We start from the raw sequence: 54,394 nt of genomic DNA, 5'->3' as shown, positions 1-54,394 counted from the left end.
CAACGCCACATTCGCACACACCGCCGCCAACGTGTCATCAACCGGAACCGGCAAACCACCCACCGAAAGCCGGACCGTTTCCGGCGCGGGCTCACCCTCGATCACCAAGGGGTGCCGGGATGCCTGCGGGTCGTCCTGAAGCCGGAACCAGCGGTCCAGCCAGGCTCGCGAGCGGTCGATGAGCCGTTGAGTTCGCGTGACCATGCAGTCCCCGGTTTCGTCACTCGTGCCCGCGCGGACGGTGTCGTCATGCAAGCAGACCCCGCGATTGGTGTCCACCACCTGGGTGATTTTGTTGCTCCGCCCGGTGGGAACATGCACGAAATCGGTAAGCGCTTTCTTTCTCAGCGCCTGTTGAGGACCGCGCCCGCCCGGCTCCCTCAGCCGAGGCGGATGTCGTGGAGCGTCCGCTCACCGCTCAGATGCACGGCTTCACGCACCGGGGCGTAGCTCGTGACGACCACGGTGTAGGTACCGGCGTCGAGGTCGTGGAAGGCGTAGCGGCCCCGCTCGTCGACGCCGCCGGTGCGCACCACGTGCCCGAACTCGTCCAGCAGGGTCACCGAAACCTCCGGCCGCGGCTGCGGCAACCGCACCGACCCGGCGATCACCGCGCCGTCCGCCAGTTCCACATCCTGGTGCGTGGCCACGGAATCGCTCACGTTCACCGTCAGCGCGGCGGGCCGGTACGAGCGCGCGTTCACGGCGAGGGTGTACGTCCCCGGCGCCAGCGAAGAGAACTCGTACTCGCCGCCGCTGCGGGAGATCCGGGAGTCGAACACCTCACCGCGAAGGTCGGTGAGCGTCACCACGGCGTCGGCGATCGGCACACCGGTCTGTTCGGCCCGGACCACCCCGCTCAGGCCACTCGCGCCGTGCAGCGTGAGGTCGAGGTGGACGGCCGAGGAGACGACGTTCACCGTCGCCGCTTCGGGCCGGTGCGCGGGCGCCGAAGCGATCAGCACGTACCCACCGGCGCGAGGCGCCCACAGAATGAACGCGCCCGTGCGGTCGGTGGCGTTGCGTGCGGTCTGGAGGCCATTGGAGTCGACGAGGGTGACCGCGGCACCGGGCACCGCATCGCCCTCGTGACCGGTCACCCGCCCGGAGACCTCGATCATGGCCGCGCATCCTCTCGTTCGTCTGGGGAGAAATCCAGGTCCACTGTCGCCGACTCGCCCTGCCCGAGTTCGACCTGGCGCACGGCCGGTTCGAAAAGCTTGGTTACCACGGTGTAGTCGCCCGGCGCCAGTCCGGAGATCTCGTAACCGCCATCCGGTCCCGAAACCACCTGCCCCACGACCTGTCCGGCCTGGTCGTTCACGGTCACGGTGGCGCCGGGCAGCCCGTCGCCGCCGGGCCCGGTGACCGTGCCGTGCAGGGCCACGGTCACCGGCGTTCCGCCGGCGAGCGCGAAGTCGTGCACCACGCTGAATCCGTTGACCGTCACCGAAGCCGCCTCCGGGTGGAAGCCCGGTGAGGTGATGATCAGCGTGTAGGTGCCGGGCCGCAAGTCGGCGACGGCGTACCCCGCGTCCGCGTCCGCGACCGCCCGCGCGACCTGCCTGCCGTCCGGTCCGGTCACCGTGACCACGCCCGCCACGCGACGGCCGTCGGTGGCGCGCAGCCTGCCGGTGATCCGGCCCGGCTCGTCGCCTCCGGCCACGTCCACCAGTTCGCCGGAAGCCGCCGCGAGTTCCGATCCGGGCGACTCGTGCGGTTCTCCGGCCACCACCGGCTTGGGCTTGCCGACCAGCCAGGACGCCACGGCCGCGATCAGGCAGACGACGATCGCGAACCAGAACGCCGCGGACAGCCCGTCGGAGAACGGTGCGGAAATCAGCTGGGGGAAGAAGCTGCGGCCGGTCAGGAACCCCGCCTGGTCAGGCGGCAACTGCCCGATGACCCCGCCGAGGAGCTGCTGGATCGGGTTGTAGCCGAGGAACGCGGCGAAGAGCACGCCAACCGGTGGGAGCGCGGCGATCCGGGACGCGTCCGCGGCGGGCACCCCGTGGGCGGTGAGGCCCTGTGCCATCGCCGAGGGCAGGTGGCCGGCCAGCCCGACGATCATCAGGCTGAAGAAGAAACCGATGGACAGCACCATCGCGGAGTTCTGGAAGGTGGCGGTCATTCCCGCGCCGGCGCCCCGGGCGCCCGGCGGCAGGCTGTTCATGATGTCGGCGCGGTTGGGCGACACGAAAAGTCCCATGCCGAGGCCGTTGAGCAGCAGGATCGCGGCGAACGACCAGTAGGAGAAGTCCACCGGGAGCATGCTCAGCAGCAGGAAGGTCACCGCGGTGACGAGCATGCCGCCCGCCGCCAGCGCCCGCCCGCCGATCCGGTCGGAGAGGATGCCCGAGGTCGGCGCGGAGATGAGGAACCCGACGGTCATCGGCAGCATGTAGATGCCTGCCCACAGCGGGGTCTGCTCGAAGCTGAAACCGTGCTGGGGCAACCAGATTCCCTGCAGCCAGATGATCAGTACGAACTGCAGGCCACCACGGCCGAGCGAAGCGAGCAGGTTCGCGATGTTGCCCAGGGTGAACGCGCGGATCCGGAACAGCCCGAGGTGAAACAGCGGGTTGGCCACCTTCGTCTCGATGATCGCGAACGCCAGCAGGACCACGACACCGCCGATGAGGCAGGACAACACGGTCGGGCTCGTCCAGCCCATCGTGTGGCCGCCGTAGGGCTGGAGTCCGTAGGTGATCCCGACCAGCACCGCGATCAGGCCGATCGCGAAGGTGATGTTGCCCCACCAGTCCATCTTGGCGCGCTGCCGCTGGCCGGTTTCCCGCAGTTTGAGGTAGGCCCAGATGGTGCCGAAGACCCCGAAGGGCACCGACACCAGGAACACCAGCCGCCATTCGACCGGGCCGAGCAGCCCGCCGATGACCAGGCCGAGGAACGACCCGGCGATCGCGGCGACGCCGTTGATGCCCAGCGCGGTGCCGCGCTGGTGGACCGGGAAGGCGTCGGTGAGGATCGCGCTCGAGTTGGCCATCAAAAACGCCCCGCCGACGCCCTGGACCACCCGCCAGCCGATCATCCACAGGGCCCCGCCGGAGCCGTCCATCCAGGTGACCGCCAGCAGCACGGAGGAGACCGAGAACACCGCGAAACCCAGGTTGTACATCCGCACCCGGCCGTACATGTCGCCGAGCCTGCCGAACCCGACCACCAGGACCGCGGTCACCACGAGGAAGCCCATGATCATCCACAGCAGGTAGCTGGTGTTCGCGGGCTCGAGCGGGTTGACGTGGATGCCCCGGAAGATGTCCGGCAGCGCGATCAGCACGATCGACGAGTTGATGGTGGCGACCAGCATCCCGAGCGTGGTGTTGGACAGCGCGATCCACTTGTAGCCCGGACCCGGGTCTCCGGTCCGCGACGCGTGCCTGCCCCGCCGTCCGGACGGCACCGGTTCCGCCAGAGCGGTCCCCGTCTCAGGTTGTACGGACTCCACGTCCATCACTCCCACCACACACATCAGGACACGTCACCGTTGACCGGACGAACAATTTAGTTGACCTATGCTAACTTGTTTGCCAGTCGCCACGCACTGTGACTCACCTGATAGGACCAGGGGGTTACCGGGTGATACGCCGCAGGAGGTCGACCAGCGTCCCGCGCTCCTCCGGGGTGAGCGGAGCGAGAAGATCGTCCTCCATCCGGGCGGCCAGTTCGGTGGCCTGGGTGAACGCGTCGCGTCCGGCGTCGGTCAGCATGACCAGCCGGGTCCGCCGGTCCTCCGGATGCGGGTCACGGCGGACGAAGCCGGCGGCGGACAGGTCGTCGATCAGCGCGACCACCGCGCTCGGGTCGATGCCGAGCAGTTCGCCCAGCTCACGCTGGGAAAGGCCACCGCGTTCGGACACGGCCATGAGCACCGTGTAATGCCTGCTGCGCAGCCGGTAGGGCTCCAGCGCCCGGTTGAGGCTTCGGATGGCCTTGCCTCCGGCGCGGGCCAGCAGGAAACCGGCATCGCTGGTCAGCGTCGGGCGCTCGGAGGTGCCTGGCTTGCCCATCACCCCATTGTGCCAGTAGACCGCCGGATGTAACCGCCTGACGTCCGGAAAGGCGACGCACGGGTGTCTTCCCGGACAAATGGTTGACAACATGAATCATTGATGGCTACACCTATCCGGCAGGACGCGGACGGTGAGCGGAGGAGTATGGACCTGACCGGGAAGGTCGCGATCGTGACCGGGAGCGGGCGTGGGCTCGGCCTGGCCTACGCAAAGGAGCTGGCGTCCTCGGGCGCCAAGGTCGTGGTCAACGACGTGGACGAGGCGACGGCCGAGGCGGCCGTCGGAGAGATCACCGCGGCGGGCGGCACCGCCGTCGCCGAGGTCGCCGCGGTCGGGGGAACCGAAGCCGCGGAGGCGCTCGTCGCCCGCGCGGTCAAGGAGTTCGGCAGGCTGGACGTGCTGGTCACCAACGCCGGCGTGCTGCGGGACAAGGTGCTGTGGAAGATGTCCGACGAGGACTTCGACACCGTGATCGACGTCCACCTCCGGGGCACCTTCACCTGCGCCCGCGCCGCCGCGCGGCGGATGCGCGAGCAGGGCGAGGGTGGCCGCCTGATCCTGGTCGGCTCGCCGGCCGGGCAGCGGGGCAGCTTCGGCCAGACCAACTACTCGGCGGCCAAGGCGGGCATCGTCGGCTTCGCCCGCACCTGGGCGATGGAACTGGGCCGCGCGAACATCACGGTGAACGCGATCGTCCCGGTCGCCGCGACCGCGATGACCGAGACCATGCCGGTGCTCAAGCCCTACTTCGACGCGCTGCGGGCCGGTGAACCCATGCCGCCGTTCGCACGCCGCGCACTGGGGTTCGGCGGTCCCGAGGACGCCGCGGGACTGGTGTCCTTCCTCGCGTCCGACGCCAGTTCCGGCGTCACCGGGCAGGCGATCGGCATCGGCGGTGACCGGCTGTCGCTGTGGTCGCATCCGCAGCAGGTGGCACTTGCCTACGCTGACGGCGGCTGGAGCGCGGACGCGATCGCCGAGGCGTGGGCGAGCACCGTCGGCGCACAGGCGCAGACCGTCGGCGAGTCGCTGCCCGAACCCCCAGCCCCCCAAGGAGGATGACGTGGACCCGGCCAAGCTCGACGCGATCGACGTCCACGTCCATGTGGAGGCCGACGAACACGGTCATCTTTCGTTGCCCCCGGAATTCATCGAGGCCTCCTCGGCCTACTTCAAGGCGGACAAAGAACGCCCGACGGTGGACCAGATCGCCGAGTACTACCGGGAACGCCGGATCGGCGCGGTGGTGTTCTCCGTCGACGTCGAGTCCTCCACCGGACATCCCGCGCTGTCCAACGAGGAGATCGCGCAAGCCGCAGCGAAGCATTCCGACGTGCTGATCCCGTTCGCCAGCATCGACCCGCACAAGGGCGAGGCGGGCGCGCGGGAGCTGGCGCGCCTGGCCGTCGGACACGGTGTGCGCGGGATCAAGTTCCACCCCAGCCTCCAGAACTTCGCGCCCAACGACCGCAGCGCCTATCCGCTGCTGGAGGTGGCACAGGAGCACGGGCTGGTCGCGTTGTTCCACACCGGGCAGACCGGGATCGGCGCGAACATGCCGGGCGGCGGGGGAGTGCGGCTCGCGCTGTCGAACCCGATCCTGCTCGACGACGTGGCCGTGGACTTCCCGGATCTGACGATCATCATGGCCCACCCGTCGTTCCCGTGGCAGGACGAGGCGCTGGCGGTGGCCACGCACAAGCCGAACGTCCACATCGACCTGTCGGGCTGGTCGCCGAAGTACTTCCCGCCCCAGCTGGTCCGATATGCCAATTCGCTGCTGCAGGACAAGGTCCTGTTCGGCTCGGACTACCCGGTGATCACGCCCGACCGCTGGCTGGCCGACTTCGCGAAGCTGGATCTCAAGCCCGAGGTGCGGCCGAAGATCCTCAAGGACAACGCCGTGCGCGTGCTCAAGCTGGGAGAACAATGACGATGAAGGTGACCTTCGACGAACTGAAGACGATGTCCGGCAAGGATCTCGGGTTCGGTGACTGGTTCGGCGTGGATCAGGAGCGGATCAACGCCTTCGCCGACGCCACCGGTGACCATCAGTGGATCCACGTGGACACCGAGAAGGCCAAGAGCGGGCCGTTCGGCGGCACGATCGCGCACGGCTATCTCACCCTGTCGTTGCTCATTCCTTTGTGGACGGACCTGCTGGATGTCGACGGCGTGGCCACGAAGGTCAACTACGGGCTCAACAAGGTGCGTTTCCCCGCGCCGGTGCCCGCGGGATCGCGCCTGAGGCTCGGCGGTCGCCTCGGCGACGTGGCCGAAATCGAGGGCAACGGTGTGCAGTTCACCGCGGATCTCGTGGTGGAGATCGAAAACGGCGCCAAGCCCGCCTGCGTGGCCCAGCCGGTTTTCCGGTTCTACGCTTGACCTCTCCCGTCCCCAGGAGCCCCGGCATGATCTATCGCAGCCCGTTGCCCGACATCGAGATCCCGGACGTCACGCTGACCGAGCTCGTGCTCGGGACCGCGCGAGAGTCCGGGGACAAGATCGCGCTCGTCGACGGGACGACCGGGGACAGCCTGACCTACGCGGAGCTGGTCGAGGCGGCGGAGGCCGGGGCCGCGGGGCTGCACCGGGCGGGGGTACGGCCGGGTGACGTCGTCGCGTTGATGAGCCACAACCAGCCGGCCTACGCCATCGCGCTGCACGCGGTGATCGCGGCGGGCGCGACGGTGACGCCGATCAACCCCGTGCTGACACATCGCGAAGTGACCGGGCAGCTCACCGCGGCGGGCGCGAAGGTGCTCATCGCGGCGAACACGGTGGCGGACAAGGCGGTCGAGGTCGCGGCGGCCGCGGGCGTGACGCGGGTGTTCCTGCTGGGCGGTGACGACGTGTCCGGCGCTCCTTCCTTCGAGACCTTGCTCGCCGAAGGCGGCCCCGCGCCGGATCCGGACCTCGACCCGGCCACCGCCGTCGCCGTCCTGCCGTTCTCCAGCGGCACCACCGGAACCTCGAAGGGCGTGCGGCTCACCCATCGCAACCTGGTGGCGAATCTCCTGCAGACCCGGGCTGGGTGGCCGATCGGGCCCGACGACGTGCAGGCCGCCGTGCTGCCCTTCTTCCATATCTACGGGTTCACCATCATCCTCAACTCCGGACTGCTCGGCGGCGCCACGGTGGTCACGCTGCCGCGGTTCGAGGTCGGCGGCTATCTCGCCGCGCTGGCCCGGTACCGGGTGACCCGGGCCTATTTCGCGCCGCCGATGCTGCTCGCGCTGGCCCGCGCGCCGGAGATCGACGAACTCGACCTGTCGTCCCTGCGGTACGTGCTCTGCGGTGCGGCGCCGATGGACGTCGAGGTCACCGAGCGCCTGGAGAAGCGGCTGGGTTGCCTCATCCGCCAGGGTTACGGCATGACCGAGGCGAGCCCGGGCACCCACCAGGTCTTCGACGCCGAATTCCCGGCCACCCCGACGGGTTCGGTGGGCAGGCTGTCGCCGAACACCGAAGCGCGCCTGGTGCGGCCCGGCACCGATACCGACGTGCCACCCGGGGAACCGGGCGAGTTGCTCATCCGCGGGCCGCAGGTGATGGCGGGCTACCTCGGCAACCCTCGGGCCACCGCCGAGACGATCACCGACGGCTGGCTGCACACCGGCGACATGGTGCGAGTGGACGACGACGGCCTGTTCTGGGTCGTCGACCGGATCAAGGAACTGATCAAGTACAAGGGGTACCAGGTCGCGCCGGCCGAACTGGAATCGGTGCTGCTGACCCACCCCGCGGTCACCGACGCCGCGGTGGTCGGCGTACCGCACGCCGAGGGCGGCGAGGCGCCGAGGGCCTACGTGGTCACCACCGGTCCGGTGGACGAGGGCGAGCTGATGATGTTCGTCGCGGAGCGGGTCGCGCCCTACAAGAAGGTGCGCGAAGTCCGCTTCGTCGACGAGATCCCCAAGTCGCCCACCGGAAAGATCCTGCGCCGGGTTCTGCGGGACGGCGCTTGACCCCTAGAAGCGCGGGCCCGCGGACGTGCTCGCCGCGTTCCATGCGGCGATCTGCGCGCGGGAAGTGAAGCCGAGCTTGGCCAGGATGTGCTCGACGTGGCCTTCCACGGTGCGAGGGGAGACCACCAGCGACTCGGCGATCTTACGGTTGCTCATGCCCTGCGTGACCAGTTCGGCGACCTGCCGTTCGCGCGGGGTCAGGACCCGGTCGGTGTCTTCGGGAGAATGGTCGTGGGAACCTTCGCCCAGCGCGTAGGAAATGGCTTCGGAACGGTACATCCGCGTGCCTTCGGCGAAGGCGCTTTGGAACGCTTCGGTGCGAAGCGCCCGCAGCGTGGTCCACTGGCAGTGCGAGTGCCGTTGCGCCAGTTGCGGACCGAACGCCGAGATGGAGGTGCCGAGGGTCTGGAAGAGCGCGTGGACCGCGCCGAGCAACCGCGCCGCGCGCCGGTATTCGCCGGCGTCGGTGGCCATCCAGGCGAGCAGTTCGATCATCATCGCGGCGCCGGAATGATCGTTGAAGCCGCGCTGGATCATCAGCGCTTCACGGACCCAGTCGCCGGCCGAGCCTGCGTCACCGCGCACCCACGCTTCGAAGGCCACCGACCACAGCGCGTACGACCGGACAGAGCGCTCGCCCAGCCGCTCGGCCAGCGCGATCGCCTCCTTGCCCGCGTCGAAGCCGTCGTCCAAGGGATCGCTCGCCCGGATCATGTTGAGCTGGAACAATGTCAGGAGGATGCCGTCCTGTTCGGTGGTGGCCGAGAGCAGAGCGAGCGACCGTTCGAAATCCCGCGTCGCTTCGTCGCGGTTTCCGCGGAAAAAGGCCAGCGAGCCCCGCAACGAGGTCATGCGGCCGAGCGTGGCCGGTTCGGAGGCGAGGGTTTCGCATTCGTCCAGCCGGGCCTCCACGACATCGTGGTCGCCTTGAAGGAGCGTGGCCCACGCCGCGACCCACAACGCCTTCGCCCGCAACTCGGGCTCCACAGTGGACGTCGGGGGCAGTGCGAGCATCCGGTCGAGCCAGCGCCTTCCCTCGCTGAGGAAACCATCGGCGCACCAGTGGTATCGCAGCGCGGCGACCATTGCCAGGCCCTCACGCCTGCTGCCCGGGTCGGACGCGCACCATTCCAGTGCCGCACGCAGATTGCCGTGGTCGGCCCGTAACCGGGCGAGCCCGGCTTCCTGCCCGGGGCCGTTCCAGTGGTCCGCGATGTCTTCGCTCAGCGCGAGGAAGAAGTCGCGGTGACGGCGGCGCAGCGTGGTCTCCTCGCCGGATCCGGCGAGTTTTTCGGCGCCGTACTGGCGAATGGTCTCCAGGAGCCGGTAGCGCGGCCCGCTCTCACTCGAGGTGACCAGGAGGATCGACTGGGCCACGAGCCGGTCGATCAGATCGAGCACGTCCTCACGGGGCAGGTCTTCGCCCGCGCACACGCCTTCCGCGGCCGCGAGGTCGAACTCCCCGGCGAACACGGACAAGCGGCTCCACAGCAGGCGCTCGGCCGGCGAGCACAGGTCGTAGCTCCAGTCGATGAGGGCGCGCAACGTGCGCTGGCGGGGGACTGCCGCGCGGCTGCCCCCGGTGAGCAGGCCGAACCGGTCATCGAGGCGCTCGATGATCTGCTCGACGGGCAGGGAGCGCACGCGCGTGGCGGCGAGTTCGATGGCCAGCGGCAGGCCGTCGAGTCGCGCGCAGAGCCGGGCCACCGTGTGCCGCTTGCCGTCCGAGAGTTCCAGGTCCGGCTGGATCGCCGCCGCCCGGTCGAAGAACAGCGCGGGTGCGTCGTAGGTGTCGACGACGTCCTCGCTCTCACGCGGGTCGGGCACCGAAAGCGGTGGGACGGTAAAGATGCGCTCGCCGGTGATGGCCAGGGTCTGCCGGCTGGTGGCGAGGATCCTCAGTCCCTCGCAACAGCGCAGCAGATGATCCGCCAGCACGGCACAGGCATGCACCAGGTGCTCGCAGTTGTCGAGCACCAGCAGCGTCCGCCGGTCGGCCAGGAACTCGGTGAGCTGGTCCGGGGCCGACTTGGTGGACTGGTCGGGGATACCGAGCGTGTTCGCCACGGTCCGGGCGACCAGTGCCGAGTCGTTGACGGTCGCCAGGTCGACCAGCCACACTCCGTCAGCGAAGGCCTTGCGGGACTCGTAGGCGGCCTCGATGGCAAGGCGGGTCTTGCCGACACCGCCGACCCCGGTCAATGTCACGAGGCGAGAAGTCGACAGACTCTTGCGGATGTCGGAGATTTCCTTCTTCCTGCCGATGAAGGACGTCACCGACGCCGGAAGGTTTCCCGCCGGGCGTGTCGTTGCTCGTTCACTCATCAGGCCGTCCAGCATAGCCGCGTTGACCTGATTTAGTGAGAACTATTCGGTGAAGGACGTCACTGAATGTGTCGGGGAGGAGGGATGGATATCCCGGCTTTTCGCCGCGTCTTCGCGGTGTGACGGTCGGAGTTTCCGCAGACACGGGTAACCGTGAATCGCTGAGCCGATGGCGCGACGAAGGGGTGGTTTACCAGTGTATTACCCACGCTTGAGCTTCCGGACGTGATCTTTGTGACTCTTTGTGACCGACAGATGCCAGGCCGCCCAGGGCTTGCCAGGGCGGTCCCAGCGGGGTTCGCGAGGCTCCTGACAGAGCCCGGAAACCCACTGGAACCGTCCGCGAAACACAAAAGAAACGCACCGATTCGCCACCTTCCGGTTACCGGCGCGTAACACGATCGCCGGCTGCCGGGGTCAAGGGAGCCCCGTCGCCGTTGTCCGCGAGCGCGGCCGCTTATCGGGTGGTGTTGGCGAACTGGACGGTGAAGCGGGTGAAGTCCCAGTCGTTCTGCGGGACGTTGCTGCACACTCCGTTATCGGTGGACGATCCACAGGCGCGGTCACGGTTCACTGACCAGAAGGTGAACCGTGACAACCCGTGACCGGTGGCGTAGCTCAGCACGGTCTGGAAATCGGACTGCGTGAAGTACTCACCCGCGTCGGACTTCCCGTTCATGCCCGAGAAGCCCTCGTGGGCGTAGGCGGTGGCGCTGTCCCAGTCGAGATGGCTCATCAGGAGGGCGTGGAACTGCTCCAGTGCGTCGGTCTGGCTCGACGCGCCGGAGAATCCGCCGTCGAAGGGCATGATCGAGTAGTCGTCCGGGGTGAATCCGAGGTTCCTGGCCTTGTCCAGCAGTTGCGTGCCGAACCAGCCGGTGCCGGCCTGGGTGCCCGGCATGGTCACCGAGACGAACAGCCCGGGATTGTCGCGCTGGAGGATCTGCGCGGCGCCGAGTTCGTTGTTGATCGCGGCGTCGTTTTCGTATTCCGGCTCCTCCAGATCGAAGTCGATCGCGCGCAGTCCGTAGGTGTCGATCACCTGCTGGTAGGCGGCCGCCGTCGAACCCGGGTCCGCGCAGGTCTGCCCGAGCTTCGTGCCGCCGTAACCGCCGACGGACACCGAAACATCGCCCCCGGCGTCGCGGATCCTTCCGATCGTCGCCGCGGCCGTGGTGTCCGACGCCACGGGCGAGGTCCCGTCCCAGGTGGGCGTGCAACCGCCGCCGGACGGGGCGAGGATGAACGCGAGTTGGAACGCCTTCTGCCCGGTCGCCGACATCACCGCGACCGGATCGGGCGGGTTGTTGCTCTCGGGCATGAGGTAGGGCGCCGCGGCGTACCAGTTCGCGCCGAGCGGCGAGAGTTCGTGCGCCGCCGCTTCGGGCGGGACGGCGAGGGCCGCGACGACGGTGGCCGCCGCGGCGATGATGGTGGTCCGGATCGGATGCACTTCTCCTCCAGGCGGGAGCAGGGAAAACCGCCGTTTCACAGAATGGACTGGACCAATGTCACGATTCAAGACATGGACCAGACCAATTGGGGCGATCGTCGCCGGTCACCGGGCGTGTGCGCCCGGCTCCGACCGGTGCCGCCGGCGAGCGGAGGTGCGGGCCACATCACTTTCGTTCAGCGAAAACGGTCATGGTGCGCCGGGCCGGCACCGGGGAAAGTCGGAGCGGCAGCGATGCCGGCGGGGTCACCAGGGGTTTTGACGCCGTGCCGCCCCGTCCCCGACCAGCATTGGCAGGTGTCTCATGACCGCCCCGGCCCGCGTGGACAGCGATCTCGAACTCGACGTCGTCCTGCTGCGCAAGGAAACCCTCGCCGAGGGCGTGGTCCGGCTGACCCTGGGTCGCCCCGGCGGCGAGCCGCTGCCCGAGTGGCGGCCCGGCGCGCACGTGGACCTCCTGCTCGGCCCCGGGCTGGAGCGCCAGTACTCACTGTGCGGTGACCCGGGCGACCGGTCGGCGCTGCAGGTGGCGGTGCTGCGGGAGCCGGAGAGCCGGGGCGGTTCCCGGTTCGTGCACGAGGAACTCGCCGACGGCACCCGTCTGGCGATCCGCGGGCCACGCAATCATTTCGCGCTCGTCGACGCGCCGCGCTACCTCTTCATCGCGGGCGGCATCGGGATCACGCCGATCCTGCCGATGCTCGCCGAGGTGGACGCGCGCGGCGCGGACTGGCGCCTGGTCTACGGCGGTCGCACGCGGGCGTCGATGGCGTTCGCGGAGGAGTTGTCGAGCCGTTTCCCGGACCGGGTGAGCGTGCGGCCGCAGGACGAAACCGGCCTGCTCGACCTGGACGGCCTGCTCTCCGGCGAAGCCGGGGACACGGCGGTCTACTGCTGCGGCCCGGAGCCGTTGCTGCTCGCGGTCGAGGCGCGGCGGCCGGGCGTGCGCGTGGAACGCTTCGCCCCCAAGGAAATCACCGGGGTGGACCTCGCGTTCGAGGTCGAACTCGCGCAGTCGGGCATGACCCTGGCCGTTCCGCCGGGCAAGTCCATTCTCGAAGTGGTCGAAGACGCGGGCATCCCGGCCCTCTCCTCCTGCCAGGAGGGCACCTGCGGGACCTGTGAGACACCCGTGCTCGAGGGCCTGGTCGACCATCGCGATTCGATCCTCACCGACGAGGAACAGGCCGAGAACGACACCATGATGATCTGTGTCTCGCGGGCTCGCGGGGCCAAGCTCGTCCTGGACCTCTAACTTCCGCAGCCGCAGGCGCCTCCGCAGCAGCCACCGGCCGGAGCCGCGGCCGAGGACGAGGAGGTGAGGGACACCGTGGTGAGCAGCTTGACGGTGTCGGCGTGTCCTTCCGGGCACGAGGCGGGGGCACCGGATTCGCTCATCGGACGCTTCACTTCGAAGGTCCGCGTGCAGTCACGGCACCGGTAGGCGTAGGTCGGCATGACCGCATTTTCGCAGGCGGGCACCCTGGACGGAAGCGGGGCGAACGCGCGCCTCCGGCCGCCCGGCCCCCGGCGGGAGGGAAAGCCGTTTCCGCAACGGGGGTTGCAGCGGCCGGAACACCGTGTCGCGCAAGCGTTTTTCCTGGCCGGAGAGGTGGTTTCGGGTGTTGTTGCACCAGGGTTGCATTTCCGTTGTTGCAACCCCCTGCAACCCTGTTCCCGGTACCCTCCGGCGCGGTCTGATGTGCGTTGTGACAGCGCCCACAGACGAGGCGGCTCTCGGCGTGTGCGCCGGCCGCGAGATCCGGCGCCCGGTCACGCTCTCCGATGCGCCCGGCGCGGAAGATCGGCTACCGTCATCCGGCACGGGCGTTTCCGTCGGCGGGACACCGCCACCGGGTGGCCCCGATCTGTCGCGGGAGTTGTGGAGATGGCACCAACGAACAGTCATCGTGAGACGGCCGCGACCGTCCGCGAACGGAAGCGGTGAACGATGGGGGACATAGTCCGGGTGACCATGCCCAGCTGGGGACTTTCCATGGCCAGCGGGAAGATCGTGGAATGGCTCGTGGCCGAAGGGGACGAGATCGGCGAGGGCGACGACCTGGTCGAGATCGACACGGACAAGATCGCCGGTGTCCTCGAAGCCGCCCAACCCGGGATTCTGCGCAGGGTCGTCGCGCACGTCGGTGAGGACGTTCCCGTCGGGGTCTGCATCGCGCTGATCGCGGACGGCGACGTGCCCGAGACGGACCTCGACGAACAGGCCCGGATCGCGCGGCAGGAGCTGGAAGCCGGGGCCATCATCGACGGCACGGAGCGGGAAACGGGCGAGATCACCATCGACGGCCGTGCCATCGCGTACACCACTTACGGCGCTCGCGGGCCGGACATCGTTCTGGTGCACGGGTTCGCCGGGGAAAAGACTTCGTGGCTGTTCGTCCAGCAAGCGCTTTCCACCGGCCATGTGGTGCACGCGATCGACCTGCCGGGCCACGGCGAGTCGGACAAGGACGTGGGCGACGGCTCGCTGGACGTCCTCGCCCGCACGGTGCTCGGCTATCTGGCCGAGCGCGGTATCCACCGCGCGCATCTGGTCGGGCATTCCCTCGGCGGAGCGGTGGTCGCCGAAGCCGCGCTCCGTGAGCCGGAGCGGGTCGCGTCGCTGACCCTGCTCGCGCCCGCCGGTGTCGGTCCCGCCATCAACGCCGGTCACCTGCGAGGCCTGGTTTCCGCGGCGACCCCCCGGGAACTGGCGCCCTACCTGGCGAGGTTGTTCGCCGATCCCACGATGGCGACCCCTCAGCTCGCCGACGACGTGATGAGGTTCAAGAGCACCGACGGCGTCGAAGCTTCGCTGCGCACGCTGACCGGGACGCTGCTCGACGGCGACCGGCCGAGGTTCGACCTGGTCGATCAGCTCGCGGGCCTGCGGATTCCGGTCACCGTGGTGTGGGGCAGGAAGGACGAGGTGCTGCCGGCCGCCAACGTCGACGTGCTTCCCTCCACGATGCGAGCGTTGCTGGTCGACGACGCCGGCCACATGCTGCACCTCGAACAGCCGTCGGCTGTGGTGGCGTCGATCACGTCCGTGACCGGGCGATAGCTACAATGCGCTGCACATGAGGACCACACGAGTGACATTCGCGTAGCCCTCTCGGGTGGTCTGCCCACGCGTGGGTGTCCGGCGAGGAGAGGGAGTCCGGCGTGCGCGGCGACGACAGGCTTGAACCGGCGATGGCGGCGGGGGAGGACCCTCGCCATTACGCGCGCCTTGTCGCGATGATGCGGGAAGCCACGCTGAGCGGGGCGCGTCCGCCCTGCGTGCCCCGGCCGGTGATCGCCGAGTCGTGGCGCAGGATGGTCCGGCTCGGGCTGGATCCCGACCACAACGAGCACGATCCCGTGCTCACTTCGGACGAGGTGGAGGCACGGCGCCGGGAATCGGGGCTCACCGAAGCACTGCCGGTGCTGCGCGACGGATTGATGGGCCTGGCCGAGGAAGCCGGCCACATCATGGTCGTCGCCGACCACGAGGGCCGGGTGCTGTGGCGGGACGGAAGTGCCGTGGTGGTGCGGAAGGCCGACGAACTCGGTTTTTCCGAAGGCGCCGGGTGGCGTGAGGAATCGGCCGGCACCAACGCGGTCGGCACCACCCTGGCCGTGGGCCGCCCGGTGCAGGTGTTCTCGGCCGAGCACTACGTGCGCACGCACCACAACTGGACCTGTGCCGCCTCACCGCTGCACAGCCCGCGCGACGGCAGACTGCTCGGTGTCGTCAACATCTCCAGCCCCGCCACGACTTTTCATCCCACGACGCTCGCCCTGGTCGACGCCGTCGCGCAGCTGGCGGAAGCGCAACTGCGGTTGCGGCACCTGGCCGACCTGGAACGGCTGCGTTCGGTCGCACTGCCGGTGATCTCACGGGTCGAGGGCAGGGCGTTCGTGACCGATGCCGACGGCTGGGTCGCCGCGACGGCCGGTCTCGCGCCGGTCGAGAAGATCGCGCTGCCGCAGAACATCACGGCCGGGCGGATCTGGCTGCCCGCCTACGGCGGGTGTGATGTGGAGCCCCTGCCCGGCGGCTGGCTGGTCCGGGCCGTGGACTCCGAAAGCCGGGCGTACGTGACCACGGTGCTGCTCGACCTGTCGAAACCGGCCTTCCCGGAATTGACGGTCAGCGGCGGGAAAATCAACTGGAGTCACAGCCTGACGCCGCGGCACGCCGAGATTCTCTACCTGCTGTCCCACTACCGGGCCGGGCGAACCGCGCGCCAGCTCGCCGTGGACCTCTTCGACGACCCGACGCGCGTCGTCACGGTGCGGGCCGAGATGTCACGCCTGCGCAAGCATCTCGGCGGGATCGTGCAGACAAAGCCTTACCGCATAGCCGAAAACCTCGATCTGGTGGTCAACCGCCCGGCGAACGGCGATCGGCCCCTGCCCTACTCCGGTGCGCCCGGTATCCGGCGCATCCCCGCCTGACCCTCGCCGGAAGTTCCGGTCAGCCCGGCGGGGTCCCGGCCACGCTCCAGTTCGCGTTCGAGCGCGTCCAGTTCGGAGCCGCCCGCCATGTGGTGCGCGAGATCGTCGAGGCTCAGGCCTTCGCGCGAGACGTCGAGCTCGACTTCACCGTGGTGCAGCACGACGAAATGGTCGCCGGCCAGAAACGCCTGCCGGGGGTTGTGGGTGACGAAGACGACGCCGAGCCCCGCGTCCCGGGCCGCCGCGATGTAGGAAAGCACCACGCCCGACTGCTTCACGCCGAGCGCGGCGGTCGGCTCGTCGAGGACCAGCACCCTGGCGCCGAAGTAGACCGCGCGCGCGATCGCGACACACTGCCGCTGGCCGCCCGACAGACTGCCGATGGGCTGATCCACGTCGGGCAGCGTGATGCCCATCTTCTTCAGTTCGGCGACGGTGGTCTCGCGCATCGTGGCGACGTCGAGCCGCCGGAACGGCCACACTCCGGTCACCGGTTCGGACCCGAGGAAGAAGTTGCGCCACACCGGCATCAGCGGCACCACGGCCAGATCCTGGTACACGGTCGCGATCCCGCGGTCCAGCGCCTCGCGGGGCGAGGAGAACCGCACCTGTTCACCGTCCACAGAGTACTGCCCGGTGTCGTGCGCGTGCCGGCCCGAGATGATGTTGATGAGCGTCGACTTCCCGGCGCCGTTGTCACCCAGCACACAGGTCACTTCGGCCGCACGGACGGCGAGCCCGACACCCCGCAGGGCCGTGACGGTGCCGTAGCTCTTGCCCACATCGACCAGTTCGAGGAACGGCCCGCCCATGTCCTATCTCCCCCTCGTGTGCGGTCTGACCCACCGGGTGAGCAGCGTGGCCGCCAGCAAGGTCGCGCCGACGAAGAACTTCAGCCAGTCCGGGTTCCAGCCGGCGTAGACGATGCCCTGCGTGGTCATGCCGTAGATCAGGGCGCCGATGGCCGCGCCGACGGCGGAACCGGAGCCTCCGGTGAGCAGGCAGCCGCCGATCACCGCCGCCGCGATGAAGAGCAGTTCGTTGCCCGCGCCGATGCCGGACTGCACCGAATCGAAGGCGAACACCTGGTGCATCCCCGCGAACCAGGCACCGAACCCCACGCCCAGGAACAGCGCGATCTTGGTGCGGCTCACCGGGACGCCGACCGCCCGGGCGGCTTCCGCCCGCCCGCCCACCGCGTAGATCCAGTTCCCGGCCCTGGTGCGCAACAGGATCCAGGTGCCGAGCGCGACGAAGAGGATCCACCAGAACACGGTGATGTCGACGGCGACACCGCCCAGCGGGACTTCCGAGGCGAACACCGCCTTGGCCGAGGCGAAACCGTCCATGTCGGAGATGGAATCGGTGGCCACGGTGCCGGTCAGCAGTTTGGTGACCGCCAGGTCGAGGCCCTGCAGCATCAGGAAGGTCGACAAGGTGATCAGGAAACTCGGCAGTCCGGTCCGCGTGACCAGGTAACCGTTGAGGAACCCTACCGCCAGCGACAGCACCAGCGCGGCTCCGACGCCCACCCACACGTTCGCGGTGAGCTGGAACGCGGTGATCGAGGCGGTCAGCGAGGATGCCGTGACCGCCACCCCGGCGGAGAGGTCGAACTCGCCGCCGATCATCAGCAACGCCACCGGCACCGCGACGATGCCGATGACCGAGCTGGAATAGAGCACAGTGGACAGTGCGGCGGGTTGCCGGAACGGTGGGGCCACCACGAAGAACAGGACGAAGACCGCGACCGCGCCGAGCAGTGAACTCAGTTCCGGACGCGTCAGGGCACGACGGGCGGAAGAGCGGGGTTTCGCCGGGACGGCTGCTTCGCTCATCAGCGCCTACCGGGTGCCGTTGTCCGCGTACCGCGCGACCGTGGCGATGTCGGACCTGTCGATGAACGCCGGTCCGGTCAGCGTCGGCCTGCCGCCACCGACGATGTTCCCATTGATCTTGTAGAGCCACAGCGAGTCGACCGCCAGATAGCCCTGCAGGTACGGCTGCTGGTCCACCGCCCACCGCACGGAACCGTCCTCGATCGCCGGGACCAGGGCCTTGCTGGTGTCGAAGGTGGCCACCTTGGCCGTGCTCCGGGCGCCGCCGACCGCCTTGACGGCCAGCAGGGCCAGTGGCGCGCCCAGGGTGGCCACGAAGTCGATGCCCGGGTCCTGCTGGAGCTTGGCCTGCATGGTCGATTGCGACGCGGCCTGGTCCCCTCCGTTGACGTAGAGGTTTTCGGTCTGGCCCCGGAAAGTCTGTTTCAGTCCGGCGCAGCGGGCCTCGAGCGCGACCTGACCCTGTTCGTGGATGACGCACAGCGCGTGCCGGGCGCCGGCGTCGTTGAGGCGGTTGCCGAACGCCTGGCCCGCCACGGTTTCGTCGGAGCCGAAGTATTCCAGCAGCCCTGCCTGCTGCCAGTTGTCCAGACCCGCGTTGAGACCGGCCACCGGGATGCCCGCGGTCTTCGCCTTGGCCAGCACGCCGGTCATCGCGTCGGGATGGGCCAGGGTCACCGCGATGCCGTCGACCTTCTGGTCGATCGCGTTCTGCACCAGATTGGCCTGGCCGGGACCGGCGGGGTCACTGGCGTAGACCAGATCGACGTTGTCCTTGGCCGCGGCCGCCCGCGCGCCTTTCTGCACGATGTCCCAGAACGTGTCGCCCGGCGTCTCATGGGTGATCATCGCGATCTTCAGGCGCGGACCGGCTTCCCCGCCGTCCTGCCGCGACCGGGCTCCGCCACGGGCGCTGCAGCCGGCGACAGCGAGCACCGAGGCGGTCAACAGTGCGGTGAGGGTGGCGAGCCGCCGGTTCATGGAGCACCTCTTCCTGCACGGGCCGGGCACCTGACGCGCAGGACCAGCGCGCTCTGGTTGGTGGAACTCTGGTGACGGTCAGAGAAGATGTCAAGACAAGCTGTAGGCATCCCCCCGGCGCGGACTGCCCGCTTTGTCACCCGGTGTCACCGAAGACGGTTTCCATCCCTTCTTCCCGGACCGGTGAGTCCGTTGGGTGCCGGTGGGATCCGCGCTCCGTGGCGTCCACAATGGACTCGGAAGTGACCCTCCGTAAGGGTGGTGTTCGGTTCCGGCGGGTGAGTTACCGCCGGGAAACGACTAGTCTCGTCGGTGCGCGCCGGAAGGAGACCGCGATGAAACTGAGCGACGACGAGGAAAGACGGCTGGCCGAGCTGGAACGCGCCCTCGCGGGGTCGGATCCCCGGCTGGAGCGCAGTCTCAGCCGCATGCGCGCCGGGCGGGTCCCGCTGCGCTGGGTTCTGGCGATGGCCGCCGGGATCGGCCTGGGAGTGTCCCTGGTCGTGGTGGGCGATCTCCTCGCGATCGCCGCGTGCCTGGTCGCCGGTGTCGTGCTGACCGCCGCCGTTCCCGCGCTCGCCGTGATCTGGTGGGCGCGCCGGTATTACTGCCGCTACTGCGCCGGGAAATGGCCCGCGCCCTCCGGCTCCTGCCCGCGCTGCGAACGTCCGGTAACCGCGTCGACCGTGTCGTAAAAGTGGTCTTTCCGTATTGGGGAACGCGATGCGTAAAATGTCCGCATGTCGGGTTTTGAGAGGTTTGTAAGGACGGTACCTCCGGCGCCGCCGGTGCCGCGAAGCCGCACTTGCCCGCGGAAACCGTCCGGGCGGCGGTAAAACCCCAGCGCAATTGATGTTGATCGATTAACCGGATACTCGGCACGCAATGTTGCTCTTCCCCCACTACGCTGTGGTACGCATTGCGACACTTAACGGTACCGGCGTTGCGCCGGATGCCTGTGGGGAAGGAGTATCTGGATGGCAGAGACCGGAACGGAAAGCACGACATCGGTGGTGGCAACCGGTGACCAGGCGGTGGACCCGACCGCGCACATCGCCGATCCCGCACCGCTCGGGCTGGCTGCCTTTGCGATGACCACCTTTGTGCTCAGCGCGTTCAACTCGGGCCTGGTGGCCAACCACGCGCTGGAAGCGGTCGTGCTGCCGCTCGCTCTGTTCTACGGTGGACTAGGCCAGTTTCTCGCGGGGATGTGGGAGTTCCGTAAAGGCAACACCTTCGGCGCCCTCGCGTTCTCCTCCTACGGCGCGTTCTGGCTGTCCTTCGCCGCCTACGTGAAGTTCGTCGCGCCGGGCCTCGGCTCGGACGCCGCGACCGCGACCGGTCTGTACCTGCTGGCGTGGACCATCTTCACCGCGTACATGACCGTCGCCGCGGCGAGGGTCAACGCGGCGGTGCTCGCGGTGTTCGTGTTCTTGACGCTGACCTTCCTGTTCCTGACCGTCGGCTCGCTGGCCGGTGCGGCCGGCATGGCGAAGCTCGGTGGCTGGCTCGGCCTGGTCACGGCCGTTCTCGCCTGGTACACCTCGTTCGCCGGGGTGGCCAACTTCACCTGGAAGCGCACGATCCTGCCGGTGTTCCCGCTCGCGCCGGCGGGCCGCTGAAAAGGCTGAAACACCCTGCTGTCCCGGGGAAGACGCCGCGACCCGCGGCGCCTTCCCCGAGGCGGCCTCCCGTGCGCCGACGTCTTTCCGGCGCTGTTTCACACGTACTGATAGTCGTCGAAGTCGTAGCTCAGGCGGTTGCACACGTCGATCACGCCGGGCACCGACCGCGCGATGGACTCGGCCTGGTCGACGCTGCTGTGAAAACGGATCGCTCCGGCCAGCCGCGCGATCCGGCCGCACACCCGCACCCGGATGGCCTCACCCGAATGGACCCGCCGGCGCAACTCCGCCCGGATGTCCTCCTCCAGCACGGAATCCGGCCGCAGGAACACCATGAGCAGGTCCCGCCGGGACACCAGCCCGGCGAGTCCGCCCGCCTCGTCCACCACGCACAACCGGTGCAGGCCGCTGGTGGTCAACTGGCGCGCGGCGACGCGGACCCCGGTGGACAGACCGATCGAAGCCACCGGCGAGGTCATCAGCTCGCCCGCGGTCACGCCGCGCGCCTTGCGCCACCGGGCACGGAGGGCGCGGCCGGCGAACGGGCCCGGAATTTCGGCGCCACCGCGGAATTCGAGTTTGGCGAGCGCGTCCTTCGCCGACACCATCCCGACGGGCGCGCCGGAATCGTCGATCACCGGCAGAACGCCGCCTTCGAGCAGTCCGGCGATGATTTCGCGAAAGGGAGTTTCCCGGCTCGCGGTGCATACCGGATGACTCATCACGGCCGCCACGGTCGGCTCGCGCATCGACCACCTCCTGATGATGGAAATACCAGCAGCGCGGCCGCGGATCCACCGCCGGTTGTCCATTCGAGGCGGTTTGGGCGATATCAGCGTGAATTTTCCCGTCCTGTCCGGGTGGTGAGAGGGGCGAATCGCCCGTTCCGGTGAGGAGCGGGCAGACCCCATTTCCGGTGAGGATGCCGCCCGATACGGGTTCCGTGCCCGCGAAACACGGTGGCCCGCCAGATGAGCCACCGTGAGCCACCGTGAACGGACCCGTTACTTCAGGCTCGCCCGCACGAACTCCGCTCGCGGGTTCTGCTGTTCGGCGGTCGCCACCACCTGACGGCGGAAGGGCAGCGACAGTGCCCAGTCCGCGGCGATACGCGCCTTGCGCTGCAAGGTGGGCATCGCGAGCAGGTGGTAACTGCGGTGCATGAACCAGGCGAGCGGTCCGCGCACCTTGAGCCGGTACACCTGCGCGACGCCTTGATACAGGCCCAGGCTCGCGACCGATCCGGCGTTGACGTGGCGGTAGTTCCGCAGGGGCTCGTTCCGGAGCGAGGCGAGCACGTTCTTGGCCATCCGCGTCGCCTGCCGGGAGGCGTGCTGTGCCGTGGGCGGGCAGGTGGCTCCGGGGCGTTTGCTGGTCAGGTCCGGCACGGCGGCGCTGTCACCGGCGGCGAACACGCCCGGGCAGCCTTCGACCTCCAGCGTCGCCCGGGTGCGGACGCGGCCCTTGTCGTCCAGCGGGAGATCCGTGCCGGCGAGCATCGGGTTGGGCCGCACCCCGGCGGTCCAGACCAGGGTGCCCGCGTCGAACTCCGTGCCGTCGCCGAGCACGATGTGGCAGTCCTCGGCCGAGGTGAGCGTGGTGTTCAGATGGATCTCGAACCCACGCGCGGTGAGCAGGTCCAGCGTGTAGGTGGCCAGGTCGGCGCTGACCTCCGGCATGATGCGGTCCATCGCCTCGACCAGGACCCAGCGCGGCTCACCGGGGTCGATGGGGTAGGACGAGAGCGCCTGCCGGGTCATGTCCTCCAGTTCCGCCATGGCTTCGATGCCGGCGTATCCGCCGCCCACGAAGACGAAGGTGAGCAATCGCCGCCGCAGTTCGCGATCCATCGTGCTGGCGGCGGCATCGAGCCGGGACAGCACGTGGTTGCGGAGGTAGATCGCCTCACCCAGGGTCTTGAAGCCGGTGCCGTGCTCGGCGAGACCGGGGACGGGCACGGTCTTCGTGATGGAGCCTGGGCACACCACGAGAACGTCGTAGCCGAGACGCTCGATATGGCCGTCGGCGACGCGCAGCGTGACCACGCGGTTTTCGTGCTCCACCCCGGTCGCCTCGGCCGAAAGCACCTGGCAGCCCGGCAGGACCTCCCGCAACGGGACGACGACGTGACGAGGCTCCACCGAGCCTGCCGCCGCCTCCGCCAGGAACGGCTGATAAGTCATGTAGGAGCGCGGGTCCACCACCGTCACGTCGGCTTCGCCGGGCCGAAGGTGCCGGTGGAGCAACCGGGCGGTCTTCAGCCCCACCTGGCCGCCGCCGATGATCACGATGCGCGCCGCGCGGCCCGCCGGCACACGGTGGCGCGCTCGGGGGTCGTCTTGACGGCTGCGGTGTCCGTCGGTCACTGGAATACTCCTTGGTCCGCGAGTTTGCGCGCGCCCGCGATCGTGTCGACAGGGCGCTGCTGGGCAGCGCACGTCACCTGGTGCCGGTGGGCGCCCTGCCGCCCCGCGCGTGGAACGAGGTGGCGCGCTCGGGGGTCGTCGTGACGGCCGCGGCTTGAGTCGCTCACTGGAATTCCTCGTCGAGGTTGTTGACCACGCGCTGCTGGTCGATCGCGTCGGCTGGGTCGGCCTCCAGGGGAACCTGCGGCACCGGCGTGGTCCCCGCGTCCCCCGGCCGGCCGGTGACTTCCTGCCGCTGTTCGGCCGCGTCCGGTATCGGGGCTTCGGAGTCCACCGCCCAGGGCGTTTCCTCCTCCACGCTTTCCGGCATCGGTTCTTCGCTGGGCACGCTCACCTGATCACTCCTCGATCGCTTTGCGGACCGCCTCGGCGACATCGGGATGGCCGAGCGGTATCGGGGCGGGTACGCGATCGCGCTCCCCACCCGTGCTGAGGGCGACGGTTTCGACCGTGACGCCCTCTTCCTCCAGTGCTTTCCGACGGCTCGCCGTGGCCTCTTCCCATCGGACGGTTTCGGCGTCACCACGCTCGGGCGCGACGTAACGGTCGGTGCCGGGGTCCACCAGCAGCACGGCACGTACGGCTGTCGGGTGCTTTTCCGCGAGTTCGAGCGCGTCGCCGGCCGACGAGCCACTCGCCACGAGAGTGACCGCCCGGTCATGGGCGGTCAGATAATCCTCCGGGCGGGTGAGGCCGGGGTCCGCGGGCACACGGGACCACAGAATCCGCCATTCTCGGGCGAAATCCCGCCAGGTGGCGGGAAGTTCGCCGTGTTTGGCCGCGCCGGAGGGGTCGAGTACCAGCACGATCGGCCCGTCCGGGGTACCTTCGGGAACGGCGGGAGGGCCTGTGGCCCGTACCGGGTCAGAGGAAGCAGTGGGGTCACCCATGGACTCCGGCTACCCCGCGGGCCCCCGCGCTACACCGTTCACGCGGGAGGGGAGAAAATGTCAATACGCGACAACAGGTTTCCGGCCGGATTATCGGCCGGATTCCCAGCGGAGTTACGGACCGAAACACCAGGCAGCGGTCCCGACAGTGACGAAAGCGCCCTGGTGGCCGAGCAACGACGGCGCGCGGTGCGTGCGATCGCCTCCGCCGCCAGCGACGCGGACGACTGCGCGCTCCTGCTCGACGCGCTCGGGCTTCGCCCGTCCGAGGGCGTGACGCAGGTGCCGTCGCCGCGCCCGGGCGAGTGACGGTCACCGGGATTTCCTGACCGGGCAGGCGGCGCAGGCCGCCGGCCCCCGCGCCCGACGGCGGGGCGTTTCGTGCTGCTCAGCGGGCTTCGCCGGAAGTGTTTCAGCCCCGGGAGTGGCCGCGCGAAAGTCAACTCGTTGACTTTCTAGAACCGGCGTTTGGCCTCGTTCGCCGCGTCGGAGGTGGCGAGCTTTTCCAGCAGCCCGATGAGGATGCTCTGTTCGGGCTTGCTCAGCGCGTTGGCCCAGGCCTGCTCGCGCTCGTTGTGTTTCTCGAAAGAGTTGGTGATCGCCTTGTGGCCGGCCTCGGTGAGGCTCAGCAGCACGGCCCTGCGATCGTGTTCGGCCTGCCTCCGCGAGACCAGTCCGTCCCGTTCCAGGGTATTGACCAGGGCGGACACCGCGGCCCGGCTCATCCCCGACAGCGTCGCGACCCGCTTGGCCTCCAGCGGCTCGGCCATCCACAGCACGAAGAGCACCCGGAAGCCGCCCCAGCTGTAGCCGCGGGGACGGTGCACGGTGGACTCCCAGTCGTAGACCAGGGTGCTGGCCAGCCGGTGCAGGGTGATGCACAGGCGCATCGCTACCGGGTCGACTTTGGGCAGTTCAGCGCTGGTTTTGGTGATCGCGTAGTCGACGAACGTCAGGTAGTCGAGCCCCTCCGGCCCGGCCGGCTCTCCGGTCATGTGCCGAGAGTAGGAGGTCCCGCCGGATGCGGTCATCGAGGGTGGTGATGTGCGCACGGAGAGGGCGGATGGGCCGCTCCGCGAACGACGGTCCTTCACTTCTGGAGAGCCGGTTGACCGGTTCGTTACCGCTGGATCCGGTCCGGCCGATGATCGCCGGGCAGTGCCGGGAAGGCCTAGGCTGACGGGGGCGCGAGTGACCCGCGTTACTCCTCGGAGCTCGCCAGATAGTTAAACATTGCACTGATTTGGGAGGCGGAGGGAGAACACGATGGCGTACTACCGGCGAGTCGGTGACGTACCACCGAAGCGGCACACTCAGCACCGGACTCCCGAAGGTGGGTTGTACTACGAGGAACTGATGGGGGAGGAGGGATTCTCCGCGGATTCCTCGTTGCTGTACCACCACCACATCCCGTCGGCCATCGTGGACGCCACGCCGTGGCAGCTTCCCGATGTGACCACCGAGGCGAACCATCCGCTGCGGCCGCGTCATCTGCGGCTGCACGAACTCTTCCCCGACGAAGAATGGAAGCGGCACGACGTCGTGACCGGGCGGCGGCTGATCCTCGGCAACGGTGACGTGCGGATCTCCTACGTCGCCGCGGGCGAGTTGTCTCCCTTGTACCGCAACGCGATCGGCGACGAATGCGTGTACGTGGAGTCGGGCTCCGGGGTGGTCGAGACGGTCTTCGGCGTGCTGCCGTTCCGGCAGGGCGACTACGTGCTCCTGCCCCGCGCCACCACGCATCGATGGGTGCCCTCCGAACTCGTGCGGGCCTACGTCATCGAGGCGAACTCCCACATCACCCCGGCGCGGCGATACCTTTCCCGTTACGGGCAACTGCTGGAGCACTCGCCGTTCTGCGAGCGGGATCTGCACGGGCCGGACGAGCCGTTCCTCGCCGAGGGCGAGGATGTGGAGGTCCTGGTCAAGCACCGGGGCAGCAGAGGCATCACCGGCACGCGCCATGTCTGTCCGCGCCACCCCTTCGACGTGGTCGGCTGGGACGGCTGCCTGTACCCCTACACCTTCAACATCGCCGACTTCGAGCCCATCACCGGCCGGGTCCACCAGCCACCGCCCGCGCACCAGGTGTTCGAAGGAAACGGCTTCGTCATCTGCAACTTCGTGCCGCGCAAGGTGGACTACCATCCGCTGTCCATCCCGGTGCCCTACTACCATTCCAATGTGGACTCCGACGAGGTGATGTTCTACTGCGGCGGCGACTACGAGGCGCGCAAGGGATCCGGCATCGGGCAGGGCTCGGTCTCGCTGCACCCGGGCGGGCACGCGCACGGGCCGCAGCCCGGCGCCTACGAGCGCAGCATCGGCGTGGAGTTCTTCGACGAACTGGCCGTCATGGTCGACACGTTCCACCCGCTGGAGCTGGGGGAGGGCGGGACCGCCTCGGAGGATGAGGGCTACGCGTGGACCTGGGCGGGCCGGGGACCGCGGTGACGGTGAGCACCCGCGCGCCCCTGCTCACCGCAAGGGAAGACACGGACCGCGATACCCGCTCCAGTCCACTGTGGATACCGTGGTGGCTACGCCGTATCGGGTGAAAATCCGCATCGGCGGCGTGGTTTGGCGGCCGCACCCCGGCGGAGGCGACCCCGCCGGGGCGATCCTCGGTGCGGTGACCCGTGGAACGTCGTCCGAGCGCGCCGCCTCCTCTGGTGCATGATCCGGCCGTACCCCGGCCTCGTGGAAAAGGAGCGACACCGATGACCTGGCTCGACCTTCCCCCGGATTCGCCCTTCGGGACAGCCAACCTGCCCTACGGCGTCTTCTCTCGCGGGGACGATTCGCCCCGTGTGGGCGTGCGGGTCGGCGACGAGGTGCTGGACCTTTCCGTGGTGCTGGACGATCCGGTCTTCGCCGAGCCCGCGCTGAACCTGTTCATGGCGGAAGGCCGCGCACGCTGGAACAGCGTGCGCGCGCGGATCGTCGAGTTGCTGACCGCCGAGGAGCACCGCGCCGTGGTCTCCCCGGCCCTCCACCCGCTCGCGGAGGTGCGGATGCGCCTGCCCTTCCTGGTCGGGGACTACGTCGACTTCTACGCGAACGAGCATCACGCGAGCAACGTGGGACGGATCTTCCGGCCGGAGGCCGAGCCGCTGACGCCGAACTGGCGGCACCTGCCCATCGGCTACCACGGGCGGTCGGGCACGGTGGTGGTTTCGGGCACGCCGGTGGTCCGGCCGCGTGGCCAGCGCAAGCCCTCGGGCGACGCGGTGCCGGTGTTCGGCCCCACCCGGCGCCTGGACATCGAGGCCGAGGTCGGGTTCGTGATCGGCACCGGGTCCCGGCTGGGCGAGCCGGTGAGCACCGGCGAGTTCGCCGACCACGTGTTCGGGGTGTGCCTGGTCAACGACTGGTCCGCCCGGGACATCCAGGCGTGGGAGACCGTGCCGCTCGGACCGTTCCTGGGCAAGTCGTTCGCGACCTCGATCTCGCCGTGGGTGGTGCCGCTGGAGGCACTCGAGCACGCCCGCATCGAGGCCCCGCCGCGCGATCCGGAGCCGTTGCCCTACCTCGCGGACACCGAGAAGTGGGGCCTGGACCTGGCGCTGGAGGTGCGGATCAACGGGCACGTGGTGTCCCGCCCGCCGTTTTCCGCCATGTACTGGACGCCCGCCCAGATGCTGGCCCACCTGACGGTGAACGGCGCCTCCACCCGCACCGGCGACCTGTACGCCTCCGGCACGGTCAGCGGCCCCGAGCGGGGGCAGCGCGGTTGCCTGCTGGAGCTCAGCTGGGGCGGCAAGGAAACGATCACCCTGCCCGGTGGCATGAGCCGGACCTTCCTCGAAGACGGCGACGAGGTGACCATCACCGCCACCGCGCCCGGCCCGGGCGGCACCCGGATCGGCTTCGGCGAGGTGACCGGCCGGGTCCGTCCCGCGCTGGGCAGGCGCAGCGGCCGGGCGTAGCGGCGCAGGGGACCCGCGCCGGTGTCGCGGATATCATGGTCACGTCGGTGAAAACCGCGACCCGAAGGTGATCATGGCAGCGCACGCCCCGGCTTCGCCGTCGGTCGACCGTGCCCTCACCGTGCTGGAGGCCCTGGTATCGGCGGGTGACGGCCTGACCCTGTCCGCGCTGGCCCGGGCCACCGGGATTCCGCTCGCCACCACCGCGTCCATCGTCTACACACTGGAACAGCGCGGCTATGCCGCCCGCCGGGTGGTGGGGCGCAGCCACTTCTGGCGTCTCACGGCCCGCATGGCGGAGCTGGCCGCGCCGCCGGCGACCTGATCATGCTCGTCGCCGCTCAGTTCGTCGTCCTCGTCGTCACGGTGCTCGTGGTGACCGCCGCCGCGCGACGGCTGGACTGGCCACCGCCGCTGTGCCTGGTCGTGGTCGGGGTGGCGCTCTCGTTCGTTCCCGGGGTGCCGGACTACCAGCTCAATCCCGAACTGGTGCTGGTCGGCCTGCTGCCGCCGCTGCTGTACGCGGCCGCCGTGCAGACGTCACTGATCGACATCCGGGCGGACCGCACGCCGATCGCCACGCTGTCGATCGGCCTGGTCGCCTTCACCACGGTGGTGGTCGGCCTGGTCGCCTGGGCCGTGGTGCCCGGCCTGCCGCTCGCGGCCGGATTCGCGCTCGGGGCGATCGTGGCGCCCCCGGACGCGGTCGCGGCCAGCGCGATCGCCCGGCGGGTGGGGATGCCCCGGCGGGTCGTGCGCATCCTGGAGGGCGAAAGCCTGCTCAACGACGCCTCCGCGCTGGTCGCGTTGCGCACGGCGATCGCCGCCATCGCGGGGGCGGTGACCGTCTGGGAGGTCGGCGGCGACTTCCTGCTCGCCGCCGCGGGCGGCGCGGCGGTCGGCGGGATCGTCGGCTGGGCGGCCGGGCTGCTGCTGCGCCGGATGAGCGATCCGGTGGCGAGCACCGCGTGGTCGTTCGTGGTGCCGTTCGTGGCCTACCTGCCCGCGGAGACGATCCACGGCTCGGGTGTGCTCGCGGTCGTGGTCGCCGGGATCATCATCGGCCACCAGGCTCCCCGGATCCTGTCCGGAGGTTCGCGCCTGACCAGCACGCTGAACTGGCGCACCATCCAGTTCCTGCTGGAGAACGCGGTGTTCCTGCTCATCGGCCTGCAGTTGCGGCGGATCGTGACCGAGGTCGGTCAAACGGATCTGTCCGCGCCCGTGCTGGCCGGGATCTGCGGTGCCGTGCTGCTCGCGACGATCGCCAGCCGCATCGCGTGGATGTTCGCGACGGCCGCGGTCCGGCGCCTGGTGCACGCGCGCCGGTGGCCGTGGTCGGTCTCGGCGGTCATCTCGTGGGCGGGGATGCGGGGCGTGGTCACCCTCGCCGCCGCGTTCGTGCTGCCGGTGGCCACGCCACAGCGGGCCGTCCTCGTGCTCGCGGCGTTCGTCGTGGTGGCCGGGACCCTCTTGCTGCAGGGCACCACGCTCCCGCGGCTGGTGCGCGTGCTGCGGCTCCCGCCGCCCGACCCCGCCGAGGACGACCTGCAGGAGGCCGTGCTGCTGCAGGACATGACCAGGGCGGGCCTTGCCCGGCTCGAGGAGATCCGGATTCCCAGCGACCCGCCGGAAGTCCTCGACCGGTTGCGGGACAAGGAGATCTACCGGTCGGACTCGGCGTGGGAACGGCTCGGCCGGGCCAGCGAGATCGGGGAAACGCCGAGTGAGGCCTACCGGCGTCTCCGTGCCGCGATGCTCGAAGCCGAGCGGGACGTGCTGCTGACCGCCCGCGACAGCGGGACCGTCGACGACGAGGTGCTGCGACGCGTCCTCACTACGCTCGACATCGAGGAATCCCTGTTCGAACGCCCGGAGGAGCCGGACCGGATGCCAGAACGCGAACTGCACACCCCCGAGGCCACGGCCCGCTCCTGCGAGCATCTGGCCGTGGCCGGGGACCCCGAGCCGAACAGCCGGCAGGGCTGCGAGGACTGCCTGCGCGAGGGCACCACGTGGGTGCACCTGAGGCTGTGCCTGGAGTGCGGGCACGTGGGCTGTTGCGACTCGTCGCCCCGCCGCCATGCCACCGCGCACTTCCACGGCACCGACCATCCGGTGATCCGGAGTTTCGAGCCGGGGGAGAACTGGCGCTGGTGCTTCGTCGACAGCATCATCGCCTGACCTCACATCCGGTCACCTAAGGTCGCCTCCACCGAGGTTCCCCAGCCCGACAAGGAGCGCAGACCTGTGACCGACCCGCTCGCGACCCTGTCCACCGACCCGCTCAGGATCGACAAGATCGAGAACGTCCGGTGCGGGCCGCAAAGCGAACTGACCCTGTTCGACCGCACCGGGCCGGGCGTGGTCAAGTCGCTGTGGATGGCGCTCGGCGGCGGGAACAACCCGACCTTGGACGGGCGGGTCCGCATCTACTACGACGGCCGCACCAGCCCGGACATGGACATCGACGTGGGCACGCTGTTCGCGACGCACTGGGGCGCCGGTTCGACCTACGGCTCGCACTCGACGCCGCACATGCACGTCGAGATCGACGCGGAAACCCTCAACACGGCGTTCTTGTTCGGCTTTCCCATGCCGTTCGGACAGTCCATCCGCATCGCCTACTACAACCCGGCCGGCTCGCAGACCGCCGACGTGTACTCCATGGCCGCCTACACCCTCACCGCGACCGACACCGCCGACGGAAGGCGCTTACGCTGCCAAGGCGCCCGGTTCATGGACCAGGCCCAGACCCGGCAACCCGGGGACGTGACCACGTTCGCCACCATCACCGGCGGCCCCGGCTCGATCGTTTACCACGCCTATGTCGGCGGGGTCGACGCCGCGGCGATCACCCCGGACTCCGGCAACGGCCGGTCCTGGATGGAGCGGAACATCAGCATCGCGGTGGATGGCGAGAACACGCCGGGCATCGTCAGCACGGGCACCGAGGACTGGTTCGATTCGGGCTGGTACTTCGAGGGATGGAAGGACTACGGCACCTCGGTCCACTCCTATGTGGGCACCGACCAGCCGCCTGCCCAGCCCGATACGGTCGGCATGGTCACCGACCTGTGGTCCAAATGGGGCGGTGTGCCGTTCCGGAACAGCGCCGTCATGCAGGCCCAGCCTGAACCGGCATGCGTCACCGGGGACCGCTTCTGCTACGCGGTGCTGTACTACCAGTGATCCCTGTCCCGCGCTCCAGCGAGCAGCGTGGAACCCGCTTTTCGCCTGGCGCTGTGCTTCGGGGCCGGCATCATCGCGTAATTCCTTGGCGTGCCTCAGAAATCGACGGTCAGCACCTCGCCGGTTTCGAGAAGCGTCTTGAGCTTGGACAGGATTTTCGGCCAGCCTCCGCTGACGCCCTTGAGCATCGCCGTCTCGCCCTCGAACCCGTCATGGAGCACGGTGAGCTTGACGGCCGAGCCGGCCTGTTCGATTTCGAAGGTGACCTTCGAAATGTTCTCACGCCGCCCCTCGGCGAGTTGCTCATCGGTCCAGCCGAGATACTCGGCGAAGGGTTTCTGATAGCTGTGCCAGGTGTAGGACAACACCCGAGGCGGGTCGGCCTTGAGGACCACCTGGTTCCAGTCGTGGAACTCGTCGCCGAACTCCCGCCACAGGATGGGTGAGCCCGCCTTCCAGTCCGACTTGAGTTCGGCTCCCCAGTACCGCTTGGTGAACGCCGGATCGGTCAACGCCTGCCACAGTTTCTCGGGCGTCGTGTCGATGTAGGTCACGTAGCGGAATTCGTCGCGGCTCACGGGTTCTTCCTCCAGGGCTCGTTTCAGGTCGGCGAGGGCGTGCGCGTGTTCACGGTGGTAGGCGTCGATCCACCGTTCGGTGATTTCCGTGATGGGCGCGGCGTTGAGGTAGTGCAGTTTTTCCCGGCCCCGGCGGCTGGCGGTCACCAGATTCGCGGCCTCGAGCACCGCGAGATGCTTCGTCACCGCCTGGCGTGTCATGTCCAGCCCGCCGCACAGTTCGCCGAGCGTCTGCCCGTCGCGGGCGTTGAGGCGATCCAGCAACTGCCGCCGGCTGGGGTCGGCCAGTGCCTTGAAAACCGCGTCCATCTCGCTCCACCGTTCAGGCAACTCGCTGGTTGCCTATGGAATATAGGCAACCTTGAGGTTGCATGTCAACGGCACCTCCGGCCGTGCGATCCGGCTTGACATCGCGTCGAACGGGTGTTCGACTTGAGGGGTGAGGTGGGAGAGGCAACGCGCCGGAACGGAGACGCAGCCGGCCCTGGTGGGGCTGGACGATCTCGTGCGCTCGGTGGCCCCGCCGGAGTTCCAGGGCGTCACCTTCCACGAGGTCCGCGCGCGCTCGGTGCTGAACAGGGTGCCCGGCGAGTCGCTCGTGCCGTTCCGGTGGACGGTCAACCCCTACCGGGGCTGTTCCCATGCCTGCCGGTACTGCTTCGCCCGGAACACGCACACCTATCTCGACTTCGACGCGGGCGCCGACTTCGACAGCCAGGTGGTGGTGAAGGTCAACGCGCCCGAGGTGCTCGCCGCGCAGCTGCGCAAGCCCGGCTGGGCCCGGGAGCACGTGGCGATGGGCACCAACACCGATCCTTACCAGCGCGCGGAGGGACGTTACGCGCTGATGCCGGGCATCATCCGGGCGCTGGCCACCTCCGGCACGCCGTTTTCCGTGCTCACCAAGGGAACCGTGCTCAAACGGGATCTGCCGTTGCTGCGTTCGGCCGCCGGGGAGGTCGATGTGGGCCTCGGCGTTTCGATCGCGCTGCTCGATCCTGAACTCCAGCGCCGGGTCGAGCCGGGCACGCCCAGCCCCCGGGCCCGCCTCGACCTCGTGCGCCGCGCTCGCGACGCGGGGCTGCCGTGTGGCGTGATGGTCGCCCCGGTGCTGCCCGGCCTCACCGATTCGGCCGAGGCGCTCGACGAGTTACTGGCCGCGATCGCCGCCGCGGGCGCCACGAGCGCCACCGTGCTGGCGCTGCATCTGCGTCCGGGCGCGCGGGAGTGGTACGGGCGGTGGCTCGCGCGCGACCATCCGGAACTCGTCGAGCGCTATCGCGAGATGTACCGGCGGGGAAGCTATGTGGACGGCCGGTACAAGCGCCTGCTCGCGGCGCGAGTGGGGCCGCTGCTGCGGCGCCACGGTTTCGCCCGGTCCGGCGACGGCGCGGCGGTGCGGCCGCCTTCGGACAGCAATCCCAACCGGCCGGAACCGCGGGGGGAACAGCTGGCACTGCTCTGACGGAGCGATTGACAAACGAAATGGCCTCTGTCCAGGTGGCGTGTTCCCAAAAAGCTCTGAGGGAGCGACCACGCTTGGGCCGGCCGTGGTACACGGTGTCTCACGGATGACACGTTTCTGGTCCGGTGACGCCGGGCCCTAGTAGGGTCGTGGGCGATGACCGTGGACACGTTCGACGAAGCTCAAGACGCCCGGGCGGACAGCCCGGACGAACCTGGACATTCCGTCGAGGCGGCGGTCGCCGCGGGCGAGACGGTGCTCGCCGGCCGCTTCGGCGCTCCGATCGCGCTGGTCGAACCGGAGCTGCTCGAAGGCAGCGGCCCGGCGACCGTGGTCCGTGCCAGAATCGTGTCGTCGCCGTTCGGGTTGCCCCGCACGCTGGTGATCAAGCGATATCCCCCGGCGGTGCCGGGCGTGCCGGATCCCTTCGCTCAGGAAGCCGTCAGCTATCAGCTGTTCACCGCCCTCTCGGCGGAGGATCGCATGTGCCCGGAACTGCTGGCGCATCACGGTCCCTCGCGGGTCCTCGTCGTCGAGGACCTCGGTCACGCGCCCACCTTGCGGGACAAGCTGTACGGTTCCGAGGCACGGGCCGCGGAGCGTTCCCTGCTGTCCTGGGCTCGCTCGCTCGGCCGGATGCACGCGACGACCGCGAGCCGCGAGGCCGATTTCGACGCGTTGTTGCGCAGGCTCGGCGGCCCGGTGAAGGAACGGATGGGCTGGGCGCAGACGACCGGTCTCGCCTGCGAGCGCCTGCCTGGTCGCCTCGAAGAGACGCTGGGGGTGAGCGCTTCGGGTGCCGTCCGCTCGGTGGCCGCCGCGGCGTGGGAACGGAGCTGCTCGTCCGCCTACCGTGCGTTCAGCCCGGTCGACCTCAGCCCCGACAACAACCTCGTGACCAGCGGTGGGGTCCGGTTTCTCGACTTCGAACGGGGCCGTGTGCGCAACGCGCTGATCGACGCGGCCCAGTTGCGGGTGCCGTTCGGCTCCTGTGACGGGGCGCTGGCGCTGCCCGCGGGCATGAGCGACGCGATGATCGCCGCGTGGCGCGCCGAAGTGTCGGGGATCTGGCCGGCCCTGGCCGACAACGACGTGTTTTCGGCGCACCTGCTGGACCACCAGCTCGTGCTGGTGTGGGTCCGCACCTGGGAGATCCTGGGCGACCGGCGTGAGCCGGCCGCGGCCTTGGTGACGTGGTGGCGTGATCTCGCGGACTACGCGGGGCGTGGCGGCGCGGAGGCGCTCGCCGAGTATGCCGGCGACGTTTCCGCCGCTCTCGACAAGCGTTTCGGCCCCGGTCTGTCGTTGCCGCTTTACCCCGCGTTCCGCTGACGGGCGCCTGACCCGAGGGTTCTTCGAGCGGACCTCCCGTCGTTACCCGGCGCTCACCCCGGATGAGCCTCCGTATCCGATGGTCTGAGGCGTGGAATCACTTGTGTCAACTCGCGGCTGTCAAGGTGACCACCGAGCGCGCCGTCTGGGCCCGGGGCTCTGTGGGGGCACAGCCCCCACACCCCCGCTGAGGGCAAGCCCCCAGACCCCCTTGTCAGGGCGGCAGGGCGCCCATCGGTCCGACGTGAGGTGTGCCGGAGAGGAGCGCCCTGTCGACATGATCGCGGGGGCGCGCAAACTCGCGGAGGAACTGTGAGTGTGGCGATTGAGCAGGTTCCTTCGGCCGAAACGACTCCTCGTCCGATCCGGCGCCTTGCCGTCCTGGGCGACTCCACGGCCGTCGGGCTGGGCGATCCCGTTCCGGGCCGGGGCTGGCGCGGGGTCGGGCCGTTCGTGGCGGAAGCGCTCGGCGTGGCTCCGGACGGGTATCTCAACACCGCCTTCACCGGTGCCCGGATGCGGTGCGTGCGCACCAGCCAGCTGCCCGCGGCGATCGCGCACGGCCCTGATGTCGCGCTCGTGGTCGCGGGCATGAACGACACCCTGCGGTCGGACTTCGATCCCGCTTCGGTCGCCGAGGATCTCGGCGAGGTGATGAGCGCGTTCGCCGCGCGCGGCACCGTGGTCGTCCCGGTGCGGTTCCACGATCATGGCCGGGTTTTCCGGTTGCCGCGCGCGTTGCACCGGGCGCTCAAGGCGCGGATCGACGCGTTGAACGCCGCCATCGAAGAGGTCGCGCGCAGGCACGGCATGCCGTGCCTGGATCTCGGCGCGCTCGCGGGCGCGTACGAGCTTTCCTGCTGGAGCGTGGACCGGCTGCACCCCTCGGAGCTGGGGCACCGGACGCTGGCCAGGGGAGTGACCGAGGTGCTCTCGGAGGCGGGTTTCTCCGTCGCCGAGCCGGTGAGCCTGGTGTGTTCGGGCGGTGTCCGGCCCCGGACGGTCGACCACGTGGCCTGGCTGCTGGTGAAGGGCATTCCCTGGTTGTGGCGGCGCGGCCGGGATCTCCTCCCCTACGCGGCCGGGATCCTCCTCCGCTCCGCGCTCGCGGGCCGGGAGCCCGAACCGGAGCTCGCCGCGGCGCCGGTGGCCGGGTTTCACGACAGGCCGGGTTTCAAGACAGGCACCGAGACCGTCTGACCGCCCTATTACCGTGGAAGCGTGCAGGATGAACTCTTCACGGTGAACCCCGATCTGGCGCCGCCGGAGGGCCCGGAAAACACCGCCGTGCCGGACGGCCCGATGGGCGGCGGTGAGGACGGGGTCCCGGCGGGTGCGCCGCTCCCGGTACGCATGCGCCCGCGGTCGCTGGACGAAGTGGTCGGCCAGCGTCATCTCCTGACCGACGGGGCGCCGCTGCGACGGCTGGTGGAGGGCGCCGCGCCGGCGTCCGTCCTGCTCTACGGCCCGCCCGGTACCGGCAAGACCACCCTGGCGAACCTCGTCTCCACCGCGACCGGCCGCCGTTTCGTGGCGCTCTCGGCGCTCTCGGCCGGGGTGAAGGAAGTCCGGGGAGTGATCGAACAGGCCCGGCGCCGCCGCCAGTACCAGGCGGAGGACACCGTGCTGTTCATCGACGAGGTGCACCGGTTCTCCAAGACCCAGCAGGACGCGCTGCTCGGCGCGGTCGAGGACCGGACTGTGCTCCTGGTCGCCGCCACCACGGAGAACCCGTCGTTTTCGGTGGTGTCGCCGCTGCTGTCCCGGTCACTGGTGCTGCAGCTGCGCCCCCTGACCGACGACGACGTGCGCGAACTGATCGACCGGGCCCTGGCCGACGAGCGGGGCCTCGGCGGCGCCTTCACGCTCAGCGCCGGCGCGGCCGCCCACCTCGTCCGGCTCGCCGGAGGCGACGCGCGCCGGGCGCTCACCGCGCTCGAAGCGGCCGCCGGTGCCGCGGCCGCCACCGGGGAGACCGAGATCGGCCTGGCCACCGTGGAATCCACTGTGGACAAGGCCGCGGTGCGCTACGACCGGGACGGCGACCAGCACTACGACGTGATCAGCGCGTTCATCAAGTCCATCCGCGGGTCCGATGTGGACGCGGCCTTGCACTACCTGGCGCGGATGATCGAGGCAGGCGAGGACCCCCGGTTCATCGCGCGGCGGCTGGTGGTGCACGCCAGCGAGGACGTCGGCCTGGCCGACCCGACCGCGCTGCAGTCCGCGGTCGCGGCCGCGCACGCCGTGCAGTTCATCGGCATGCCGGAAGGCAGGCTCGCGCTCGCCCAGGCGACCGTTCACCTGGCCACCGCGCCGAAGTCCAACGCCGTGGTCACCGGGATCGACGCGGCGCTGGCCGACGTGCGCGCGGGCAGGATCGGCACCGTGCCGCCGCACCTGCGCGACGGCCACTACGCGGGTGCGGCCAAGCTCGGCAACGCCCAGGGATACCGGTACCCCCACGATGTGCCCGAAGGCGTGCTGCCCCAGCAGTATCCGCCGGACGAACTCGTCGGCACCGACTACTACAACCCCACCACGCGCGGCGCCGAACGCACGCTCGCCGACCGGGTTCCGAAGCTGCGCCGCACTATCCGCGGTGAAAGGTCCACAAAGGACTAGAACGCCTTTCAAACACAGCCGGGCAGGAAGAGGGTCGAGTCGCCGAACTCGTGCCAGAGATAACGGCGCTCGACCGCCGCCCGGTACGCGGAGGCGACGAGATCGGCGCCCGCGACGGCTTCGAGCAGCAGCAGATGGCTGGCCTCGGGCGCGTGCAAGCCGGTGACCAGGCCGGTGACCACCCGCGCGGGACGGCCGGGGCGGAGCACCAGATCCGTCCAGCCGGACGACGCGCGCACGGTGCCGTCCTCGGCGGCCGCGCTTTCCAGCGCGCGCACCACCGTCGTGCCCACCGCAACGACGCGGCAACCGGCCGCGCGGACGGTGTCGACCAGACGCGCGGTGGCTTCCGGCACCGAAAACCGCTCCGCGCCGGGTGGCTCGTGCGCTTCGGGGCTGGACACGCCCGCGTGCAGCACGACCGGAGCCACCGTGATTCCCCGGGCCATCAGCCGGACCAGCAGCGGCGCGGTGAACGGCCTGCCCGCGCTGGCCATCTCCGCGCTGCCCGGCACGGTCGCGTACACCGTCTGGTAGTCGCGAAGCGGGTACCGGCCGCTGAGGTAGCCGTAGCCGATCGGCCTGCCGTGCCGGGACAGGTACGCGTGTGCGCCGACCCGTGGTGTCACCGATGCCCGCCACAGCCTGCTCTTCGGCGCGTGCGGGTCGGGATAGGGCATGAGGAGCCGCAGCCGGACGTGACCGGGCAACGGAAGCTCCGCGCCCGTGGCCATGCCGAGGTCGGGCCCGCTACCGTCGGCGAGGCGGATCTCCACCACCCAGTCGCCGTCGTCGAGCGTGGTGGAGACGTGCACTGGCGCCGGTTTCCCGTCATCGCGATGCGCGTCGACGGCCGCGGGCAGGGTGGCCGAGGTGTTCACCACGACGAGGTCGCCGGGCGAGAGATGTCCTGGGAGGTCGTGGAAATGCCCGTGCTCGATCCGCCCGGGCCGCGCCACGAGCAGGCGCACACCGTCACGGCGCAGACCGCGGCGCTCGGGCGGGCTCGCCGCTTCGCTTTCCGGTGGAAGCGTGAAGCGAAGGGGTGACATCAGGGCACCTCGATGGCCCGGTAACGGCCGCTCGGCAGATCACTTTCGAGGAGGCGCAGCAAGGCGGGCACTACCGTTTCCGGCGACGGCCGGTCCGAAATGTCCTCATCCGGGAACGCCTGCTGGTGCAGGTCGGTGTTCATGTCCCCGGGATCGCAGGCGTAGACGGTCAGATCCGGTTCTTCGGCGGCGAGAATCGCGGTGAGCTGGTCGAGCGCGGCCTTGGAAGAACCGTAACCACCCCAGCCGCCATACGGTTCGACCGCGGCGTCGGAAGAGACGTTGATGACGGTGCCGTGGTTCTTTCTCAGGGAGGGCAGCAAAAGCTGGATCAACGCGAGAGGAGCGAAGGTGTTGACCGCGTACACGCGTTCGAGTTCGCGCGCCGGGTAGGCGGCCAGAAGTGGCTGAGGGCTCGGGCCGAGCGCGCTCGCGTTGTTCACGAGGAGATCCAGACCCGTCCATTGTGGTCGCCACGGTCGCGGTGAGCCGGTGCAGATGCGCGGAATCGGTTACGTCGCCGGGGATCGCGGTGATTCCGGGAAGCCCGGCCAGCGCACGGTGAAGCCGTTCTCCGTCACGGGCGTCGGCCACGACGGTCCAGCCGTCCCGGGCGAGCCTGCGGGCGAGCGCCAGGCCGAGACCGCGTGACGCGCCGGTGATCAATGCTGTGCTCATGTCCCCAGCATGAAACCTCAAGTAAACTAGAGGTCAATGACGACCTTGTCCACCGGGGCGCGCGGCACGTGCTGTGTCAGTCCGCGGCTGCCAGGCAACCGCAGAGCGTGCCCCTTTCTTTCCGCTAGCGGGGCGGCAGGGCGCCCGTCGCCCCGAGGTGACGAATGCAGGGAAGGAGCGCCCTGTCGACACGATCGCGGGGGCGCGCAAGGTCGCGGAAAACACAGCATGATCGCGGAAATCGGGGTAACCCTGGACACGACGAAAAAGCTTGGGAAAGGAGCGGAAAATGACCGACACCACCGTGGCCGTGCTCGGCACCGGGATCATGGGCCTGCCGATGGCGATGAACCTGCACGAGGCCGGGCTGAAGGTGCGGGCGTGGAACCGGACGGCGGAAAAGGCGCGGCCGCTGGCCGATCGCGGGGCCGAAATCGCGGATTCACCCGAGCGGGCGGTCGAGGGAGCCGATTTCGTCCTCACCATGCTCGCCGACGGCCCCGCGGTGGACGGTGTGGCCGGCGCCGTGCTTTCCTCCGGCGCGGTGTGGATCCAGAGCGGCACCATCGGAGCCGAGTGGGCCGATCGGTTCGCCGAAGCCGCCGAGAAGGCGGATGTGGCCTACGTCGACGCTCCCGTGCTCGGCACCAAAAAGCCCGCCGAGGAGGGCAAGCTCGTCGTATTGGCCTCGGGGCCGGAAGACCTGCGTGAGCGGTGTGCGCCGGTCTTCGACGCCATCGGCGCGCGCACGATGTGGGTGGGCCCGGCCGGGATGGCCAGCAGGCTCAAGCTCGTCGCGAACGCCTGGGTCCTCGCGCTGACCAACGCCACGGCGGAGAGTGTCGCCTTGGCGGAGGCCCTCGGACTCGACCCGCGCCTGTTCCTGGAGGCCATCAGCGGTGGTTCGCTGGACGTGCCCTACGCGCATCTGAAGGGCGGAGCGATGATCTCCCGCGAGTTCCCGCTGAGCTTCCCCACCCGTCACGCGGCGAAGGACGCCAAGCTGGTGCTCGAGGCCGTGGGCGAGCGGCCCGACCTCGGCGCGGCCCGCGCCGCGCTCGCGCATCTGGAGGCCGCCGCGGACGCCGGTCACGCCGACGACGACATGGCGACCGTCTATTTCGGTGTCCGCTGACTTCCGCCGCCCCGGCCGGGGCGGCGGGGGAGGGCCGTCCGGCCGGGAAGTGCGGCGCAGGGTAGCCTGACCGGCATTCACGCCGCCGTTTTTCCTTGAGGAGGGCCCGTGTCGGCAGGGCAGATCGCCGCGCTCATCGCCGCCGGAGCATTCGTGCTGCTGGTGCTGCTGCTGGCGATCCCGTTGGTCAAACTCGGCCGCACGCTGGACGAGGCGACCATCGCGATCCGCAAGGCGCACGAGAACGCCGACCCGTTGCTCACCGGCGCGAACGACACGATCACCCACGTCAACACCCAGCTCGAACGCGTCGACGGGATCACCGCGAACGCGCAGGCGGTCAGTGGCAACGTCTCCGCGCTGTCCTCGGTCTTCACCGCGACGCTGGGCAGCCCGCTGGTCAAGACCGCGGCCTTCTCCTACGGGGTGAGCCGGGCGATCCGCGCGCGGCGCAAGGCGAAGACGGGGGCCGAGGGCAAGCACAGCCGGCTGCGGGGGAGGAACGGCACCTCATGAAGCGCTTGTTCTGGCTCGGGCTCGGCGTCGCGACGGGCGTGGTGGTCACCCGCAAGGCCGGCCGGACCGCTCGTCAAGCCACGCCCGCCGGGTTAGCCTCGAACCTGGGGGATGCCGTCGGCGAGCTCGCCGGCGCCATCGGAGCGTTCGGCGCGGACATCCGCGCCGGGATGAGCGAGCGGGAGCAGGAGCTGCAGGACATGGTGGAGCAGCGGTCGGGGATCGCACCCCGGCCCGGGCGGCGGGCCACGCCCGCCACGGGCACCCGTCCGGCGCGAGCGCGCCGGGCGGAGGGCTGAAGCGCCCGGCGCCCGTCAGGCACGCCTCGCCCGCCCCTCCGCCGTCGTAGCCCCCATCCCGTTCCAGGCGCGGTCTTAACCCGCCAGGCCCAAGGAAAGATCAGTGGAAACACACGAGATCAACAAGCGGTTCATCAGCTATTTCGAGCGCAGCGGCCACACGCCGGTGCCGAGCGCCTCGCTCATCCTGGACGACCCGACGCTGCTGTTCGTCAACGCGGGCATGGTGCAGTTCAAGCCGTACTTCCTCGGGGAGGTCCCGCCGCCCTACCCGCGCGCGACCAGCATCCAGAAGTGCGTCCGCACCGGTGACATCGACGAGGTCGGCAAGACCACGCGGCACAACACGTTCTTCCAGATGGCCGGGAACTTCTCCTTCGGCGACTACTTCAAGGAAGGCGCGATCTCGCGGGCCTGGGAGCTGATCACCTCCTCGGCCGACGAGGGCGGCTTCGGCTTCGATCCGGAGCGGATCTGGGCCACCGTCTACGAGCACGACGCCGAGACCGCGGGCCTGTGGCGCAAGGTCACCGGCATTCCCAGCGAGCGGATCCAGTACCGCGGCGCCGAGGACAACTACTGGGACATGGGCGTGCCCGGCCCCGGTGGCCCGTGTTCGGAGATCTACTACGACCGGGGGCCCGAGTTCGGGCGCGACGGCGGCCCCGCCGTCGACGAGGACCGCTACCTCGAGATCTGGAACCTGGTGTTCATGCAGGACATCCGGGGCGAGGTGAGCCCGAAGAAGGGCGCGCCGGTGCTCGGGGAACTGCCGAAGAAGAACATCGACACCGGCATGGGCGTCGAACGCGTGGCCTACCTGCTGCAGGGCGTGGACAACGTCTACGAGACCGACCTGGTCCGCCCGGTGATCGCGAGGGCCGAGGAGTTCTCCGGCCGCCGTTACGGCGCCGACCACGTCGACGACGTGCGGTTCCGGGTGATCGCGGACCACGCGCGCTCCGGTGTGATGCTCATCGGTGACGGTGTCACCCCCGGGAACGAGGCTCGTGGCTACGTGCTGCGGCGCCTGCTGCGCCGGATCGTGCGGTCGGTGCGCCTGCTCGGCGTGCACGAACCGGTGCTCACCGAGTTCGCCGCCGTCGTTCGTGACGCGATGGCGCCCTCGTACCCGGAGATCGCCCGGGACTTCGACCGGATCAGCGAAGTGATGCGCGTGGAGGAGGAGGCGTTCCTCACCACGCTCACCAGCGGTGTGCGGATCTTCGACCTGGCCGCCGAGGAGACCAAGCGCTCCGGCGGCGACATCCTGGCCGGGGACAAGGCGTTCCAGCTCCACGACACCTACGGCTTCCCGATCGACCTGACCCTGGAGATGGCCGAGGAGCAGGGCCTGTCGGTGGACGAGGACGGCTTCCGGACCCTCATGGAGGAGCAGCGTCAGCGCGCCAAGGCCGACGCGGCCAGCCGCAAGCAAGGCCGTGGCGACCTGTCGGTCTACCGCGAGATGCTCGAGCGGCACGGGGAGACCGACTTCCTCGGCTACACCGATCTCCAGTCCACCTCGAAGGTGATCGGCCTGCTGGTCGACGGCGCGCCGGCGCGGAGTGCCGGCGCGGGGACCAAGGCCGAACTGGTGCTCGACCGGACCCCGTTCTACGCCGAGAGCGGTGGCCAGGTCGCCGACACCGGCATCCTGGTCGGCTCCGGGGTCGAGCTCAAGGTGCTCGACGTGCAGAAGGTCGTGCCGGGGTTGTTCGTGCACCGGGTCGAGGTGCTGGCCGGAGAGGTCGGGATCGACACCGAGGTCACCGCGTCGGTCGACGGCACGCGCCGCGCGGCCATCGCGCGGTCCCACTCGGCGACGCACCTCGTGCACGCCGCGGTGCGCGGCGCCTACGGCCGCCGGGCCGCGCAGGCCGGGTCGCTCAACTCGCCGGGCCGGATGCGGTTCGACTTCACCACGCCCGGCTCGGTTTCGGCCGGCGTGCTGACCGAGGTCGAGGAGGAGGTCAACGACTACCTCCAGACCGACGCCGAGGTCCAGACCTACGTCACGACCAAGGACAAGGCGCTCGAACTCGGCGCGGTCGCACTGTTCGGTGAAAAGTACGGCAACGACGTCCGCGTGGTCGACATGGGCGAATACTCGCGGGAGCTGTGCGGTGGCACCCACGTGGGCCGCATCGGTGAGCTCGGGCTCGTCAAGCTGGTCAGTGACGCCTCGATCGGGTCCGGTGTGCACCGCGTCGAGGCGCTCGTGGGCACCGACGCGCTGCGGCACGTCCGCAAGGAACAGTTGCTGGTCTCCCAGCTCGCCGGAACTTTCAAGGTTCCCGCGGACCAGTTGCCCGCCCGGATCGAGGACGTGCTGACCCGGCTGCGCAACGCGGAGAAGGAGATCGACCAGCTGCGCACCCAGCAGGTGCTCGGCTCGGCAGGGAGCTTGGCGGACAAGGCGGCCGATGTCGGCGGTGTCGCGCTGGTGGCCGAGAGACTCGAGGGTGACGTGGACGCGGGCGCGGTGCGTGCCCTGGCCACCGAGGTGCGGAACCGGCTCGGTTCCCGCCCGGGTGTGGTGGCGTTGTTCGCGCCGCAGGGCGAAAAGGTGAGCTTCGTGGTCGCCACCACGGCCGCCGCGCGGGACAAGGGGCTGGCCGCGGGCAAGCTCGTGCCCGCGTTCGCGCCCGCCGTCGGCGGACGCGGTGGCGGCAAGCCGGACATGGCCCAGGGCGGTGGCAGTGACCCGTCCGGGATCGACCGGGCGATCGCCGCGCTCCGGGACGCGGTCGCACGGGAGTGACCGCCCCCCGACCGGACCGGCCCGGGGTGTCGGACCCTGGGCCGGGGCGCCGCCTCGCCGTGGATGTCGGCTCCGTCCGGGTCGGTGTGGCACTCAGCGATCCCGCACCGGTTCTCGCGACGCCTCTGGTTACCCTTTCGCGTGATGCGCACCGCGAAACCGACCTCGCCGAGCTTTCACGTCTCGTGTCCGAACATGAGGTGGTGGAGGTGATCGTCGGGTTGCCCAGAACGCTCGCGGACCGGCACGGCTCCGCCGCGGAAATCGCCGTGGACTACGCCACGCGGCTCGCCGGGCGCGTCGCCCCGATACCGGTGCGGCTCGCCGACGAGCGGCTCACTACGGTCAGTGCGGCCCGTATGCTGTCGGGACGCGGGGTCAAGGGACGTAAGCAGCGCGCTGTGGTCGACCAGGCCGCGGCGGTCGAAATCCTGCAGGGCTGGCTCGATGGCCGGGCGTCATATCTGGCACGGGAGGGACGCACATGAACGCTGAACCCCCGCGGCGGGACCGCCCCCGAAGCGGCAAGCACGCCCGGCGCGAGCCGCTGCCCGGCGGGACGCAGCCACCGGGCGGCCGTGCCGTGCCGCCTCAGTCCCGGCAGCCGCGCCAGGCGCCGCAGGAACGTCCCGCCTATCCGCCCGACCGCACGGTGCCCCCGAGGCGGCGTGCCGTCGAGCCCCGCGACCGCTCGATTCCTGCGCGGGAACCCGTGGAGCCCCCGGCGGGCCGGCGGCGGCGTGCCGACGTACCGGACACCCCGCCTGCTCGCCGCCCGGCGCGCCGGGCGGCGCCGCCTGCCGACGTCGAGCCCGAGTGGTTGGAAGACGCTCCTCCCCGGCGTGCGCCCGCGCGGCGGGCTTCCTCCGGTGAGGGACAGGAACCGTCGCGGAGGCGGGCTCCCGCCCGTCGTGCCCCCACCGGCGAAGAGCCGCGGCGGCGGGTACCGGCGCGTCGCGCCCCGGCCGAAGACGCCCCGCCCCGGCGAGGCCGTCCCCCGCGGCGCCCGGAGGACGCTCCGGCCGACGGGTACGCGACGAACCCACCTCGCCGGGGTCGTCGTGCCGAGGAGGACCGGGCCGACGGGTACTCGACGAATCCGCCCCGGAAGGGCCGTCGTGCGGCGCCCGCCGAGGAAGGTCTGGAACTCTTCGACGAGGAGCCGCCCCGGCGTGCCCCGGCCCGGGAGGACCCGACCGAGATCATCCATCTGGTCGACGAGGATTTCGACGACGAGGGTTACCCGGGCGACTACATGCCCGACGAGCGTGCCGAGCCCGAGTACATCGAGCCTGCGGACGAAGCGCCCAAGCGCCCGCGCCGCCGCTTTCTGCGCTGGGTGGCGGCACTGGCCGTGATCGGGCTGTTCGGTGGTGGCGCGTGGTTCGGCGTCGAGAAGGTCTTCGGCTACGCGGACTTCCCGGGCAATGGCGAGTCCGACGTGGTGATCCAGATCGGTGACGGCGACTCGACCGGCGCCATCGGTGGCGAACTGACCACGGCAGGCGTCGTGGCCAGCGCGAAGGCGTTCGTCAAGGCCAGCAAGAACAACGACAAGGTGCTCAGCCTTCAACCCGGTTACTACGTGCTCAAGACCAAGATGTCCGGCTCGGCGGCGGTCGCCATGCTGACCAGCGGCACCGCGCGGGTGGGGGAGTTGCAGGTCCGCGCCGGCACCCAGCTCGACGACATCACCCAGCCCGGAGGCTCGGTCACGCCGGGTTTGTACAGCCTGCTGTCCAAGGCTTCCTGCGCGACGCTGAACGGCAAGAGCACGTGCGTCTCTCCGGAAGACCTGCGCAAGGCCGCGCAGTCGGCGGATCTGGCCACGCTGGGCGTGGCGGACTGGGCGGCCTCGGCCGCGGCGAAGAGCACCGACCCGCACCGGCTCGAAGGCCTGATCGCCCCGGGCGTGTACGACGTGCGACCGGGCTCGGACGCCGGCCAGCTGCTCGGGACCGTGCTCAAGGCCTCCACGACCAAGATCCAGGCGGCCGGCCTGACCAGCGGGTCGACCGTGCAGCAGCAGGCGCCGTACCAGGTGCTGACCATCGCGTCCCTGATCGAACGCGAAGGCGTCAGCCAGGACTTCGAGAAGATCTCCCGGGTGATCTACAACCGGCTGGACAAGAACATGCGGCTCCAGTTCGACTCGACGGTGAACTACGTCCTCGACAAACCGGTGGTGACCACGACCGACGCCGACCGGAACAAGCAGGGCCCGTACAACACCTACCAGAACGCGGGCCTCACGCCGACCCCGATCGGATCGCCGAGCACGGAGGCGATCGAGGCGGCCCTGCATCCCGCGGACGGTGCCTGGCTCTTCTTCGTGAAATGCGACAAGAACGGTGTGTCCTGCTTCGCGACGACCCAGCAGGAACACAGCCGCAACATCGAAGTGGCGAGGCAGAACGGTGCCTTCTAAGGCGGGAGTGCTGGGCAAGCCGGTCGGGCATTCCCTTTCGCCGGTCCTGCACTACGCGGCCTACCGGGAACTCGGGTTGTCCTGGACCTATGAGCGGATCGAGGTCGACGCCGAAGGGCTGCCGGTCCTCGTCGGCGGGCTCGGCGCGGAGTGGGCGGGGCTGTCGGTGACCATGCCCGGCAAGCGAGCGGCGCTGGAGTTCGCCACGATGACCTCGGCGCGCGCCAGGGCGGCCGGGGCGGCGAACACGTTGGTACACCAGGGTTCGGAGTGGTTCGCCGACTGCACGGACGTCGACGGTGTGACCGGCGCGCTGCGTGCCGCGGGGGGCTTCGACGCCCCGCCGGGTTCGACCGGGGTGATCCTGGGCGCGGGCGGGACAGCGGCGGCCACGCTCGTCGCCTTCGCCGAACTCAAGGTCGGACGCGCCCTGCTGGTGGTGCGCGATCCCGCTCGTGCCACCGAAGCCGTCGCCGTGGCGAATCGCGCCGGAGTCGAGGTGGAAGTGGTCACCTGGCCCGGTGGCGGTTTCCCGAACGTCGTCTCCGAAGCTTCCGTGCTGGTCAGCACGGTGCCGGCGGAAGCGGTGGCCGGGCATGCCCAGGAGCTTTCGGCCGTGCCGTGCCTGCTCGATGTCATCTACCACCCCTGGCCGACGCCGCTCGCCGAAGCCGCCGCCGCGCGGGGCCGCCGGGTGGCCACGGGCCTGGACATGTTGCTGCATCAGGCTTTCGGGCAAGTCGAGCAGTTCACCGGAATGGCCGCGCCGCGTGAGGCCATGCGTGAGGCGTTGCGCGATGCCACCGGGGAAATCCTGCCGCTGCCGCTGGCGTGACGATTCGAGCCCGCTCGACCGGTACGCCCGCCTGAGCTGGTCAAGACTTCGCGGTGAGCAGGATCCACACCGGGCCCTGTGCCAGCGGGAGCGGATCTCCCGTGGTGGTGAGGAAACGGGTGGGCGACTGCGGAGCGGGCCGGTTCCAGGTGGCCGCGAACCGTTGCCCGTCACGGAGAATCGTCGCCTCGCCCGAACCGACGGTCTGCGCGACCGGCGAATTGGCGACGGCTCCGCTCTCTCCCGGCTCTCCCACGCGCACGTCGACACGCTGCTCGATCACGGTGGCGGCGTCGAGACGGCCGGCTTCGGTGGTGGACAGCGGCGCACCGTCGGCGAAGATCGCCCACCGGTGACTGTCCGGCGACCAGCGGAAGTCGTAGGACGCGGCCGGGTAGCGAACCTGGTATGCGCTCACCGGGGTTCCCGCCGTGGGCACGGGGCCGAACCGCGGGACGGAATCGGCCGGTGGCGGTGTGCCGCCGGGCAGTCCCGCGGGGTGGACGTACAGGTTGTGGGGCGCCGGTCTGCCGTTGTCGCGGAAGTACGCGCCAGGGACCTCGGCCGGTGAGGCGTTCACCAGCGACGCGGAGCGCAGGGCGGGCAGGATTTCCGGCGCGGCGCCGGAGTAGGCGAGCACCGGCTGCCCGTACTGCGCGAGCACGCCGATGTCGGAGGACCGCGCGCTGCGCACCGGGCCGAGGACATCCGGGCGCGAGCCGAAATACACGGCGAGCAACCGGGTCAGCCCGCCTTCGACCGGTTCCACGTACACGACGTCCGCGGAAGACAGGCCGGTCTGCGGCCGCGCCTCCGCCACATTGTCGATTTTCGCGGCGAACACCGGTCCGGCCGACGGCGACGGCTGAGACGGCGCCGCAGGGGGAACGGGTTGCCCATGCGGTCCCTGGGTGAGCACGATCGCCAGGGCGGCCACCGCCACCACGACGACACCCACGATGGTTCCGATGATCCATTTCCGCCGCTTCGTCACAATGTCACGCTAGGGCGGTGATCCGTCACCGGACACGGCCGTTGGTGTGCTCCACCGGGGAACTTCGTCCCGTGTTCGGTGCGCTGCCCGCCCGTGTGCCGTCACCGTCCTCGGCGGACGTAGCCTGGGGGAATGAAGATCGCCATCCTCGACGACTACCAGAACGCCGCGCTGGGCTTCGCCGACTGGGACGCGCTGGGCGCCGACATCGAGGTGTTCACCGCGCACATCGCCGATCCGGACGAACTCGCCGAGCGGCTGGCGGGCTTCGACGTCGTGGTCGCGATGCGCGAGCGCACCCGGTTCCCGGCCGAGACGCTGGCCCGGTTGACCGACCTCAGGCTCCTGGTCAGCACCGGGCGGCGCAACGCCGCGATCGACGTGGAGGCGGCGCGCCGGCAGGGTGTCCTCGTGTGCGGAACCGGTTACGTGCCCTCGCCGACCGCCGAGCACACCTGGGCGCTGATCCTCGCCGCCGCCCGGAACCTCGGCACCGAACTGCCCGCGATGCGTGACGGCGGATGGCAGACCACGATCGGCACGGGGCTGTCAGGCCGGACCCTGGGCTTGCTCGGCTTGGGCAACCTCGGCTCGCGGGTGGCCCGGGTCGGCCAGGCCTTCGGCATGAACACCATTGCCTGGAGCCAGAACCTGACCGAGGAACGCGCCGCCGAGCACGGCGTGACCCTGGTGTCCAAAGAGGACCTGTTCGCCACCGCGGACGTGGTGTCGATCCATCTCGTGCTCAGCCGCCGCACCCGTGGCCTGGTCGGTGCCGGCGAACTCGCCGCGATGAAGCCGGACGCGTGGCTGGTGAACACCTCGCGAGGGCCCATAGTGGACGAATCCGCGTTGCTGGAAGCGTTACGCCGCAAGGAGATCGGCGGCGCCGCGCTCGACGTCTACGATGTCGAGCCGCTTCCGGTCGATCACCCGCTGCGCGGACTGTCCAATGTGGTCCTCACGCCGCACCTCGGTTACGTCACCAAGGAGACCTACGAAATCTTCTTCCGTGACGCCGTGGAGGACATCGCCGCCTACCGGGCCGGCAACCCGGTGCGCGTGATGACCTAGATCAGGCCGAAAGCTGGGCCAGTATCCCGTCGGTGAACGTGGGCCAGGCTTCGGCGGCCCACGGGCCGAAGTCCCGGTCGGTGAGCGCCACGCAGGCGACCCGCGCGTCCGGGTCGACCCACAGGAACGTGCCCGACTGCCCGAAGTGGCCGAACGTGCGCGGCGAACTCCGCGATCCGGTCCAATGTGGACTCTTGTGGTCGCGGATCTCGAAACCGAGGCCCCAGTCGTTCGGCTTCTGGTGGCCGAACCCGGGGAGTACGCCGTTGAGCCCAGGAAAGGCGACGCTCGTGGCTTCGGCCAGTGTCGCGGGGTCCAGCAGCTTGGGACGCTGAAGCTCCGCGGCGAACAACGTCAGGTCCGCGACCGAGGACACCGCGCCCGCGGCGGGCGATCCTTTCAGGACGGTCGCGTCCATGCCCAGCGGGGTGAACAGCGCCTCGGCCTGGTAGTCGGCGAAGGCGATACCGGAATGGCTGGTGAGCGCGTCGGCGAGTTGCTCGAATCCGGCGTTGGAGTAGAGGCGCCGGGTGCCCGGCTGGGCCATCACCTTGTGCTCGGAGAAGGCCAGGCCCGACGTGTGCGCCAGCAGGTGACGGATCGTCGAGCCTTCGGGACCGGCGGGAGTGTCCAGTTCGGCGGCGCCTTCTTCGAGGGCGATCAGGACGGTGTAGGCGGTGAGCAGTTTGGTGACCGACGCCAGGGGAAACGTCCTCCCCGTGTCGCCGTGCCGTCCCAGTACTTCGCCGTCGGCGCTGATCACCGCCGTGGCCGCGTTGTCCACCGGCCACTGTTCCACCGCGCGCACACTGTCCATTCCCCCACCCTACGAGCCGTGCCGTCGGCTCCCGGACGCCGCCTCGCGAGCGGCGTCCGGGAGCCGGAGGGCTTTACGGGGTGGCATCACCCGCGTCCGTGCCCTCGTCTTCACGGCCCGGTGTCCGCAGGTTCCATTTCACGATGATCCAGTGGAAGAGGAAGTAGTAGATCACCGCGTAGGCCAGGCCGATCGGGATCAGCAGCCACGCCCGGTGAGCCGCGGGCGCCCCGGAGTTGAGCGCGTAGTCGATCGCGCCTGCCGAGAACGAGAACCCGAGATGGATGTCCAGCAGGTTGCAGATCGCCAGGGACACGCCCGTGAGCACGGCGTGGATCAGGTACAGCGGCCAGGCGACGAACAGGAACGCGAATTCGATCGGTTCGGTGATGCCGGTCAGGAAGGAGGTGAACGCGGCGGAGATCATGAGACCGCCGACGATCTTCTTCTGCTCCGGGCGCGCGGTCCGCCAGATCGCCAGCGCGGCGGCGGGCAGCGCGAACATGAAGATGGGGAAGAATCCGGTGGTGAACGTGCCCGCGTGCGGGTCGCCGTTGAAGAAGTTGGTGATGTCACCGCCGTTGAAGATGAACCACACCGGGATGTTGATCAACTGGTGCAGGCCGATCGGCAGCAGCGCCCGGTTGAGCGTCCCGTACACCCCGCCACCGATCACCGCGTTGCTGGTCACCGCGTTGCCGAGATGCTGCATGCCGCTGTCGATCACGGGGAAGATCAGGCCGAAGACCACGCCGATGAGCATCAGGACGAACGCGTTGATGATGGGCACGAACCGGCGTCCGCCGAAGAAGGCCAGATACGGCGGCAACTTGATGCGGTGGAATCGCTGCCACAGCCCGGCCGTCACCAAGCCGACGACGATGCCGCCGAGCACGCTGTAGGGCCACTTGATCGGCTGCAGGTACCAGCCTTCCTTGAAGCCCTCGAGCTTGTTGATCGGCGCGAACACCTGCACGACCTGGTTGAACACGACGAAGCCGACGACGGCGGCGACGCCCGTGGAGCCGTCGCCGCGCCGGGTGAAGCCGGCCGCGATGCCGACCGCGAACAGCAGCGGCAGCCAGTTGAACAGCCCGCCCCCCGCGGCCGCGAGCACAGTGGCGATCTTCTGCGTCGCCACCCACCGCCCCAGCATGTCGTCCTGGCCGAGCCGGGAGAGCAGGCCGGCCGCGGGCAGCGCCGCGATGGGCAGCATGAGGCTGCGGCCGAACCGTTGCAGTCCGGCGAAACCCCTCCCTTTGCCTTTCGTTCCTTCCGCGGTGGTCGCGGTCACGGGAAACCTCCCTGTTCGGTGGGCACACCTGGTTTTCGTGGGACATCTGCCCCCGGCCGCGCCCGACGAGCGTCCATCGGTCCGGCGGGGTCCAACTGCGTCGTCAGCTGGTACCGGTCACCCCGGTACGCCGACGTCGTGTCCTCCACCGGCCTGCCGCGATGGCTGGAGATCCGGCGGAAGACCAGGAGCGGGTCGCCGACACGGATGCCCAGCAGCCGCGCGGTCTCCCGGTCCGCCGCTTCGGCCCACATCGTCTGCCGGGCCTGATCGAAGCGGAGGTCGTAGTGGTGGGCGAGGTGCTCGTACAACGAGCGGGTGAGGTCGTGGTCCAAGAGGCCGGGCACCTGTCCCGGGTGGTACCAGCCGCGCTCCAGCGCCATCGGCACGCCGTCCGCGCGACGGAGCCGGACGATCCGGTAGGCCTGTTCTCCCTCGCCGAGGCCGAGCGCCCGCACCGTGTTCGGCGGCGGGTTTTCCCTTCCGCGCCAAAGGATCTCGGTCGTGGGCTTGAGCCCGCGCCTGCGCATGTCGCCGGTGAACGACATGAGGTAGAGCGGAAGGTCCATCCGGCGGATCGAGGTGAACGTGCCCTTCCCACGGGCCCGGCTGAGCAGGCCTTCTTCGACCAGCTTGCCGATGGCCGAGCGGACCGTCAGGCGGGAGACCCGGTAGCGCGCGGCGAGTTCGCGCTCGGACGGGATCGGGGAACCGGGCGGCAGTTCCCGCTCGACCGCACGGCGCAGGATTTCCCGCAACTGGACGTGTTTCGGCGTCGGACCTTCGAGCAGGGGGTCCGGACCAGGAGGGGACGCCGGCATGGACACCACCTCCGCGGGTCTCGGTTCGGCCGAAAGGGTCGCGCCGGACGTCCGGGATTGGTACGTTCCGGTCTAGACCATTTCCTGATGGGGCAGAATGCTCCGCGATCCGCGGGAGTGTCAACCACCGTTACGGGTTCGTGGCCGTAACCGGAGCGAAGGAGACCGCTATGGCGGACGAGAGGCCTGAACGGATTCTGGCGGCGCTCGGAGGCGCCGAAAACATCGTCGATATCGAGGGTTGCATCACCCGGCTCCGCTGTGAGCTGGAGGACGGCTCCAAAGTCGACGAGGCCGCGCTGAAGAAGGCAGGCGCGATCGGTGTGGTGAAGGCCGGTTCGGTGGTCCAGGTGATCGTCGGGCCGGAGGCCGACACGATCGCCGGTGACATCCAGGACCTGCTGTGACAACTTGTACCGCAACTCGCGGCTGTCAAAGTGACCACAGAGCGCGCCGTCTGGGTCCGCTGTCGCGGCGGCGGGGCGCCCATCGCCCCTACGTGACGTGCGTTCGACAGGAGCGCCCCGTCGACACGATCGCGGGGGCGCGCAAACTCGCGGAGGAAACGCTGTGAGCCGTGTGACGGTGGCGAGCCCGGTGGCGGGCGACGCGCTGCCGATGAGCCAGGTGCCGGATCCCGTCTTCGCCGAAGCGATGGTGGGTCCCGGGGTGGCGGTGATGCCCGAGGACGGCAGGCAGGACGCGGTGGCGCCGATCGGCGGAACCGTGGTGACCCTGCATCCGCACGCCTTCGTCGTCGCGGACGCCGACGGCAAGGGCGTGCTCGTGCATCTGGGGATCGACACGGTGAAGCAGAAGGGCGAAGGGTTCACCGTTCTGGTGGCGAAGGGCGATACGGTGCGCGCCGGGCAGCCCCTGATCACGTGGGACCCGGAGGCGGTCCGGGCCGCGGGCTACTCGCCGGTGGTACCGGTGGTCGCGCTGGACGCCTCGGCGGAGGCGCTTTCTTCGCTGCTCACCGACGGCCGGGTGGCCGCCGGTGAGCAGTTGTTCGTCTGGAGTTGAGAAACCGGCCGGTCAGGCGGAGACGATCTTGCCGTTGTCGACCTTCACCGGGATGGAGGGCAACGGCGACTTCGCCGGAGGGTGCTCCACCGCGCCGGTGAGGGCGTTGAACTGCGAGCCGTGGCACGGGCACTTGAGCTTGTCACCGCTGAGGTTGACGGTGCAGTGCTGGTGGGTGCAGGACGCGCTGAACGCGACCACGTTGTTCTCCGAGGGCCGGGCGACGATGGCCGCCTGCCCGCCGATGGTGACGGACTTGGCGCCCCCGACCGGGACATCGGACAGCGAGGCGATCGTGGTGCCGGCGGCAGGTTGGGCGGCGGGAGCGGGCTGGCCGCCGGACCCCGAGCCGGATTGCGTGGAGCCGCCGGCGCAGGCGGCGAGCGCGACCGTACCGGCCGCGGCGCCGGCCGCGGCCACGCCGGTGGTCAGGACGGTACGGCGAGTGGGTGATTCAGCAGTCATGCCCCTTGACACGATCACGCCCCGCCCCGGGTTCAACGATGTGCCCCCGCCGACACAAGGATGAACCAGAAGTGGTGATGCTTCGTGAGAAGAGCGAGGTAGGTTTTCTCCGAGGCGAGAGGGGCGGGCAATGGTGGCGTGGGTGCTGCGCATCCTGGTGATCGCGGGGCTGCTCGGGTCGGCCTGGGTGCACTACGACCTGTGGGCCAACCAGGGGTTCTCCGACATCCCCACGGTCGGGCCGTTGTTCCTGGTCAACGCGATCGCCGGGGTGGTGATCGCCGCCGGGGTGCTGGCCTGGCACCACTGGCTGCCGGCGTTTCTGGCGGTCGGCTTCGGCGTGGCCACGTTGGCCGCGTTCGTGTTGTCGCTGCGGTCCGGCGGCTTCTTCGGCGTGCACGAGGACTTCAACCCCGGGGCCGGGAACTGGCTGCCCGAGCTCTGGGGCGTCATCACCGAAGCCGTGTGCGTGGTGGCCGGGGGAGCGTTGCTGCTGGCGCAGTCCCGGTCGAAGCAGGTCGCCCAGGTATGAAGGATGCCGCGGAAGACCGGTTGATGCGGGCGTTGCACGACGACCACGCGGCCGCGCTCTGGTCTTACGCGCTGAAACTCACCAACGGCGATCGCGCCGGTGCCGAGGACGTGGTGCAGGAGACCCTGCTGCGTGCCTGGCGTCACCCGCGTGTGCTGGACCAGTCCCAGCGGTCCGCGCGGGCCTGGCTGTTCACCGTGGCGCGCCGGATCGCCATCGACGGATGGCGGTCGGCTTCGGCGCGGTCGGAAGTGACCACCGACGAACCGCCCGAAATCCCTCTTCCGGACGACACCGACCGCGCCCTGCAAGGGTGGCTGGTCGCCGAGGCACTGGGCGAGTTGTCCCGGTCCCACCGGGAAGTGCTGCTGCTGTGTTACTTCCAGGGCTATTCCGTCAATGACGCCGCTTCCCGGCTCGGAATCGCGCCGGGAACGGTGAAATCACGGACGCACTACGCGTTGCGAGCACTGCGGCTCGCGCTGGAAGAAAAGGGGGTGACCCAATGAGTTTCCTAAGTCAACCCCTGGTGCTTGTTGATCTTGGTGGTGGTGTGGTGG

The 54,394-nt window shown here is 69.6% G+C and carries 55 protein-coding genes and 1 pseudogene; 32 read left to right on the top strand and 24 right to left on the bottom strand.

The genetic code is table 11. The annotated features are described in order from the left end of the window. The 4 genes from ACFSXZ_RS39315 to ACFSXZ_RS39300 all read right to left on the bottom strand — a co-directional run. Positions 1-282 (bottom strand): hypothetical protein (locus ACFSXZ_RS39315; protein ID WP_378271442.1); only part of this gene is annotated, 282 nt, incomplete at its 3' end. Between the two features lie 98 nt (positions 283-380). After that, positions 381-1,121 (bottom strand): MSCRAMM family protein, encoded by a 741-nt coding sequence (locus ACFSXZ_RS39310; protein ID WP_378271440.1) that lies wholly within the window; start codon positions 1,119-1,121, stop codon positions 381-383. Continuing rightward, positions 1,118-3,328 carry an MFS transporter gene (locus ACFSXZ_RS39305; protein ID WP_378271451.1) on the bottom strand — a complete coding sequence of 737 codons (2,211 nt, stop codon included), beginning with the start codon at positions 3,326-3,328 and terminating at the stop codon, positions 1,118-1,120. The genes ACFSXZ_RS39310 and ACFSXZ_RS39305 overlap by 4 nt, the downstream gene beginning before the upstream one ends. A 262-nt stretch (positions 3,329-3,590) precedes the next feature. Continuing rightward, positions 3,591-4,028, bottom strand: a complete 438-nt coding sequence (locus ACFSXZ_RS39300) for a MarR family winged helix-turn-helix transcriptional regulator (RefSeq protein WP_378271439.1) — start codon at positions 4,026-4,028, stop codon at positions 3,591-3,593. 147 nt (positions 4,029-4,175) lie between these two features. Between ACFSXZ_RS39300 and ACFSXZ_RS39295 the strand changes: the two genes are divergently transcribed. Genes ACFSXZ_RS39295 through ACFSXZ_RS39280 form a run of 4 tightly spaced genes read left to right on the top strand, consistent with a single transcriptional unit; the run spans position 4,176 to position 7,999 of the window. Further along, a complete protein-coding gene (locus tag ACFSXZ_RS39295; protein WP_378271449.1) occupies positions 4,176-5,093 on the top strand; it encodes an SDR family NAD(P)-dependent oxidoreductase in 918 nt (305 codons plus the stop codon). A gap of 1 nt (position 5,094) precedes the next feature. After that, a complete protein-coding gene (locus ACFSXZ_RS39290; RefSeq protein WP_378271438.1) occupies positions 5,095-5,964 on the top strand; it encodes an amidohydrolase family protein in 870 nt (289 codons plus the stop codon). Then, positions 5,961-6,416, top strand: coding sequence for a MaoC family dehydratase (locus tag ACFSXZ_RS39285; RefSeq protein ID WP_378271437.1), 456 nt, complete (start codon positions 5,961-5,963; stop codon positions 6,414-6,416). Before ACFSXZ_RS39290 ends, ACFSXZ_RS39285 begins: the two co-directional genes overlap by 4 nt. Positions 6,417-6,442: 26 nt before the next feature. Then, positions 6,443-7,999 carry an AMP-binding protein gene (locus ACFSXZ_RS39280; RefSeq protein WP_378271436.1) on the top strand — a complete coding sequence of 519 codons (1,557 nt, stop codon included), beginning with the start codon at positions 6,443-6,445 and terminating at the stop codon, positions 7,997-7,999. 3 nt (positions 8,000-8,002) lie between these two features. Here ACFSXZ_RS39280 and ACFSXZ_RS39275 read toward each other — a convergent pair whose 3' ends face one another. After that, positions 8,003-10,324 carry an ATP-binding protein gene (locus ACFSXZ_RS39275; RefSeq protein ID WP_378271434.1) on the bottom strand — a complete coding sequence of 774 codons (2,322 nt, stop codon included), beginning with the start codon at positions 10,322-10,324 and terminating at the stop codon, positions 8,003-8,005. A 457-nt stretch (positions 10,325-10,781) separates the two neighbouring features. Continuing rightward, entirely contained in the window at positions 10,782-11,777 is a 996-nt protein-coding gene (locus ACFSXZ_RS39270; RefSeq protein ID WP_378271432.1) for a chitinase, read from the bottom strand. 304 nt (positions 11,778-12,081) lie between these two features. Here ACFSXZ_RS39270 and ACFSXZ_RS39265 point away from each other — a divergent pair, with 304 nt between their 5' ends. Then, the gene (locus ACFSXZ_RS39265) at positions 12,082-13,032 is read left to right on the top strand and encodes a PDR/VanB family oxidoreductase (protein ID WP_378271431.1); all 951 of its coding nucleotides are present in this window, start codon (positions 12,082-12,084) and stop codon (positions 13,030-13,032) included. Here ACFSXZ_RS39265 and ACFSXZ_RS39260 read toward each other — a convergent pair. Further along, complete coding sequence (locus ACFSXZ_RS39260) at positions 13,029-13,235, bottom strand: FmdB family zinc ribbon protein (RefSeq protein ID WP_378271429.1); 207 nt, start codon at positions 13,233-13,235, stop codon at positions 13,029-13,031. The two genes, ACFSXZ_RS39265 and ACFSXZ_RS39260, sit on opposite strands and share 4 nt — an antisense overlap. Before the next feature lie 493 nt (positions 13,236-13,728). Between ACFSXZ_RS39260 and ACFSXZ_RS39255 the strand changes: the two genes are divergently transcribed. Next, on the top strand, positions 13,729-14,841 hold the full coding sequence (locus ACFSXZ_RS39255; protein WP_378271428.1) for an acetoin dehydrogenase dihydrolipoyllysine-residue acetyltransferase subunit: 1,113 nt from the start codon (positions 13,729-13,731) through the stop codon (positions 14,839-14,841). 131 nt (positions 14,842-14,972) lie between these two features. Continuing rightward, complete coding sequence (locus tag ACFSXZ_RS39250; protein ID WP_378271447.1) at positions 14,973-16,220, top strand: GAF domain-containing protein; 1,248 nt, start codon at positions 14,973-14,975, stop codon at positions 16,218-16,220. On the opposite strand, the gene ACFSXZ_RS39245 is transcribed toward ACFSXZ_RS39250, so the two are convergent. From ACFSXZ_RS39245 to ACFSXZ_RS39235, 3 genes are read right to left on the bottom strand one after another with little or no spacing between them, the layout of a single operon-like run. Further along, positions 16,181-17,032 (bottom strand): ATP-binding cassette domain-containing protein, encoded by an 852-nt coding sequence (locus ACFSXZ_RS39245; RefSeq protein ID WP_378271426.1) that lies wholly within the window; start codon positions 17,030-17,032, stop codon positions 16,181-16,183. The genes ACFSXZ_RS39250 and ACFSXZ_RS39245 overlap by 40 nt on opposite strands. Before the next feature lie 3 nt (positions 17,033-17,035). Further along, positions 17,036-18,058 carry an ABC transporter permease gene (locus ACFSXZ_RS39240; RefSeq protein WP_378271425.1) on the bottom strand — a complete coding sequence of 341 codons (1,023 nt, stop codon included), beginning with the start codon at positions 18,056-18,058 and terminating at the stop codon, positions 17,036-17,038. Between the two features lie 6 nt (positions 18,059-18,064). After that, positions 18,065-19,039, bottom strand: coding sequence for a substrate-binding domain-containing protein (locus tag ACFSXZ_RS39235; RefSeq protein WP_378271424.1), 975 nt, complete (start codon positions 19,037-19,039; stop codon positions 18,065-18,067). Between the two features lie 335 nt (positions 19,040-19,374). On the opposite strand from ACFSXZ_RS39235, the gene ACFSXZ_RS39230 reads away from it, so the two are divergent. Next, positions 19,375-19,734, top strand: coding sequence for a DUF3040 domain-containing protein (locus ACFSXZ_RS39230; RefSeq protein WP_378271423.1), 360 nt, complete (start codon positions 19,375-19,377; stop codon positions 19,732-19,734). 282 nt (positions 19,735-20,016) lie between these two features. After that, positions 20,017-20,661, top strand: a complete 645-nt coding sequence (locus ACFSXZ_RS39225) for an acetate uptake transporter (RefSeq protein ID WP_378271422.1) — start codon at positions 20,017-20,019, stop codon at positions 20,659-20,661. A 98-nt stretch (positions 20,662-20,759) separates the two neighbouring features. On the opposite strand, the gene ACFSXZ_RS39220 is transcribed toward ACFSXZ_RS39225, so the two are convergent. Together ACFSXZ_RS39220 and ACFSXZ_RS39215 are read right to left on the bottom strand one after the other, a co-directional pair. After that, positions 20,760-21,413: a CBS domain-containing protein gene (locus ACFSXZ_RS39220; RefSeq protein WP_378271420.1), complete on the bottom strand. Its 654-nt coding sequence runs from the start codon at positions 21,411-21,413 to the stop codon at positions 20,760-20,762. 255 nt (positions 21,414-21,668) lie between these two features. After that, positions 21,669-22,979, bottom strand: a complete 1,311-nt coding sequence (locus ACFSXZ_RS39215; RefSeq protein WP_378271445.1) for an NAD(P)/FAD-dependent oxidoreductase — start codon at positions 22,977-22,979, stop codon at positions 21,669-21,671. A 62-nt stretch (positions 22,980-23,041) separates the two neighbouring features. Here ACFSXZ_RS39215 and ACFSXZ_RS39210 point away from each other — a divergent pair, with 62 nt between their 5' ends. Next, entirely contained in the window at positions 23,042-23,188 is a 147-nt protein-coding gene (locus ACFSXZ_RS39210) for a hypothetical protein (RefSeq protein ID WP_378271418.1), read from the top strand. 5 nt (positions 23,189-23,193) lie between these two features. Here ACFSXZ_RS39210 and ACFSXZ_RS39205 read toward each other — a convergent pair whose 3' ends face one another. Both ACFSXZ_RS39205 and ACFSXZ_RS39200 read right to left on the bottom strand, forming a co-directional pair. Further along, positions 23,194-23,424, bottom strand: coding sequence for a hypothetical protein (locus ACFSXZ_RS39205; RefSeq protein WP_378271417.1), 231 nt, complete (start codon positions 23,422-23,424; stop codon positions 23,194-23,196). Between the two features lie 4 nt (positions 23,425-23,428). Further along, positions 23,429-23,980: a hypothetical protein gene (locus ACFSXZ_RS39200; RefSeq protein WP_378271416.1), complete on the bottom strand. Its 552-nt coding sequence runs from the start codon at positions 23,978-23,980 to the stop codon at positions 23,429-23,431. Positions 23,981-24,037: 57 nt separating this feature from the next. On the opposite strand from ACFSXZ_RS39200, the gene ACFSXZ_RS39195 reads away from it, so the two are divergent. Beyond that, positions 24,038-24,289: a hypothetical protein gene (locus ACFSXZ_RS39195; protein WP_378271453.1), complete on the top strand. Its 252-nt coding sequence runs from the start codon at positions 24,038-24,040 to the stop codon at positions 24,287-24,289. Between the two features lie 146 nt (positions 24,290-24,435). On the opposite strand, the gene ACFSXZ_RS39190 is transcribed toward ACFSXZ_RS39195, so the two are convergent. Next, complete coding sequence (locus ACFSXZ_RS39190) at positions 24,436-24,975, bottom strand: MarR family winged helix-turn-helix transcriptional regulator (protein WP_378271415.1); 540 nt, start codon at positions 24,973-24,975, stop codon at positions 24,436-24,438. Positions 24,976-25,246: 271 nt separating this feature from the next. On the opposite strand from ACFSXZ_RS39190, the gene ACFSXZ_RS39185 reads away from it, so the two are divergent. The 5 genes from ACFSXZ_RS39185 to ACFSXZ_RS39165 all read left to right on the top strand — a co-directional run bounded on the left by ACFSXZ_RS39185 (position 25,247) and on the right by ACFSXZ_RS39165 (position 31,104). Continuing rightward, the gene (locus tag ACFSXZ_RS39185) at positions 25,247-26,437 is read left to right on the top strand and encodes a homogentisate 1,2-dioxygenase (protein ID WP_378271414.1); all 1,191 of its coding nucleotides are present in this window, start codon (positions 25,247-25,249) and stop codon (positions 26,435-26,437) included. Between the two features lie 266 nt (positions 26,438-26,703). Continuing rightward, positions 26,704-27,912: a fumarylacetoacetase gene (gene fahA, locus ACFSXZ_RS39180; protein WP_378271413.1), complete on the top strand. Its 1,209-nt coding sequence runs from the start codon at positions 26,704-26,706 to the stop codon at positions 27,910-27,912. A gap of 73 nt (positions 27,913-27,985) precedes the next feature. Further along, a complete protein-coding gene (locus tag ACFSXZ_RS39175; protein WP_378271411.1) occupies positions 27,986-28,237 on the top strand; it encodes a helix-turn-helix domain-containing protein in 252 nt (83 codons plus the stop codon). 2 nt (positions 28,238-28,239) lie between these two features. Continuing rightward, positions 28,240-30,096, top strand: coding sequence for a Na+/H+ antiporter (locus tag ACFSXZ_RS39170; RefSeq protein WP_378271409.1), 1,857 nt, complete (start codon positions 28,240-28,242; stop codon positions 30,094-30,096). 66 nt (positions 30,097-30,162) lie between these two features. Further along, positions 30,163-31,104: a DUF2961 domain-containing protein gene (locus tag ACFSXZ_RS39165; protein ID WP_378271407.1), complete on the top strand. Its 942-nt coding sequence runs from the start codon at positions 30,163-30,165 to the stop codon at positions 31,102-31,104. A 95-nt stretch (positions 31,105-31,199) separates the two neighbouring features. Here ACFSXZ_RS39165 and ACFSXZ_RS39160 read toward each other — a convergent pair whose 3' ends face one another. Further along, positions 31,200-31,991 (bottom strand): ArsR/SmtB family transcription factor, encoded by a 792-nt coding sequence (locus tag ACFSXZ_RS39160; protein WP_378271406.1) that lies wholly within the window; start codon positions 31,989-31,991, stop codon positions 31,200-31,202. 130 nt (positions 31,992-32,121) lie between these two features. Between ACFSXZ_RS39160 and ACFSXZ_RS39155 the strand changes: the two genes are divergently transcribed. From ACFSXZ_RS39155 to ACFSXZ_RS39140, 4 genes are all read left to right on the top strand, one after another. Beyond that, positions 32,122-33,147 (top strand): Rv2578c family radical SAM protein, encoded by a 1,026-nt coding sequence (locus tag ACFSXZ_RS39155; protein ID WP_378271404.1) that lies wholly within the window; start codon positions 32,122-32,124, stop codon positions 33,145-33,147. Positions 33,148-33,303: 156 nt separating this feature from the next. After that, positions 33,304-34,479, top strand: coding sequence for a phosphotransferase (locus tag ACFSXZ_RS39150; protein ID WP_378271402.1), 1,176 nt, complete (start codon positions 33,304-33,306; stop codon positions 34,477-34,479). A 312-nt stretch (positions 34,480-34,791) separates the two neighbouring features. Continuing rightward, on the top strand, positions 34,792-35,679 hold the full coding sequence (locus ACFSXZ_RS39145; protein WP_378271400.1) for an SGNH/GDSL hydrolase family protein: 888 nt from the start codon (positions 34,792-34,794) through the stop codon (positions 35,677-35,679). Positions 35,680-35,700: 21 nt separating this feature from the next. Then, positions 35,701-37,104: a replication-associated recombination protein A gene (locus ACFSXZ_RS39140; RefSeq protein WP_378271398.1), complete on the top strand. Its 1,404-nt coding sequence runs from the start codon at positions 35,701-35,703 to the stop codon at positions 37,102-37,104. Positions 37,105-37,112: 8 nt separating this feature from the next. Here ACFSXZ_RS39140 and ACFSXZ_RS39135 read toward each other — a convergent pair whose 3' ends face one another. The 3 genes and pseudogenes from ACFSXZ_RS39135 to ACFSXZ_RS39125 form a co-directional block, all read right to left on the bottom strand. Beyond that, positions 37,113-38,156, bottom strand: coding sequence for an S-adenosylmethionine:tRNA ribosyltransferase-isomerase (locus ACFSXZ_RS39135; protein ID WP_378271397.1), 1,044 nt, complete (start codon positions 38,154-38,156; stop codon positions 37,113-37,115). Continuing rightward, positions 38,156-38,599, bottom strand: a complete 444-nt coding sequence (locus tag ACFSXZ_RS39130; protein WP_378271395.1) for an SDR family NAD(P)-dependent oxidoreductase — start codon at positions 38,597-38,599, stop codon at positions 38,156-38,158. Before ACFSXZ_RS39130 ends, ACFSXZ_RS39135 begins: the two co-directional genes overlap by 1 nt. Positions 38,600-38,684: 85 nt before the next feature. Then, positions 38,685-38,834, bottom strand: a pseudogene (locus ACFSXZ_RS39125) (SDR family NAD(P)-dependent oxidoreductase); the annotation flags it as partial. 271 nt (positions 38,835-39,105) lie between these two features. On the opposite strand from ACFSXZ_RS39125, the gene ACFSXZ_RS39120 reads away from it, so the two are divergent. The 7 genes from ACFSXZ_RS39120 (at position 39,106) to ACFSXZ_RS39090 (ending at position 46,811) form a co-directional block, all read left to right on the top strand. After that, positions 39,106-39,969, top strand: coding sequence for an NAD(P)-dependent oxidoreductase (locus tag ACFSXZ_RS39120; RefSeq protein ID WP_378271393.1), 864 nt, complete (start codon positions 39,106-39,108; stop codon positions 39,967-39,969). Between the two features lie 108 nt (positions 39,970-40,077). Next, positions 40,078-40,485, top strand: a complete 408-nt coding sequence (locus tag ACFSXZ_RS39115; protein ID WP_378271392.1) for a DUF948 domain-containing protein — start codon at positions 40,078-40,080, stop codon at positions 40,483-40,485. Continuing rightward, positions 40,482-40,784, top strand: a complete 303-nt coding sequence (locus tag ACFSXZ_RS39110) for a hypothetical protein (RefSeq protein WP_378271391.1) — start codon at positions 40,482-40,484, stop codon at positions 40,782-40,784. Before ACFSXZ_RS39115 ends, ACFSXZ_RS39110 begins: the two co-directional genes overlap by 4 nt. Before the next feature lie 103 nt (positions 40,785-40,887). Next, positions 40,888-43,548 carry an alanine--tRNA ligase gene (gene alaS / locus ACFSXZ_RS39105; protein WP_378271390.1) on the top strand — a complete coding sequence of 887 codons (2,661 nt, stop codon included), beginning with the start codon at positions 40,888-40,890 and terminating at the stop codon, positions 43,546-43,548. Further along, entirely contained in the window at positions 43,545-44,036 is a 492-nt protein-coding gene (gene ruvX, locus ACFSXZ_RS39100; protein ID WP_378271388.1) for a Holliday junction resolvase RuvX, read from the top strand. The genes alaS and ruvX overlap by 4 nt, the downstream gene beginning before the upstream one ends. Then, a complete protein-coding gene (gene mltG / locus ACFSXZ_RS39095; protein WP_378271387.1) occupies positions 44,033-45,976 on the top strand; it encodes an endolytic transglycosylase MltG in 1,944 nt (647 codons plus the stop codon). Before ruvX ends, mltG begins: the two co-directional genes overlap by 4 nt. A gap of 7 nt (positions 45,977-45,983) precedes the next feature. After that, positions 45,984-46,811, top strand: coding sequence for a shikimate dehydrogenase (locus ACFSXZ_RS39090; RefSeq protein ID WP_378271444.1), 828 nt, complete (start codon positions 45,984-45,986; stop codon positions 46,809-46,811). 40 nt (positions 46,812-46,851) lie between these two features. Here ACFSXZ_RS39090 and ACFSXZ_RS39085 read toward each other — a convergent pair whose 3' ends face one another. Next, positions 46,852-47,805 carry a DUF3048 domain-containing protein gene (locus ACFSXZ_RS39085; RefSeq protein WP_378271386.1) on the bottom strand — a complete coding sequence of 318 codons (954 nt, stop codon included), beginning with the start codon at positions 47,803-47,805 and terminating at the stop codon, positions 46,852-46,854. Between the two features lie 132 nt (positions 47,806-47,937). Between ACFSXZ_RS39085 and ACFSXZ_RS39080 the strand changes: the two genes are divergently transcribed. Further along, positions 47,938-48,879, top strand: a complete 942-nt coding sequence (locus ACFSXZ_RS39080; RefSeq protein ID WP_378271385.1) for a D-2-hydroxyacid dehydrogenase family protein — start codon at positions 47,938-47,940, stop codon at positions 48,877-48,879. 1 nt (position 48,880) lies between these two features. On the opposite strand, the gene ACFSXZ_RS39075 is transcribed toward ACFSXZ_RS39080, so the two are convergent. From ACFSXZ_RS39075 to ACFSXZ_RS39065, 3 genes are all read right to left on the bottom strand, one after another. Next, complete coding sequence (locus ACFSXZ_RS39075; protein ID WP_378271383.1) at positions 48,881-49,696, bottom strand: serine hydrolase domain-containing protein; 816 nt, start codon at positions 49,694-49,696, stop codon at positions 48,881-48,883. Positions 49,697-49,769: 73 nt separating this feature from the next. Then, entirely contained in the window at positions 49,770-50,990 is a 1,221-nt protein-coding gene (locus ACFSXZ_RS39070; RefSeq protein ID WP_378271382.1) for a PTS transporter subunit EIIC, read from the bottom strand. After that, positions 50,987-51,811, bottom strand: a complete 825-nt coding sequence (locus tag ACFSXZ_RS39065; RefSeq protein WP_378271380.1) for a GntR family transcriptional regulator — start codon at positions 51,809-51,811, stop codon at positions 50,987-50,989. Before ACFSXZ_RS39065 ends, ACFSXZ_RS39070 begins: the two co-directional genes overlap by 4 nt. A gap of 170 nt (positions 51,812-51,981) precedes the next feature. Between ACFSXZ_RS39065 and ACFSXZ_RS39060 the strand changes: the two genes are divergently transcribed. Beyond that, positions 51,982-52,218: a glucose PTS transporter subunit EIIB gene (locus ACFSXZ_RS39060; RefSeq protein ID WP_378271378.1), complete on the top strand. Its 237-nt coding sequence runs from the start codon at positions 51,982-51,984 to the stop codon at positions 52,216-52,218. Positions 52,219-52,381: 163 nt separating this feature from the next. Continuing rightward, positions 52,382-52,837 carry a PTS sugar transporter subunit IIA gene (locus tag ACFSXZ_RS39055; protein ID WP_378271377.1) on the top strand — a complete coding sequence of 152 codons (456 nt, stop codon included), beginning with the start codon at positions 52,382-52,384 and terminating at the stop codon, positions 52,835-52,837. Positions 52,838-52,849: 12 nt separating this feature from the next. Here the strand turns inward: ACFSXZ_RS39055 and ACFSXZ_RS39050 are convergent, their stop codons facing one another. Beyond that, on the bottom strand, positions 52,850-53,302 hold the full coding sequence (locus tag ACFSXZ_RS39050; RefSeq protein WP_378271375.1) for a Rieske (2Fe-2S) protein: 453 nt from the start codon (positions 53,300-53,302) through the stop codon (positions 52,850-52,852). Between the two features lie 130 nt (positions 53,303-53,432). On the opposite strand from ACFSXZ_RS39050, the gene ACFSXZ_RS39045 reads away from it, so the two are divergent. Both ACFSXZ_RS39045 and ACFSXZ_RS39040 read left to right on the top strand, forming a co-directional pair. After that, positions 53,433-53,834, top strand: coding sequence for a hypothetical protein (locus ACFSXZ_RS39045; RefSeq protein WP_378271374.1), 402 nt, complete (start codon positions 53,433-53,435; stop codon positions 53,832-53,834). Next, positions 53,831-54,343 (top strand): sigma-70 family RNA polymerase sigma factor, encoded by a 513-nt coding sequence (locus tag ACFSXZ_RS39040; RefSeq protein WP_378271373.1) that lies wholly within the window; start codon positions 53,831-53,833, stop codon positions 54,341-54,343. Before ACFSXZ_RS39045 ends, ACFSXZ_RS39040 begins: the two co-directional genes overlap by 4 nt. The last annotated feature ends 51 nt before the right edge of the window (positions 54,344-54,394 follow it).

This window comes from Amycolatopsis pigmentata (genome assembly GCF_042684065.1).
In the GTDB taxonomy this organism is placed as follows: domain Bacteria; phylum Actinomycetota; class Actinomycetes; order Mycobacteriales; family Pseudonocardiaceae; genus Amycolatopsis_E; species Amycolatopsis_E pigmentata.
Note: the sequence above shows the minus strand (reverse complement) of the source record. Positions and strands in the feature narration are given on the sequence as shown.

Coding starts and splice junctions, on each gene's coding strand:
- ACFSXZ_RS39310 (WP_378271440.1), bottom strand. CDS start 1,121: ATGATCGAGGTCTCCGGGCGGGTGACCGGTCACGAGGGCGATGCGGTG.
- ACFSXZ_RS39305 (WP_378271451.1), bottom strand. CDS start 3,328: ATGCTGGTCGCCACCATCAACTCGTCGATCGTGCTGATCGCGCTGCCG.
- ACFSXZ_RS39300 (WP_378271439.1), bottom strand. CDS start 4,028: ATGGGCAAGCCAGGCACCTCCGAGCGCCCGACGCTGACCAGCGATGCC.
- ACFSXZ_RS39295 (WP_378271449.1), top strand. CDS start 4,176: ATGGACCTGACCGGGAAGGTCGCGATCGTGACCGGGAGCGGGCGTGGG.
- ACFSXZ_RS39285 (WP_378271437.1), top strand. CDS start 5,961: ATGACGATGAAGGTGACCTTCGACGAACTGAAGACGATGTCCGGCAAG.
- ACFSXZ_RS39280 (WP_378271436.1), top strand. CDS start 6,443: ATGATCTATCGCAGCCCGTTGCCCGACATCGAGATCCCGGACGTCACG.
- ACFSXZ_RS39275 (WP_378271434.1), bottom strand. CDS start 10,324: ATGAGTGAACGAGCAACGACACGCCCGGCGGGAAACCTTCCGGCGTCG.
- ACFSXZ_RS39265 (WP_378271431.1), top strand. CDS start 12,082: ATGACCGCCCCGGCCCGCGTGGACAGCGATCTCGAACTCGACGTCGTC.
- ACFSXZ_RS39260 (WP_378271429.1), bottom strand. CDS start 13,235: ATGCCGACCTACGCCTACCGGTGCCGTGACTGCACGCGGACCTTCGAA.
- ACFSXZ_RS39255 (WP_378271428.1), top strand. CDS start 13,729: ATGGGGGACATAGTCCGGGTGACCATGCCCAGCTGGGGACTTTCCATG.
- ACFSXZ_RS39250 (WP_378271447.1), top strand. CDS start 14,973: ATGGCGGCGGGGGAGGACCCTCGCCATTACGCGCGCCTTGTCGCGATG.
- ACFSXZ_RS39245 (WP_378271426.1), bottom strand. CDS start 17,032: ATGGGCGGGCCGTTCCTCGAACTGGTCGATGTGGGCAAGAGCTACGGC.
- ACFSXZ_RS39240 (WP_378271425.1), bottom strand. CDS start 18,058: ATGAGCGAAGCAGCCGTCCCGGCGAAACCCCGCTCTTCCGCCCGTCGT.
- ACFSXZ_RS39235 (WP_378271424.1), bottom strand. CDS start 19,039: ATGAACCGGCGGCTCGCCACCCTCACCGCACTGTTGACCGCCTCGGTG.
- ACFSXZ_RS39230 (WP_378271423.1), top strand. CDS start 19,375: ATGAAACTGAGCGACGACGAGGAAAGACGGCTGGCCGAGCTGGAACGC.
- ACFSXZ_RS39225 (WP_378271422.1), top strand. CDS start 20,017: ATGGCAGAGACCGGAACGGAAAGCACGACATCGGTGGTGGCAACCGGT.
- ACFSXZ_RS39220 (WP_378271420.1), bottom strand. CDS start 21,413: ATGCGCGAGCCGACCGTGGCGGCCGTGATGAGTCATCCGGTATGCACC.
- ACFSXZ_RS39200 (WP_378271416.1), bottom strand. CDS start 23,980: ATGGGTGACCCCACTGCTTCCTCTGACCCGGTACGGGCCACAGGCCCT.
- ACFSXZ_RS39195 (WP_378271453.1), top strand. CDS start 24,038: ATGTCAATACGCGACAACAGGTTTCCGGCCGGATTATCGGCCGGATTC.
- ACFSXZ_RS39190 (WP_378271415.1), bottom strand. CDS start 24,975: ATGACCGGAGAGCCGGCCGGGCCGGAGGGGCTCGACTACCTGACGTTC.
- ACFSXZ_RS39185 (WP_378271414.1), top strand. CDS start 25,247: ATGGCGTACTACCGGCGAGTCGGTGACGTACCACCGAAGCGGCACACT.
- fahA (WP_378271413.1), top strand. CDS start 26,704: ATGACCTGGCTCGACCTTCCCCCGGATTCGCCCTTCGGGACAGCCAAC.
- ACFSXZ_RS39175 (WP_378271411.1), top strand. CDS start 27,986: ATGGCAGCGCACGCCCCGGCTTCGCCGTCGGTCGACCGTGCCCTCACC.
- ACFSXZ_RS39170 (WP_378271409.1), top strand. CDS start 28,240: ATGCTCGTCGCCGCTCAGTTCGTCGTCCTCGTCGTCACGGTGCTCGTG.
- ACFSXZ_RS39160 (WP_378271406.1), bottom strand. CDS start 31,991: ATGGACGCGGTTTTCAAGGCACTGGCCGACCCCAGCCGGCGGCAGTTG.
- ACFSXZ_RS39150 (WP_378271402.1), top strand. CDS start 33,304: ATGACCGTGGACACGTTCGACGAAGCTCAAGACGCCCGGGCGGACAGC.
- ACFSXZ_RS39135 (WP_378271397.1), bottom strand. CDS start 38,156: ATGTCACCCCTTCGCTTCACGCTTCCACCGGAAAGCGAAGCGGCGAGC.
- ACFSXZ_RS39110 (WP_378271391.1), top strand. CDS start 40,482: ATGAAGCGCTTGTTCTGGCTCGGGCTCGGCGTCGCGACGGGCGTGGTG.
- mltG (WP_378271387.1), top strand. CDS start 44,033: ATGAACGCTGAACCCCCGCGGCGGGACCGCCCCCGAAGCGGCAAGCAC.
- ACFSXZ_RS39080 (WP_378271385.1), top strand. CDS start 47,938: ATGAAGATCGCCATCCTCGACGACTACCAGAACGCCGCGCTGGGCTTC.
- ACFSXZ_RS39075 (WP_378271383.1), bottom strand. CDS start 49,696: ATGGACAGTGTGCGCGCGGTGGAACAGTGGCCGGTGGACAACGCGGCC.
- ACFSXZ_RS39065 (WP_378271380.1), bottom strand. CDS start 51,811: ATGCCGGCGTCCCCTCCTGGTCCGGACCCCCTGCTCGAAGGTCCGACG.
- ACFSXZ_RS39060 (WP_378271378.1), top strand. CDS start 51,982: ATGGCGGACGAGAGGCCTGAACGGATTCTGGCGGCGCTCGGAGGCGCC.
- ACFSXZ_RS39050 (WP_378271375.1), bottom strand. CDS start 53,302: ATGACTGCTGAATCACCCACTCGCCGTACCGTCCTGACCACCGGCGTG.
- ACFSXZ_RS39045 (WP_378271374.1), top strand. CDS start 53,433: ATGGTGGCGTGGGTGCTGCGCATCCTGGTGATCGCGGGGCTGCTCGGG.
- ACFSXZ_RS39040 (WP_378271373.1), top strand. CDS start 53,831: ATGAAGGATGCCGCGGAAGACCGGTTGATGCGGGCGTTGCACGACGAC.